The 55550-nt window shown below is 72.0% G+C and carries 48 protein-coding genes and 1 pseudogene (1 of these 49 cut by a window edge); 18 read left to right on the top strand and 31 right to left on the bottom strand.

From position 1 onward, the window contains the following. The 5 genes from PV419_RS45235 to PV419_RS45255 all read right to left on the bottom strand — a co-directional run. Positions 1–808 carry the 5' end (the start) of an ABC transporter ATP-binding protein gene (locus PV419_RS45235; RefSeq protein ID WP_319699135.1) on the bottom strand. Its footprint begins 1118 nt before the window's first position, so 808 of the gene's 1926 nt are visible here — the first part of the coding sequence; the start codon lies at positions 806–808; its stop codon lies off the left edge, out of view. A 170-nt stretch (positions 809–978) separates the two neighbouring features. Beyond that, positions 979–2190, bottom strand: a complete 1212-nt coding sequence (locus tag PV419_RS45240; RefSeq protein ID WP_319699137.1) for an ABC transporter permease subunit — start codon at positions 2188–2190, stop codon at positions 979–981. Beyond that, positions 2187–2969: an ATP-binding cassette domain-containing protein gene (locus PV419_RS45245; RefSeq protein ID WP_319699139.1), complete on the bottom strand. Its 783-nt coding sequence runs from the start codon at positions 2967–2969 to the stop codon at positions 2187–2189. Before PV419_RS45245 ends, PV419_RS45240 begins: the two co-directional genes overlap by 4 nt. A gap of 42 nt (positions 2970–3011) precedes the next feature. After that, positions 3012–4112, bottom strand: coding sequence for a sugar ABC transporter substrate-binding protein (locus tag PV419_RS45250; protein WP_319699141.1), 1101 nt, complete (start codon positions 4110–4112; stop codon positions 3012–3014). Positions 4113–4137: 25 nt separating this feature from the next. After that, positions 4138–6756 carry a SpoIIE family protein phosphatase gene (locus tag PV419_RS45255; protein WP_319699142.1) on the bottom strand — a complete coding sequence of 873 codons (2619 nt, stop codon included), beginning with the start codon at positions 6754–6756 and terminating at the stop codon, positions 4138–4140. Between the two features lie 511 nt (positions 6757–7267). On the opposite strand from PV419_RS45255, the gene PV419_RS45260 reads away from it, so the two are divergent. Next, positions 7268–8458 (top strand): Ig-like domain-containing protein, encoded by a 1191-nt coding sequence (locus PV419_RS45260; protein WP_319699143.1) that lies wholly within the window; start codon positions 7268–7270, stop codon positions 8456–8458. A gap of 127 nt (positions 8459–8585) precedes the next feature. Here the strand turns inward: PV419_RS45260 and glnA are convergent, their stop codons facing one another. Continuing rightward, positions 8586–9995: a type I glutamate--ammonia ligase gene (glnA, locus tag PV419_RS45265; protein WP_319699144.1), complete on the bottom strand. Its 1410-nt coding sequence runs from the start codon at positions 9993–9995 to the stop codon at positions 8586–8588. Positions 9996–10273: 278 nt separating this feature from the next. Here glnA and PV419_RS45270 point away from each other — a divergent pair, with 278 nt between their 5' ends. Next, positions 10274–10741 carry an RDD family protein gene (locus PV419_RS45270; protein WP_319699145.1) on the top strand — a complete coding sequence of 156 codons (468 nt, stop codon included), beginning with the start codon at positions 10274–10276 and terminating at the stop codon, positions 10739–10741. A 115-nt stretch (positions 10742–10856) separates the two neighbouring features. Here PV419_RS45270 and PV419_RS45275 read toward each other — a convergent pair whose 3' ends face one another. The 4 genes from PV419_RS45275 to lipB form a co-directional block, all read right to left on the bottom strand. Beyond that, positions 10857–11537, bottom strand: coding sequence for a DUF4191 domain-containing protein (locus PV419_RS45275; protein ID WP_319699147.1), 681 nt, complete (start codon positions 11535–11537; stop codon positions 10857–10859). Positions 11538–11547: 10 nt separating this feature from the next. Then, positions 11548–11748, bottom strand: a complete 201-nt coding sequence (locus tag PV419_RS45280; protein ID WP_014180346.1) for a hypothetical protein — start codon at positions 11746–11748, stop codon at positions 11548–11550. A gap of 251 nt (positions 11749–11999) precedes the next feature. After that, complete coding sequence (gene lipA / locus PV419_RS45285) at positions 12000–12950, bottom strand: lipoyl synthase (protein WP_319699149.1); 951 nt, start codon at positions 12948–12950, stop codon at positions 12000–12002. A gap of 133 nt (positions 12951–13083) precedes the next feature. Further along, positions 13084–13866: a lipoyl(octanoyl) transferase LipB gene (gene lipB, locus PV419_RS45290; protein WP_319699150.1), complete on the bottom strand. Its 783-nt coding sequence runs from the start codon at positions 13864–13866 to the stop codon at positions 13084–13086. Positions 13867–14080: 214 nt separating this feature from the next. Between lipB and PV419_RS45295 the strand changes: the two genes are divergently transcribed. Continuing rightward, on the top strand, positions 14081–15580 hold the full coding sequence (locus tag PV419_RS45295; protein ID WP_319699152.1) for a regulator: 1500 nt from the start codon (positions 14081–14083) through the stop codon (positions 15578–15580). Positions 15581–15598: 18 nt separating this feature from the next. Here PV419_RS45295 and PV419_RS45300 read toward each other — a convergent pair whose 3' ends face one another. Continuing rightward, positions 15599–16435, bottom strand: a complete 837-nt coding sequence (locus tag PV419_RS45300) for a winged helix-turn-helix domain-containing protein (protein WP_319699153.1) — start codon at positions 16433–16435, stop codon at positions 15599–15601. A gap of 180 nt (positions 16436–16615) precedes the next feature. Between PV419_RS45300 and PV419_RS45305 the strand changes: the two genes are divergently transcribed. Further along, the gene (locus PV419_RS45305; protein ID WP_319699155.1) at positions 16616–18064 is read left to right on the top strand and encodes an MFS transporter; all 1449 of its coding nucleotides are present in this window, start codon (positions 16616–16618) and stop codon (positions 18062–18064) included. A 205-nt stretch (positions 18065–18269) separates the two neighbouring features. On the opposite strand, the gene PV419_RS45310 is transcribed toward PV419_RS45305, so the two are convergent. Both PV419_RS45310 and PV419_RS45315 read right to left on the bottom strand, forming a co-directional pair. Then, a complete protein-coding gene (locus PV419_RS45310) occupies positions 18270–19616 on the bottom strand; it encodes an NAD(P)/FAD-dependent oxidoreductase (protein WP_319699157.1) in 1347 nt (448 codons plus the stop codon). A gap of 288 nt (positions 19617–19904) precedes the next feature. Further along, the gene (locus PV419_RS45315) at positions 19905–20813 is read right to left on the bottom strand and encodes a TIGR01777 family oxidoreductase (RefSeq protein ID WP_319699159.1); all 909 of its coding nucleotides are present in this window, start codon (positions 20811–20813) and stop codon (positions 19905–19907) included. A gap of 56 nt (positions 20814–20869) precedes the next feature. Here PV419_RS45315 and PV419_RS45320 point away from each other — a divergent pair, with 56 nt between their 5' ends. Beyond that, positions 20870–21355: a GNAT family N-acetyltransferase gene (locus tag PV419_RS45320; RefSeq protein WP_319699161.1), complete on the top strand. Its 486-nt coding sequence runs from the start codon at positions 20870–20872 to the stop codon at positions 21353–21355. Between the two features lies 1 nt (position 21356). Here PV419_RS45320 and PV419_RS45325 read toward each other — a convergent pair whose 3' ends face one another. Further along, a complete protein-coding gene (locus PV419_RS45325) occupies positions 21357–21875 on the bottom strand; it encodes a DUF4240 domain-containing protein (protein ID WP_319699217.1) in 519 nt (172 codons plus the stop codon). Positions 21876–22050: 175 nt separating this feature from the next. Here PV419_RS45325 and PV419_RS45330 point away from each other — a divergent pair, with 175 nt between their 5' ends. Beyond that, positions 22051–22980, top strand: coding sequence for an SDR family oxidoreductase (locus PV419_RS45330; RefSeq protein ID WP_319699163.1), 930 nt, complete (start codon positions 22051–22053; stop codon positions 22978–22980). A 45-nt stretch (positions 22981–23025) separates the two neighbouring features. Here the strand turns inward: PV419_RS45330 and PV419_RS45335 are convergent, their stop codons facing one another. From PV419_RS45335 to PV419_RS45345, 3 genes and pseudogenes are all read right to left on the bottom strand, one after another. Continuing rightward, positions 23026–24036 (bottom strand): helix-turn-helix transcriptional regulator, encoded by a 1011-nt coding sequence (locus PV419_RS45335; RefSeq protein WP_319699164.1) that lies wholly within the window; start codon positions 24034–24036, stop codon positions 23026–23028. 1167 nt (positions 24037–25203) lie between these two features. Next, positions 25204–25269 (bottom strand): annotated as a pseudogene (locus tag PV419_RS53590) (hypothetical protein); the annotation flags it as partial. 221 nt (positions 25270–25490) lie between these two features. Next, complete coding sequence (locus PV419_RS45345; RefSeq protein ID WP_319699166.1) at positions 25491–26159, bottom strand: alpha/beta hydrolase; 669 nt, start codon at positions 26157–26159, stop codon at positions 25491–25493. 398 nt (positions 26160–26557) lie between these two features. Here PV419_RS45345 and PV419_RS45350 point away from each other — a divergent pair, with 398 nt between their 5' ends. Next, complete coding sequence (locus tag PV419_RS45350; RefSeq protein ID WP_319699168.1) at positions 26558–27079, top strand: hypothetical protein; 522 nt, start codon at positions 26558–26560, stop codon at positions 27077–27079. Positions 27080–27248: 169 nt separating this feature from the next. Further along, a complete protein-coding gene (locus PV419_RS45355; protein ID WP_319699169.1) occupies positions 27249–27491 on the top strand; it encodes a hypothetical protein in 243 nt (80 codons plus the stop codon). Between the two features lie 65 nt (positions 27492–27556). Here the strand turns inward: PV419_RS45355 and aceE are convergent, their stop codons facing one another. The 6 genes from aceE to PV419_RS45385 all read right to left on the bottom strand — a co-directional run bounded on the left by aceE (position 27557) and on the right by PV419_RS45385 (position 37337). Next, positions 27557–30286, bottom strand: a complete 2730-nt coding sequence (aceE, locus tag PV419_RS45360) for a pyruvate dehydrogenase (acetyl-transferring), homodimeric type (protein WP_319699218.1) — start codon at positions 30284–30286, stop codon at positions 27557–27559. A 143-nt stretch (positions 30287–30429) separates the two neighbouring features. Next, positions 30430–31053 carry a GntR family transcriptional regulator gene (locus PV419_RS45365; protein ID WP_319699170.1) on the bottom strand — a complete coding sequence of 208 codons (624 nt, stop codon included), beginning with the start codon at positions 31051–31053 and terminating at the stop codon, positions 30430–30432. Positions 31054–31165: 112 nt separating this feature from the next. Beyond that, positions 31166–32938, bottom strand: coding sequence for a 2-oxoglutarate dehydrogenase, E2 component, dihydrolipoamide succinyltransferase (gene sucB / locus PV419_RS45370; protein WP_319699171.1), 1773 nt, complete (start codon positions 32936–32938; stop codon positions 31166–31168). A 47-nt stretch (positions 32939–32985) separates the two neighbouring features. Continuing rightward, entirely contained in the window at positions 32986–34374 is a 1389-nt protein-coding gene (gene lpdA, locus PV419_RS45375) for a dihydrolipoyl dehydrogenase (protein ID WP_319699173.1), read from the bottom strand. A 298-nt stretch (positions 34375–34672) separates the two neighbouring features. Then, the gene (locus tag PV419_RS45380; RefSeq protein ID WP_319699174.1) at positions 34673–36208 is read right to left on the bottom strand and encodes a leucyl aminopeptidase; all 1536 of its coding nucleotides are present in this window, start codon (positions 36206–36208) and stop codon (positions 34673–34675) included. A gap of 373 nt (positions 36209–36581) precedes the next feature. Next, complete coding sequence (locus PV419_RS45385; RefSeq protein WP_319699220.1) at positions 36582–37337, bottom strand: adenosylcobinamide-GDP ribazoletransferase; 756 nt, start codon at positions 37335–37337, stop codon at positions 36582–36584. A gap of 321 nt (positions 37338–37658) precedes the next feature. Here PV419_RS45385 and PV419_RS45390 point away from each other — a divergent pair, with 321 nt between their 5' ends. After that, positions 37659–38402 carry a hypothetical protein gene (locus PV419_RS45390; protein ID WP_319699176.1) on the top strand — a complete coding sequence of 248 codons (744 nt, stop codon included), beginning with the start codon at positions 37659–37661 and terminating at the stop codon, positions 38400–38402. A 60-nt stretch (positions 38403–38462) separates the two neighbouring features. Here PV419_RS45390 and PV419_RS45395 read toward each other — a convergent pair whose 3' ends face one another. From PV419_RS45395 to PV419_RS45405, 3 genes are all read right to left on the bottom strand, one after another. Further along, positions 38463–40256 (bottom strand): phosphatidylglycerol lysyltransferase domain-containing protein, encoded by a 1794-nt coding sequence (locus PV419_RS45395; protein ID WP_319699177.1) that lies wholly within the window; start codon positions 40254–40256, stop codon positions 38463–38465. Positions 40257–40304: 48 nt separating this feature from the next. Beyond that, the gene (gene cobT, locus PV419_RS45400; RefSeq protein ID WP_319699221.1) at positions 40305–41405 is read right to left on the bottom strand and encodes a nicotinate-nucleotide--dimethylbenzimidazole phosphoribosyltransferase; all 1101 of its coding nucleotides are present in this window, start codon (positions 41403–41405) and stop codon (positions 40305–40307) included. An 85-nt stretch (positions 41406–41490) separates the two neighbouring features. Further along, positions 41491–42690 carry a bifunctional adenosylcobinamide kinase/adenosylcobinamide-phosphate guanylyltransferase gene (locus tag PV419_RS45405; RefSeq protein ID WP_319699179.1) on the bottom strand — a complete coding sequence of 400 codons (1200 nt, stop codon included), beginning with the start codon at positions 42688–42690 and terminating at the stop codon, positions 41491–41493. 191 nt (positions 42691–42881) lie between these two features. Between PV419_RS45405 and PV419_RS45410 the strand changes: the two genes are divergently transcribed. Next, a complete protein-coding gene (locus PV419_RS45410) occupies positions 42882–43085 on the top strand; it encodes a hypothetical protein (RefSeq protein ID WP_319699181.1) in 204 nt (67 codons plus the stop codon). 71 nt (positions 43086–43156) lie between these two features. Here PV419_RS45410 and PV419_RS45415 read toward each other — a convergent pair whose 3' ends face one another. Next, positions 43157–43885, bottom strand: a complete 729-nt coding sequence (locus PV419_RS45415; protein ID WP_319699183.1) for a class I SAM-dependent methyltransferase — start codon at positions 43883–43885, stop codon at positions 43157–43159. Between the two features lie 62 nt (positions 43886–43947). Then, positions 43948–44547, bottom strand: a complete 600-nt coding sequence (locus tag PV419_RS45420; RefSeq protein ID WP_319699184.1) for a DUF3043 domain-containing protein — start codon at positions 44545–44547, stop codon at positions 43948–43950. A gap of 265 nt (positions 44548–44812) precedes the next feature. On the opposite strand from PV419_RS45420, the gene PV419_RS45425 reads away from it, so the two are divergent. The 4 genes from PV419_RS45425 to PV419_RS45440 are packed head-to-tail and all read left to right on the top strand — an operon-like array spanning position 44813 to position 47870. Beyond that, the gene (locus PV419_RS45425; RefSeq protein WP_319699186.1) at positions 44813–45583 is read left to right on the top strand and encodes a PspA/IM30 family protein; all 771 of its coding nucleotides are present in this window, start codon (positions 44813–44815) and stop codon (positions 45581–45583) included. 27 nt (positions 45584–45610) lie between these two features. Continuing rightward, entirely contained in the window at positions 45611–45889 is a 279-nt protein-coding gene (gene pspAA / locus PV419_RS45430) for a PspA-associated protein PspAA (protein ID WP_319699188.1), read from the top strand. Positions 45890–45918: 29 nt separating this feature from the next. Then, positions 45919–47193, top strand: a complete 1275-nt coding sequence (locus PV419_RS45435) for a sensor histidine kinase (RefSeq protein ID WP_319699190.1) — start codon at positions 45919–45921, stop codon at positions 47191–47193. Then, complete coding sequence (locus PV419_RS45440) at positions 47190–47870, top strand: response regulator transcription factor (RefSeq protein ID WP_319699191.1); 681 nt, start codon at positions 47190–47192, stop codon at positions 47868–47870. Before PV419_RS45435 ends, PV419_RS45440 begins: the two co-directional genes overlap by 4 nt. Positions 47871–47937: 67 nt before the next feature. Here PV419_RS45440 and nadA read toward each other — a convergent pair whose 3' ends face one another. After that, a complete protein-coding gene (nadA, locus tag PV419_RS45445) occupies positions 47938–49137 on the bottom strand; it encodes a quinolinate synthase NadA (RefSeq protein ID WP_319699193.1) in 1200 nt (399 codons plus the stop codon). 229 nt (positions 49138–49366) lie between these two features. Between nadA and PV419_RS45450 the strand changes: the two genes are divergently transcribed. Further along, on the top strand, positions 49367–49720 hold the full coding sequence (locus tag PV419_RS45450; protein WP_319699195.1) for an iron-sulfur cluster assembly accessory protein: 354 nt from the start codon (positions 49367–49369) through the stop codon (positions 49718–49720). Between the two features lie 103 nt (positions 49721–49823). On the opposite strand, the gene PV419_RS45455 is transcribed toward PV419_RS45450, so the two are convergent. After that, positions 49824–51353 carry a hypothetical protein gene (locus PV419_RS45455; RefSeq protein WP_319699197.1) on the bottom strand — a complete coding sequence of 510 codons (1530 nt, stop codon included), beginning with the start codon at positions 51351–51353 and terminating at the stop codon, positions 49824–49826. 250 nt (positions 51354–51603) lie between these two features. On the opposite strand from PV419_RS45455, the gene PV419_RS45460 reads away from it, so the two are divergent. Beyond that, entirely contained in the window at positions 51604–52581 is a 978-nt protein-coding gene (locus PV419_RS45460; protein WP_319699198.1) for a carbohydrate kinase family protein, read from the top strand. 24 nt (positions 52582–52605) lie between these two features. On the opposite strand, the gene PV419_RS45465 is transcribed toward PV419_RS45460, so the two are convergent. Next, positions 52606–54027, bottom strand: a complete 1422-nt coding sequence (locus tag PV419_RS45465; RefSeq protein ID WP_319699200.1) for a cysteine desulfurase/sulfurtransferase TusA family protein — start codon at positions 54025–54027, stop codon at positions 52606–52608. 244 nt (positions 54028–54271) lie between these two features. Here PV419_RS45465 and coxB point away from each other — a divergent pair, with 244 nt between their 5' ends. Together coxB and PV419_RS45475 are read left to right on the top strand one after the other, a co-directional pair. Then, on the top strand, positions 54272–55234 hold the full coding sequence (coxB, locus tag PV419_RS45470; RefSeq protein ID WP_319699202.1) for a cytochrome c oxidase subunit II: 963 nt from the start codon (positions 54272–54274) through the stop codon (positions 55232–55234). Continuing rightward, positions 55231–55550, top strand: a 320-nt coding sequence (locus PV419_RS45475; RefSeq protein ID WP_319699204.1) for a cbb3-type cytochrome c oxidase subunit I, incomplete at its 3' end; no start/stop codon positions are given. The genes coxB and PV419_RS45475, both read left to right, overlap by 4 nt.

Below are 55550 nucleotides of genomic sequence, written 5' to 3' on the forward strand. Positions count from 1 at the left end.
AGCGCAGCTGGTCGGCGATGTCCTTGTCGACCATGTACCAGCGCAGCAGCCCGAGCGTCCGCCGCTCGGCGCTCATCGCGCGCGAGGTCTCGTAGTGCACCCGGGCCGCCTTCATCCCGGCCACCCCCTGCGGCAGCGCCGCGAGCAGCAGCAGTGGCAGCAGCGCCGGGTGCAGCACGGCCACCACGCCCGCCGCCGCCACCAGGGAGGCGAGGCAGGCCGTCAGCTGCTGGGACTCGATGATCAGATCCTGGGCGACGTCGGCGCCCCGGTCGGCCGCGTCCCACTTGTCGTTGAACCCGGGGTTGTCGTACGCCGCCAGCTCGGCGTTGATCGCCGCGTCCAACATCTGCATCTCGGCCTCCCGGGAGATCCGGGGGGCCAGCCGGGCGGAGATGTTGGACACGGCGATGCCCAGCAGCGCCCGTAACCCGGCCGCCCCGGCCAGCACCGCGAGCGAGGGCAGCGCCTCCCGGACCCGCTCGGCCATGTGCCCGGTGGAGATCAGCGCCGTGATCGTGCCGGTGGTGGCCAGCAGCCCGAACGCCTCGAAGAACCCCGACAGCACCTGGCACAGCACCAGCCCCACCACCGCCCGGCGGTCCACCTGCCACGCCAGCACCAGCGCCCGCCGCACCAGTTGCGGCAGCCTGCGGGCCATGGACCGGCCGGTGATCGGGTTCCGATCGAACGCCGCGAGCGTGCGCGACCGGAACCGCAGTTCCTCGGCGGGCCGCTGCTCGGCGGACGGCTCGGTCGGATGGTCGACCGGCTGGTCGATCGGCTCGTCGGAGGCCTGGGCTGTCATCGGATCCCCCCTGTGGCGGTGCGTGCCTGGCGGCAGGGTGTTCCGCGAGGCGGTGCCGTTCGGCGAGGCGGTCGGTCCCACACGCTGCCGCATGGCCCACCGCGGCGCCCGGCCTACGGCTCGGATCCACCCGAACGGGGCATGGCCGGGCCCGGCCCGGCCACCGGGCCTCAGGCCCGGCCGCGGGTCTTCTGGGAGCGCCGGGAGAGCGAATCGAGGACGACCGCGGCGAGCAGCACCCCGCCGGTGATCATGAACTGGACGGCCGACTGGATGCTCAGCAGGGCCATGCCGGAGGCGATCGACTGGATGACCAGGATGCCCAGCACCGCGCACCAGGTCCGGCCGTGGCCGCCGAACAGACTGGCGCCGCCGATGACCGCCGCCGCGAGGGCGTTCAGCAGGAGGATGCCGGAGCCGGAGGACTGGCTCACCGAGGTGATCCGCGAGGCCAGGAACAGCCCGCCGAGTGAGGCCATCGTGCCGGACATCATGAGGACCGAGATCCGCACCCAGGTCACGCGGACCCCGGCCCTGCGCGCCGCCTCGACGCCGCCGCCCAGTGCGTAGACCGTGCGGCCGTAGGGCGTGCGGCGCAGCAGCACATCCAGGGCGGCGACCAGGACGACGAAGATCAGCAGAGCGAGCGGCAGGCCCTGGAACTGGTTGAGCACATAGGCGGCCGCGAACGCGACCACCGCTATCGCGCCGGTGCGTACCGCGATCTCGCGGAGTGGCCGATACGGCATCGCGGCGGCCCTGCGGCGGTGTCGGTCGCGGTACGCGGCGAGGAAGTAGGCGGCCGCGCCGAGGGCCGCGAGGCCGTAGGCGGCGGCGATGTCGTTGAAGTAATGGCTGGTCAGCTGGGCGACCAGGCCCTGGTCGTCGAGGTTGATGGTGCCGCTCCGGCTGAGGATGTAGAGGCTGAGGCCGTTCCAGGCCAGCAGCCCGGCGAGGGTGACGACGAACGCGGGCACGCCGAATCTGGCGAAGAAGAACCCGTGCAGGGCGCCGATGGCCGTGCCGGAGAGCACGGCGATGATCAGCGCGAGCCACTCCGGTACACCCTCGTTCACGTTCAGCGTGGCGAAGACGGCCGCCGCCAGCCCGCTGACCGAGCCGACCGACAGATCGATCTCGCCGATCAGCAGAACGAAGACGATGCCGACCGCGATCAGGCCGGTGCCCACGATGTCCACGCTGAGGTTGGACAGATTGCGCGGGGAGAGGAAGTTGCTGTTGAGGCTCCCGAAGACGACCCAGATGGCCAGCAGGCCCAGGACGACCGGGAGCGAGCCGAGTTCGCCGCCGTTCAGCCGCCGCCAGGTCTCGCCGAGGGCGCCCTTGACGCGCCGGCCGGGTACCAGGGCGCGGGCGTTCACAGCCCCGCCTCCCCGGCACGGGGCGGACGGCGGGCATGGGAGGTGGCGCCGGTGATGGAGGAGATGATCTGTTCCTGGGATGTGGTCATCACATCGAAGAAGCCGTTGTTGCGGCCCAGGCGCAACACCGCGGCGTGGTCCGCGACGGCTTTGACATCGCCCATGTTGTGGCTGATCAGCAGCACCCCCAGACCACGGTCGCGCAGCCGCTCCACCAGGTCGAGGACCTGGGCGGTCTGCTCGACGCCCAGGGAGGCGGTGGGCTCGTCGAGCAGCAGCAGCCTGGGGTCGCCCAGCAGCGAGCGGGAGATCGCGACGGTCTGCCGCTGGCCGCCGGAGAGGGTGGCCACCGGGAGGCGCACATCGGGGATGCGGATGGACAGGGCCCGCAGCAGATCGCGGGTGCGGCGCTCCATCTCCACCTCGTCGAGAAGGCCGAGCCTGCGTACCTCGCGGCCGAGGAAGACGTTGCCGACGACATCGAGGTTCTCGCACAGCGCCAGGTCCTGGTAGACGGTCGCGATGCCCAGGCTCTGCGCGTCGTGGGGGCGCTTGACCTGGACCATGCTGCCCTTCCACTCGATGACGCCCTGATCGGCGGGGCCGACCCCGGCGATCACCTTGACGAGGGTGGACTTGCCGGCGCCGTTGTCGCCCAGCAGAGCGACGACCTCACCGGTATGGACCTCCAGATCGACGTCGGCGAGCGCCTGGACGGCGCCGAAGCGCTTGGAGACGCCGCGCAACGCCAGCAGGGGCGGAGTCGGCACGGTGACCATCTCCCTCGGGCAGGAGCCCGGTCTGTGCGGCCTGCGCCCGGGCTACGGCAGGAGCCCGGCCTTCTCGCAGGCCGACCGGTACTTCGGGGTGCAGATCTGCTGAATCGTGTACACGCCGTTCTTGACCACGGTCTTCCTGATGGTGTGGACGGTCAGCGGGATCGGGCGGAGCAGCACGGCCGGGACACCGCCGGGGATCCGGCCCGTGGCGATGTGGCGGAGGCTCGCTCCGCGGGCGAGGGCGACGGCCATCTCGGCAGCGGCGTGCGCCTCGGGCTTGAAGGGCTTGTAGACGGTCATGTACTGGTCGCCCCGGACGATGCGCTGGATGGCCGCGAGCTCGGCGTCCTGGCCGGTGACCGGGGGCATCGGCCGGACGCTGTTGGCCCTGAGGGCGGCGATGACACCGGAGGCGAGGCCGTCGTTGGCGGAGTAGACGCCGTTGATGCGGTCGGGTCCGAGGGCCGCGATCGCGCCGGACATGTTGGTGTAGGCGTTCATCGGCAGCCACCTGTCCGTGTTGTACGACTTATCGATCTTGACCTTGCCCTGCAGAACGGACAGGGCGCCTTTCTTGAACAGGACCGCGTTGGGATCGACCATGTCGCCGTTCATCATGACGACCTGGCCGCCGCGCGCCTTGTGGCCCATGGCCTTCAGGAGCGCCTTGCCCTGCAGCCTGCCGACCTCCTCGCCGTTGAAGGAGACATAGGCCGAGACGGGTCCCTGAGCGAGGCGATCGTACGACACGACCGGGATGCCCGCGTCCTGCGCGCTCTCGACGGCGGGGCCGAGTGACTTGGCGTCCACGGGAGCGAGGACGATGACATCGACCTGCCTGATGATCATGGTGTCCACCTGCTGCTGCTGAGTGGCCACATCACTGTGCGCGTTGACGGCCTCCACCTTGCAGCCGCGGCACAGCTGCGCGATTTTCTGCTGGATCAGGGGCCGGTCGAAGTGGTCCCAGCGGGGGGTGTTGCTGTCCGGCATCAGCAGGCCGATCGTCGGGTGGCCCGCCGTCCCGTGCGGGGCGGGCCGGACGGCGGTGGGGGACTCGGCCGCCTTGCCGCAGGCCCCCAGCGCGAGGGCCAGGGACGCCGCCACCGCGAGGACGGCGGCACCGCGAGGATGACCTCTCACGATGTGCAGCACCTCCTCACGCGGGCTATCCGGCGCCGGCCACAGCCCCGCTGTCCATTCCGCCGTCCGCGCCGGCGTCCGCCCCGCTGGGAGGCTCGCCGACGGTTTCGCCGTCCGTGCCGTCGGTCCGGCGCGCCATCACCACGACCTCGCTCCACACCTGCTTGCCGCCGCTGACCGGCACCGAACCCCAGGTCGCCGACATCGCCTCGACCAGGAGCAGACCCCGGCCGCCGGTCGACTCCCAGTCCACGAGCACCGGCTTGGCGGGCGCCCGCGGCGACGAGTCGCTCACCGCGACCCGCAGCCGGTCCCCGGCCAGCGTGAGGTCGAGCCGCACCGGGCCCTGCGTATGCACCAGGGCGTTGGTGACCAGCTCGGAGACCACGAGCAGGACCATGTCGGCCTCCGTGGCCACCCGCCAGGAGCGCAGCGTGCGCGCGGTGAAGCGGCGCGCGTGCATCACGGCGTCGGGCAGCCGCCACACCGCCCAGCCGGCCCGGATCGGCCGGACCTTCATCCCGTCGTAGCGCAGCAGCAGCAGGGCCACGTCGTCGTCGCGCCGGCTCAGGTCGCCCAGCAGCGAGTCGGCCAGCCGCCCGGCGTCGGACGGATCCGCGCCGGAGAGTGCCCCGCGCACCCGCAGCAGGCCGTCGTCCAGGGGGAGGCTCGAGGACTCGACCAGCCCGTCCGTCAGCAGGGTGAGCACCGTGCCGGGGGTCAGCCCGACCGCGGTCATGGCGAACTCCGCGTCGGCGATCACCCCCAGCGGCGGCCCGCCCTCGGCCTCCACCTCCTCGGTGGAGCCGTCCGGGTGGCGCAGCAGCGGCGGCAGATGCCCGGCACGTACGAACCAGGCGTCGCCCTCCTCCATGTCCAGCTCGACATAGGTGCAGGTGGCGAACAGCTCCGTCTCCATGCCGACGAGCAGCCGGTTGGCGTGGCAGATGACCACGTCGGGCGGGTGGCCCTCCACCGCGTAGGCCCTGATGGCCGTGCGTATCTGGCCCATGATGGTCGCGGCCCCGGCGCTGTGCCCCTGGACGTCGCCGATCACCAGCGCCACATGGCCATTGGGCAGCGGGATCACGTCGTACCAGTCGCCGCCCACCTCCAGCCCGCTCATCGCGGGCAGATAGCGGGCCACCGCCACCCCGCCGGGGAGCTCGGGCAGCCTGCGGGGCAGCAGGCTGCGCTGCAGCATGGTGGCGAGCTCGTGCTCGGCGTCGTACGCGTGGGCGCGCATCAGGGCCTGCCCCACCAGACCCGCCGTCGCGGTCAGCAGCGACCGCTCCTCCGGACCGAACCCGTGCGGCTCCTCCCAGCCGACCAGACAGACCCCGACCACCCGGCCCTGCGCCGGAAGCGGCAGGACGGCGAGACCGCCGGCCCCCATGTCCGCGAGACCGGGCTCCAGGCCGCTGCCCGAGGGCAGCAGACAGATCCGGCCCTCGCGCAGCGCGGTCTCCAGCGTGGGCAGCACGCGGGTCGGCACATCGGGCCACTCCGACCGCCACTCGGACCGCCACATCCCCGGCCAGGCGCCGGGCTGCGGCGGGTCGAGAGCGGTCACCACCAGCCGGTCGCCCTCCAGCTCGGCGAGCGCCACCCGGTCGGCCCCCAGCGGCTCGCGCAGCGCGGCGGTCACCACCAGGCTGACGTCCCGGACCGTCATCGCGTTGGCCAGCGCCGCGGACAGCCGCTGCACCCGGGAGACCTCGTCGGCGGTGGGCCGCAGATACGAGGCGTCCGCCACCAGGCCCAGCAGCCGCTCGGGGGTGCCCACGGCATCGCCCTGAATCCGGCAGCACAGGCGCAGCCAGCGCAGCTCGCCGGTGGGCAGGCGGATACGGAACTCCAGGTCACGGCTGCCGAGACTCAGCTGACCAGGCTCGACGATGGACATCAGCGCGGGCAGGTCCTCCGGCACGGTGTGCGCCAGCAGGGTCTCCACCTTTCCGTCGAACGCCTCCGGGGAGATGTCCACCAGCTCCAGCAGCTGCGCGTCCGCGTCGATCCGCCCGGTGTTCAGCACCAGAGTGAACGAGCCGACGTGAAGGTGGTCCAGCGCCGAGCGCAGCAGCGACAGCGGCCCGCCCCGGCCCGGCGCCCCGCCATCCGCCTGAGCCTGCGTGCCCGCCTTGAGCTGGGCGGCGATCTGGTCGGCGTACAGCTCCAGGAAATTGCGCTGCTCGGCGTCGAAGCCGTCCCCGGGGTACACCACGACCAGGCAGCCCAGCCGCCTGCCGTCCGCCCCCAGCGGCAGCGCGCCCAGTGACATATCGGCCGGGAGGGCTCGCTGGGCGCCCTCACCGTAGGCGGCGAGCTTCGCGGAGGTCGACCACTGGGGCCGCCCGGTGCGGAAGGCGTCGGCGACCGGGGAGCGCCCGGACAGCGGATAGCTGGTCGGCAGGCCGTACAGGGCCCGCGGGCCGCCGGCCGTCTCGGTCAGCCGCAGCTCGTCGCCGTCCGCGGACAGTACGTAGACAGCCGTCAGCGCCGCCGTGGCGAACACCAGGGCCTGCTCCGTCACGGCGTGCTCCTGCTCCACCGCCGGCGGCCGGAGGCCGACACCGGACGCCTTGTCGCCCGGGTCCCTCCTCCGCCGCGTGATGTCCACTCCGGAGCCGCCTTGGCCGGCCATCGCGCCATTCCACCTCCTGGCCCGCCTGTGTGCCGCCCCCCACACGTGAGGACGCTCACACAAACAGGATGGCATAGCCGCCACGGAACGAACGGGGTGCGGCCGGGCACGGGTGATCTGCGGAAACGGATCTCCGGCCGGAATCTCCAGGAACGGATCTTGAGGCGGGGGGCTTGAAAAGCGGGAAGCGGAGCTCATATGCCAAACGCGCGCCGCACCGCATGCGTCGCCCGCGCCCCGCTAGCCGCAGAGCGCTGCGCCATTCAGGGTAATTCGCGGTCATCTCTATGGCGTAACCGTGTTGACGGTGCGCCTACTAGTCGTACTGACCGGTGGGTTTTCCCATCTGCCGGGGGACGGCGACGCATATGTGACGCAGCGTCAGTCGCCGTGATGAGCCCCCCTAGCACATGAAGCGCCGCTCCGCCCGGCTCAAGGCTTCACGCGGCGCACCACGGCCCACCGTCACTCATGGCACACGGCAAACAGCACACAGCACGGAGGGCTCATCATGCCTAGTCCCACGATCACCCTGGTCACGGTATCGCCGAATCCGGCGTTCGTCGGCCAGTCAGTCACCGTCACCGCCACCGTGATCCCGCTCGGACTCGGGACCCCGACCGGCACCGTGACCTTCAACGTCACCGGTGCTTCTCCCCAGACCGTGCCCTTGACGGGCGGCACGGCCTCGGCGACCTTCACCGGTCTGAGCGTCGGGGTCGCGACGGTCACCGCGACCTACAGCGGCGACGCCAACTTCACCCCCTCCACCGGCTTCAATGCCGTGGTGGTCCTCCAGGGCACGACGACCACATCGGTGGTCTCCTCGCCGGACCCGTCGAATCTGGGGCAGAACGTGGCGATCACCGCCACGGTCACCCCGGTCTCCCCCGCCTCGGGCACACCGACCGGCACGGTCACCTTCGTCGTCACCGGCCCTGGCGGCGGAACGTTCACCCAGGCGCTGTCGGGCGGCCAGGCCACGATCAACCTCAACACCCTGGGTGTCGGCTCGCACGCCATCACCGCGATCTACAGCGGCGACACGAACTTCCTGCCGTCCGCCGGCTCCGACACCCAGACGGTGAACCCCGGGCCGGCGGCCACGACGACCACGGTGAGTTCCTCGCCGAACCCGTCGGTGGTCGGACAGCCGGTCACGTTCACCGCCAACGTTTCGGTGAACCCGCCCGCGACGGGCACACCGACCGGCACGGTCACCTTCGTCATCTCCGGCGCCGGGGGCGGAACGTTCACCCAGCCGCTCTCAGGCGGCCAGGCCACGCTGACCCTCAGCACTCTGGGCGCTGGCTCGCACACCGTGACCGCCACCTACAACCCCGACACCCCGAACTTCCTCACCTCGTCGGGGACCAGCACGCATGTGGTGAACGCGGCGAGCACGACGACCACGGTCACCTCCAACCCCGACCCCTCGGTAGTAGGACAGTCGGTCTCCTACATCGCCCATGTGCAAGCCGTGCCCCCGGGGTCCGGCATCCCGCAGGGAACGGTCAACTTCACCATCACCGACGGCACGACCACGGTGACCGGCTCCGGCGCCCTGGACAGCAACGGCTTCGCCGTCTTCAACGACAGTACGCTGCCCGCCGGCACCTACACGGTCACCGCGACCTACGTCGGAAACGCCAGCTTCACCGGGTCGACCGACACCGACACCCAGACCGTCACGGGGCCGTGACCCGCCCACCCGGCTCCGCCGGGAGCAGGGTCACAACGGACAACGACTGAGTGGCAAAGCACTGAGCCGCGCCATCGCCCGAGGGGCGGTGGCGCGGCTCAGCCGAGTCCGGAAGACGCCGGTGGGATCACACGTCGAAGTAGAGCTCGAACTCGTGCGGGTGCGGACGCAGCTGCAGCGGAGCGATCTCGTTGGTGCGCTTGTAGTCGATCCAGGTCTCGATCAGGTCCGAGGTGAAGACATCGCCCTGGAGCAGGAACTCGTGGTCGGCCTCGAGGGAGTCGAGAACGGCCGGCAGGGAGGTCGGGACCTGCGGGACGCCCGCGTGCTCCTCGGGAGCCAGCTCGTAGAGGTCCTTGTCGATCGGCTCGGCCGGCTCGATCTTGTTCTTGACGCCGTCCAGGCCCGCGAGGAGCAGGGCGGAGAAGGCCAGGTACGGGTTGCCGGAGGAGTCCGGGGCGCGGAACTCGACGCGCTTGGCCTTCGGGTTGGAGCCGGTGATCGGGATACGCATCGCGGCGGAGCGGTTGCGCTGCGAGTACACCAGGTTGACCGGGGCCTCGAAGCCCGGGACCAGGCGGTGGTAGGAGTTCACCGTCGGGTTGGTGAACGCCAGCAGCGACGGGGCGTGCTTGAGGATGCCGCCGATGTAGTAGCGGGCCATGTCCGACAGGCCCGCGTAGCCCTGCTCGTCGTAGAAGAGGGGCTCGCCGCCCAGCCACAGGGACTGGTGGACGTGCATGCCCGAGCCGTTGTCACCGAAGATCGGCTTCGGCATGAAGGTCGCGGTCTTGCCGTTCTTCCACGCGACGTTCTTGACGATGTACTTGAAGAGCTGCAGATCGTCGGCCGCGGCGAGCAGCGTGTTGAACTTGTAGTTGATCTCGGCCTGGCCGGCGGTGCCCACCTCGTGGTGCTGGCGCTCGACCTGGAGACCGGACTTGTTCAGCTCGAGGCTGATCTCGGCGCGCAGGTCGGCGAAGTGGTCGACCGGCGGGGTCGGGAAGTAGCCGCCCTTGTAGCGGACCTTGTAGCCACGGTTGTCCTCCAGCGCGCCGGTGTTCCAGGCGCCCGCCTCGGAGTCGATGTGGTAGAAGGCCTCGTTCGACTTGGTCTCGAAGCGGACGCTGTCGAAGACGTAGAACTCGGCCTCGGGGCCGAAGTACGCGGTGTCGGCGATGCCGGTGGAGGCGAGGTAGGCCTCGGCCTTCTTGGCGATGTTCCGCGGGTCGCGGCTGTACTGCTCACCCGTGATCGGGTCATGGATGAAGAAGTTGATGTTGAGCGTCTTGTCCCGGCGGAACGGGTCGACACGCGCCGTCGAAAGGTCCGCACGCAGAGCCATGTCCGACTCGTGGATGGCCTGGAAGCCGCGGATCGACGAGCCGTCGAAGGCGAGCTCTTCGTTCGGGTCGAACGCCTCCGCCGGTACGGTGAAGTGCTGCATGACGCCGGGAAGGTCACAGAACCGGACGTCGACGAACTTGACGTCCTCGTCCGAGATGAACTTCCGAGCGTCGTCGGCGTTCTGGAACATCCAACTCCTCCTAGCCCGGCCGCGGGGGACGGGGGTTTGTTCGGTCGCGCGGCTCATGTGCGGCTGGCGCGCTGTGGCCGACGATAGGCAGACGGGATTTCCCGGGCATGACCCATTTGTTTCACCCAGGTTAACCGGCATACGTCTGGTGTGGAGGGGGCACGTGAGGCCGGGGCCGGTCCGCGCGGGGGCGGTCCCGGGGGAGAAGCGGGCGGGAAGCTCACGGGAAGCGGGCCCCGCTCCACGGGGAACGTATGCGGTCGCAGTAACGTGGTCGGGTGGACAATAGGCAAGCAATCGGATCATGGCTCTCCGGGCCGCGCGCGGCCGCCGAGGACATGGGCGTCGAGCTGGGCTACCGGGGCGAGGGACTGGGGCTGCCCGAGAGCGGGCCGGGCTCCATCGCGCCCATCGGACGCCGCCTGGGGGCGCTGCTCATCGACTGGGGACTGTGCCTGCTCGTCTCCTACGCGCTGCTGTCCGGAGGCAAGGCGCAGGCCACGGGCAACTGGGCGCTGGCCGTCTTCTTCGTGCTGAGCGTGCTCACCGTCGGCACGGTCGGCTGCACCCCCGGCAAGCTGGCGCTGAAGCTGCGCGTGATCTCCGCGAGCGGCGGACGGCTGGGCCTGCCGCGCGTGGTGCTGCGCAGCGTGCTGCTGCTGATCGTGATCCCCGCGGTGGTCTGGGACCGGGACACGCGCGGTCTGCACGACCGGCTCTCCAACTCGGTGCAGATCCAGATCTGAGGTACGGCTGTTCTGATACGACGGACCGCATACGATGGGGCGGCCCGGAATCGAGATTCCGGGCCGCCCCATCGTATGCGGTCCTCAGCCGGTCCTATGCGGCGGGTCGAACGCCTCAGCGGCCCTTCGGCATCCGCATCCCCTTGGGCATCGGGCCCTTCGGGATCGGCATGTTGCTCATCAGGTCGCCCAGCGCCCGCAGCCGGTCGTTGACCACGGTCACCTGCGGGCCGGGCAGCACCCGCGGCAGCTTCAGCAGCTTGGTGCGCAGCTTCTTGATCGGCACCTGGTCCTCCCCGGTGCCCACGATCACATCGTGCACCGGGACGTCCGCGACGATGCGCGCCATCCGCTTCTTCTCCGCGGCCAGCATGGACTTCAGCCGGTTCGGGTTGCCCTCGGCGACCAGCACGATGCCCGCTTTGCCGACGGCCCGGTGGATGACGTCCTGGTTGCGGTTCATCGCCACCGCGGGCGTCACCGACCAGCCGCGGCCCACGTTCTCCAGCACCGCGGCCGCCGCGCCCGGCTGTCCCTCCATCTGCCCGAAGGCCGCTCGCTCGGCACGGCGGCCGAAAACGATCGCCATCGCGAGGAAGGCCAGGACGAAGCCCAGGATGCCCAGGAAGATCGGGTGGTCGATCCAGAAGCCGATCGCGAGGAAGACACCGAACGTGACGATTCCCACCGCGGCGACGACAAGACCGACCTTCGAGTCGACCTTCTTGGTCATCTTGTAGGTCAGGGCGATCTGCTTCAGCCGCCCGGGGTTCTCGGATGTTTCCTTCCTCGCCATACAGCGAAGTTTACGTGGCCTGGGAAGCCCCGGTGGACACGGCCTCCAGGACGTGCTCGGCCTCGTGGCGGTCCTTGGCGCGGCGCCGGTCCTCCAGGACCGCGGTCCAGGCGTTGCGGCGGGCGGTGCGCTGCCCGCCGCCCAGCAGCAGACCCTCCAGAGCGAGCAGTGCGTCGGTGACGGACGGCGGACGGACAGGCGCGGCCGACATGGGGTCCCCCTCGGGAGCGGCGGATGATCAGAGCCCACACACAGAACGTTGTGTGGCTTAATCGTTACCCAAAGGTGTTACCAGTGCGTGACCGGCCGGTCAAACACCGATGAAGCCTTGAAATGCTCCCGATCTCGCTCTGACCTGCGCTGTCACACGAGGCGCGGCGCGCGGGGTGTGCCCGTACTCACATAGCGTGTTGGTCACATGCGGTGGTCACGCCTGCCAGTTCACGCCTGTACGCCTGTTGGTCACACCGCCTGAGCGGCCACCGCGATCCCGCGCTTCTCGATCGCCTGCTGGTAGAGCCGGCCCGCGCGGTACGAGGAGCGGACGAGCGGGCCGGACATGACACCGGCGTAGCCGATCTCCTCCGCCTCCTCCTTCAGCTCCACGAACTCCTGGGGCTTGACCCAGCGGTCCACCGGGTGGTGCCGGACGGTCGGGCGCAGATACTGCGTGATCGTGATCAGCTCGCAACCCGCGTCGTACAGGTCCTGGAGCGCCTGGCTGATTTCCGCCCGCTCCTCGCCCATGCCCAGGATCAGATTGGACTTGGTGACCAGACCCGCCTCGCGCGCCTTGGTGATCACTTCGAGTGAGCGCTCGTAACGGAAGGCGGGGCGGATGCGCTTGAAGATCCGCGGGACGGTCTCCACGTTGTGCGCCAGCACCTCGGGGCGTGCGGAGAAGACCTCGGCGAGCTGCTCGGGCACCGCGTTGAAGTCCGGGATCAGCAGCTCGACGCCGGTGTCCGGCATCAGCGCGTGGATCTGGCGGACCGTCTCGGCGTACAGCCAGGCGCCGCCGTCCTCGAGGTCGTCGCGGGCGACACCGGTGACTGTCGCGTACTTCAGCTCCATGGACTGGACGGACTCGGCGACCCGGCGCGGCTCGTCACGGTCCAGGGCCTGCGGCTTGCCGGTGTCGATCTGGCAGAAGTCACAGCGCCGGGTGCACTGGTCGCCGCCGATCAGGAAGGTCGCCTCGCGGTCCTCCCAGCATTCGTAGATGTTCGGACAGCCCGCCTCCTGGCACACGGTGTGCAGGCCCTCGCGCTTCACCAGGCCCTGCAGCTCGGTGTACTCGGGACCCATCTTCGCGCGGGTCTTGATCCACTCGGGCTTGCGCTCGATGGGCGTCTGGCTGTTCCGGACCTCAAGGCGCAGCATTTTGCGTCCGTCGGGTGCGACTGCGGACACGTCCGGCACTCCTTAGTGCTTGGGGAGGCATCGAATCTTCGGCGAACCCCAGGGTACGCCCGTTATTCGTACGCCTTTACGCCCAGGGCAACCGAGAACCCCCAGGGCCCATTCCCCGGCGGGGGTGGTGCGGTCAGACGGCGCGCGGCAGCGGTACGGAGGACTCCGTGACCGCCCGCAGATGCTTCTCGATCACCGGAAGCACCTCAGCCACCGAGATGTCGCGGCCCAGCTCCTCCGAGAGCGAGGTCACCCCCGCGTCGCGGATGCCGCACGGCACGATCCGGTCGAACCAGGTGGTGTCGGGATTGCAGTTCAGCGAGAAGCCGTGCATCGTCACGCCCTTGGCGACCCGCACCCCGATCTGGGCGAGCTTGCGGTCCTCGCCGCGCTGGCCGGCGTTGGACGGGGCGTACTCCGGGCCGCTCATCCGCGGGTCGAACTCCTCGTCGGCGACGCGCGGGTCGAAGTCCAGATTCAGCCCGCCCGGCGCGCGGCGCTCCTCCACCGGGTCCCCCAGCACCCACACCCCGCTGCGGCCCTCGACCCGGGTGGCCTCCAGGCCGAACTCCGCACACGTCAGCAGCAGGGCCTCCTCCAGACGTCGTACATGTGCGATGACGTCCACCGGGCGCGGCAGCTTGAGGATCGGATAGCCGACGAGCTGCCCCGGGCCATGCCAGGTGATCTTGCCGCCGCGGTCCACGTCCACGACCGGGGTGCCGTCCAGGGGGCGCTCGTTGTCGGCCGTGCGCCGGCCCGCGGTGTAGACCGGCGGATGCTCCAGCAACAGGCAGGTGTCCGGAACCTCGTCCGCGAACCGAGCGGCGTGCACCCGCCGTTGCTCCTGCCACGCCTCCCGGTACTCGACGGCATCCGCCCCGAACCCCAGATGGACAAAGCGCAGCTCACTCACGGCGGCAATCCCTTCGGACCTCGTACAGCGCTCCGGCGCCCCGCGCGGGCGCCTCAGCCACTGTACGTCCGGTAAACCCGGGCTCCGCATCCGGATCGTTCTCACCCGACCCTCACACGATCGGATGAATGCCGGGCGACCGAGACGATCAGCGCCTCACCGGCGGCTACTTTCGGGCCGTTTCCACGAAGCGATCAGGGAGACCGGCAGGCTGATGACGGAACGACCTCCGCAGCGCATTCCCAACCGTCAGCTCGCCGCGCTCATCGCGGAGGCTGGCTTCTCCAACGCCGGGCTCGCCCGGCGGGTCGACCAGCTCGGCCTCGAGCACGGTCTGGACCTGCGGTACGACAAGACATCGGTGACCCGCTGGCTGCGCGGACAGCAGCCACGGGGCACCACCCCGGCGCTGATCGCCGAGGTCTTCACCCGGCGCCTGGGGCGCCGGTTCACTGCCCAGGACCTGGGCCTGGACGCTTGTGCGCCGGTCTACGCCGGGCTGGAGTTCGCCGCCACCCCGACGGAGGCGGTGGACATCGTCAGCGGGCTGTGGCGCAAGGACTCCGGCAGCCAGGCGGAGCTACGGAAGATCGCCTTCACCCCGGCCGGCCTGGTGGTCCCCAGCCGCGACTGGCTGATCGGGCGGCCCGACGACAAGGTGGCGCGCGGGGAGCCGCCCGCGGCGTCCCCCGCGGCACTCCCCGCCGGGGGCATGCCGGGGCCCAGGACGGCGGGACGGGCCCCGGGCCCCGGCGGCCGGCCGCCGCTGCCCCGGCAGCGGCAGGCGGACCGGTCCCAGCGCGGGCCGGGCTACCGGGTCACCGCCGGGGACATCGCCGCGCTGCGGTCGGTGGGCGAGCTGTTCCGGTCGCTGGACCAGACATACGGCGGCGGACACGCGCGGCAGGCCCTGGTGCGCTACCTCGAACACGAGGGCGAGCCCATGCTGCGCGGCACCTACGGGGAGGCGACCGGGCGGCGGCTGTTCGCGGCGATCGCCGATCTGACCCGGCTGGCGGGCTGGACGTCGTACGACATCGCCGCCCACGGCCTGGCCCAGCGCTACTTCGTCCAGGCGCTGCGGCTCGCGCAGGCGGCCGGGGACCGGCCGTACGGCAGCTATGTGCTGATCACGATGAGCCGCCAGGCCGTCTATCTGGGCCACGGGCGGGAGGCCGTCCAGCTGGCCCGGGTGGCCCAGCAGGGCATGGGCGGCGGCGCCCCGCCCGTCCTGCAGTCGCTGCTGCACGCCGTGGAGGCCCGGGGCCACGCCGTCCTGGGCGAGGTGCGGGCCTGCACCGCCTCGCTGGCGCGCGCCGAGCGGGCGCTGGAGACGGCCCGGCCGGGGGACGAGGTGCCCTACTGGGCGCGGTTCTTCGACGAGGCGCAGCTGGCCGACGAGTTCGGACACTGCCACCGCGATCTGCAGCAGTACCGCGCCGCCGCCCAGCACGCCGAGCGCTCGCTCCAGCTGCGCGGCAAGGCGTACGCGCGCAGCAGGCTGTTCTGCCGGGTGGTGCTGGCGACGGCCCGGCTGGGCCTCGGCGAGCTGGAGCAGGCGTGCGCGCTGGGCGCGGAGGCGGCGCAGCAGGCGGCCGAGATGCGGTCGGCGCGGGCCACGGACTACGTACGGGACTTCGAGCGCCGGCTGGAGCCGTACCGGGACGCGGCGGCGGTGCGGGGGTACCGGGACCGGGTGGCGGCGCTGGGATAGGGGGAGCGGGGGCGGCGCTCACCTGGGCGCGGGCTGCTCCGGCGGCCTGTCCCAGGTCGGGCGCACACCGAAGGTCCGCTCGAAGCCCGCGCGGCCCGCGTCGGTCAGCAGGACCACGCGGCGGCGGGCGCCCCGGCGGATCCAGTCGCGCTCGAACAGCCGGTCGGTGAGCGCCGCCCCCAGGGCGCCGGCCAAGTGGTGGCGCTGCTCGGTCCAGTCCACGCAGTAGCGGATCAGCGGGCGCCGCCCGCGGAGCCGGTCCGCGTCCACGCCGAAGGCCGCCAGCTCCTCGCGCCCCGGCGCGGTCAGCCGGTACGTGACGTCCTGCCCCGGGGCGGACAGCCGGTCGTGCCGCGCCGTCGCGGGGTCGTAACGGCCGTCGCCGCCTTCCAGAAAGCCCCGTTCCAGCAGCGCCGTCATCAAAGCCACGCCCAGGCGGCCCGCGACGTGGTCGTAGCAGGTGCGCGCTCGGCGCAGGTCGTGCGCGTGGCTGGACTCGCGCAGCGAGGTGACCGGCAGCGGCGGGGAGATCCGGGCCAGGGCCTCCAGAGCCTCGGCGACGGCGGGGCCCGCCAGCCGGTAGTAGCGGTGCCGACCGTGCGGCTCGACCCGTACCGCGCCGGACTCCAGCAACAGCGCCAGGTGTCCGCTCACCGTGGAGGCGCTGACCCCCGCCTCCGCCGCCAGCACGCTCGCGGGCAACGCCCGTCCCTCGGCGAGGGCCCGCAGGACACGGGCGCGGGAGGGGTCGGCGATCGCGGCGGCGGCGCGGGCGATGTCGGCGTCCCGAGCGGGGGCGGGGGCGGGTTCGGGGGTGTGCCGGGCGGTGTGCTCGGGGATCTCGGCGGAGGCCATGAGTCCACCGTAGGGCGGGGGCGCTTCGGCGGCGGGCGAAGCGTGGGCGCACGGGCCGCGCGGCCATGACGGGCGGGCGGCGGCGGTGCCCGGCGCGCGGTTCGGGGCGGGCGGTGGCCGCCCCCGGTGGACGGCCACGCTTCGGCGGGGGCCGAAGGGCTGAGCGGTGAGGCTGGAGACATGACCGCATCCGAACTCACCTCTCCCCGCTCCGCCCGCCCGCCCAGGGGCCGGTCCCCGGTGCGCAGGATGCCGCTGCTCGCGATCTGCCTCGGGTACTTCCTGGTCATCCTCGACGTCACCGTCGTCACCGTGGCCGTCCCGCGCATCGCGGCGGACCTCGGCGCGGGGCATGCGGCGCTGCAGTGGGTGGTCGACGGGTACACCCTGGCCTTCGCCGGACTGCTGCTGCTCTGCGGCGGCCTGGGGGACCGGCTGGGACACCGGCGGGTGTTCCTGACCGGGCTCGGCGCCTTCACGGTGGCATCCGCTGGGTGCGCCCTCGCCCCGACGGCCTCCGTCCTGGTCGGCGCGCGGCTGGCCCAGGGGGCCGGGGCGGCGATGATGGTGCCCGCCTCGCTCGCGCTGCTCGGTGAGCTGCACCCCGAACCGGCCGCCCGGGCCCGGGCGTTCGGCGTGTGGGGCGGGATCGCCGGGGTCGCCGCCGCGGCGGGGCCGGTGGTCGGCGGGCTGTTGGTGTGGGGCGTCGGCTGGCGTTCTGTTTTCTTCCTCAACATCCCGGTCGGGGTGTTCGCGGTGTTCCTCACCCGCCGCCGGGTGCCCGCGCCGAAGGCCCCCGAGGGCGGCGCCCGCCGGCCGCTCGACCTGGCCGCCCAGCTCTGTGCCGCGGCCGGGGTCGCCGCCCTGACCGCCGGGCTCAACGAGGCCGGGGGCCGCGGCTGGGGCGACCCGCTGGTCCTCGGCTGCCTCGCCGCCGCGCCGCTCGCGGGCGCGCTGTTCTGGGCGCTGGAGCGCCGGGCGGCGGATCCCGCGCTGCCGCCGCGGCTGCTCGCCGGATTCCGCTTCCCGGCCTGCCTGACCGTGGGCGTGCTGCTCAACCTCGGCTTCTACGGCCTGCTGTTCGTCACCACCGTCTACTTCCAGGGGCACCGGGGCTGGGACCCGCTGTGGACGGGCCTGGCCCTGCTGCCCATGGGGACGATGGCGGCGCTCGGCTCGCCGCTGTCCGGGCGGCTGGCCGCGCGTACCGGGACCCGCGTCCCGGTCGTGGCCGGGCTGCTGATCGGCGCCGCGGGGCTGCTGGGATGGTGCGCGGCCGGGCCGGACACACCGTACGGGCTGCTTCTCCCGGCCCTGCTGGCGGCGGGCTTCGGGACGGCGTTCGCCATGCCCTCGGCGACCGTCGCGGCGATGGAGGCGGCACCGGAGGACGTGCGCGGCGCGGCGTCCGGCGCGTTCAACGCGGCGCGGCAGCTGGGCAGCGCGATCGGGGTCGCCCTGTTCGGGACGCTTCTCGCGGCGTCCGGAGGCTTCTACGGCGGGATGCGGCTGGCGGCGGTGATCGGCGCGGGGTGCTTTGTGGCGGGCGCGGTGCTGGCGGCGGTGGTGAGCCAGGCCGGCCCCGCCGCGTCGGCTGGGAGGTCTGCGTCGGCTGGGGGGTCTGCGTAGGCGGGGTGGCGCGTCGGCCGGCCCCGCCGCGTCGGCCGGGGGCGCCGCGCCGACCAGGGGCGCCGAGTCGGCCGGGAGGTCTGCGTTGGCCGGGGGGTCGGCGCGGGCCGGGAGGTCTGCGGGTGGCGAGTCGTGACGAGCACGTCTGGGCGCGGGGCGGCGGGCGAAACCCCCGCCGCCCCGCAGGTCCTCCGGGCACGGCGGGTCAGGCCGCCGCCGCGTCCGGGGTCGAGGGCTCGGCGCTGGGAAGGGCGCCGAGGTCGTGGAGGATCGCTCGGGCGGCGCGGCGGCCGGAGACCAGGGCGCCCTGCACGGTGCTGGAGTCGCGGTGGTCGCCGCACACGTACAGGCCGGACAGCAGCCGGACCGGGCGCCGCAGGTCGTGGGGGGCGGGCATGGCGGGGACCGCGTCGGGGTCGTGGTGGGCGGTGAGCAGGTCCCAGTCGGCGGTGGAGGTGCCGTAGACCGCGGCCAGTTGGGTCCGGGCGGCCCGCTCGAGCTCGGCGGTGGGCAGGGCCGCGGCGGCGCCGAGGACCGTGGAGGTGATCAGGACCCGGCCGGGCGGGGTGCGCGCGGGGTCGACCTCGCTGGTCACGGCGGTGTGGGCGACCGGGCCGTGGTCCCCGGCGGTGAGCACCAGCGCGGGCTCGCGCAGCGGCGGCCGGTCCGCGGTGTGGTGCAACACGGTGACCGGGTGGAAGGCGGGCAGCCGCAGCCCGGGGAGGAGGTCCGCCGCGGCGCGGGCGCCGGTGGCCACCAGCACCGAGCGGCAGGCGAATTCGCCGTGTTCGGCGGTCGCCACGGCGGTGGTGGAGGCGGTCACGGCCCGTACTCCGGTGCGTACCGTACCCGGCGGCAGGGCCGCGGCCAGCAGCTCCGGGACGGCCGAGGCGCCGCCCGCCGGGAGGCACAGCCGGCCCCGCGCGTAGCCGCGCAGCACCAGGTCGGCGCAGCGGCTGGAGGTGGTCAGCTCGGGGTCGCTGAGCAGCGAGACGAGCAGCGGGCGCAGAAAGCCCTCGACGGTACGGGTCGGCAGCCCGCGCCCGGCCAGGGTCTCGGCGACGGGCCGGTCGGGGCGGGTGAGGAGGCGGTCGGCGGGCAGGGCGGCGAGCCTGCCCAGGGCGGCGCCGAGCCGGGCCTGGTCGAGCGCGCCGCCGAGGGGCGCACGGGCGGCGTTCGCGAGGGCGCGTGCGGTGGTCAGTGCGCCCCTCGTGCCCCGGCCGCCGGTTCCCCAGCCGCTGGTGCCGGTGGCACCGACCCGGTGGGTGCGGCCGTCGGCGCGTACCAGCACACCAGGGGAGAAGGGGCGCAGCACGAGCTCGCCGAGCCCGGGGGTGCGCCGCAGCTCCGGGAAGGAGGTGTCGACCAGTTGCCCGCTGCGGTCCAGCCGGAAGCCGTCGATGAGGTCGGTGGTCATACGGCCGCCCACGCGGGGCGCGGCTTCCAGAACGCTGACCGTCACCCCCGCGCTGGTCAGCTGATGGGCCGCGGCCAGCCCCGCCAGTCCGGCTCCCACGATGACGACGTCCGTGCGGTGCGCGCTGGTGAGCACGTGTCCTCCCCGAGGTCGGTGCGTACGCTAAGGGGCCTGCTGCCCCCGACCGGCAGCCCGGATGCGTATATTCCGCAACTCGGGTTCCCTGGGCCGGTCATGACGGTACGGACAAAAATGGTCGATGCCAGACGCGCATCGACCGAGCATGGGCGCACAGCGGTCGCACATTGCCCTGGGGTGGCGCTGAAGTGGGCCCAGAAGGCGCCTGGACGGCGCGATGGCGGGCCTGGAGAGCGTCGGCTGACGGCAGTCGGCGGTGACCGCCGCGCGGCCGGCGCGGGCAGGTCAGCGGCGACCGGCGCGCGCGGCCAGCGCGGCCCGCAGCGCCTGCTCGATCTCCGGGTGGGCGAAGGAGAACCCCGAGTCCAACAGCCGCCGGGGCACCGCTCGTACGCTGCCCAGCACCTCGCCGGACATCTCGCCGAGCGCGAGCCGCAGCGCGGGCGCGGGGACGGACAGCAGCGTCGGCCGGCCCAGCACCCGGCCCATGGCGGCGGTGACCTCCCTATTGGTGATCGGCTCTGGCGCGGTGAGGTTGACCGGGCCCACGAGGTCGTCGGTGGCCAGGATGTGGCGCAGGGCGGCGATGTGGTCGTCCAGGGCGATAAAGCTCCAGTACTGGCGGCCGCTGCCCATCCGGCCGCCGAGGCCGAACCGGAACAGCGAAAAGAGCCGCCCCCACGCCCCGCCCTCACCGGCCACGACCAGCCCCGTGCGGGCGAACACGGTCCGCACACCCGCCTCCTGGGCCGTCATGGCCGCTTCCTCCCACTCCTGGCACAGGCCCGCGAGAAAGCCGTCACCGGGGGGCGTGTTCTCGTCCACCACGCGCCCCCCGGTGTCGCCGTAGAAGCCGATCGCGCTGCCGCTCACCAGCACCCGGGGCGGAGTGTCGAGCGAGGCCACGGCCTCGGCGACGGCGGCCGTCCCGAGCACCCGGCTGTCCCGCAGCTCCTTCTTGTAGGCGTCGGTCCAGCGGCGGTCGCCGATGCCCGCGCCCGCGAGGTGCACCACCGCCTCACAGCCCGCGAGCCCCTCCGTGTCCACCCACTGCCGCTTCGGCTCCCACCGGACCTCGTCCTCGGCCTGCGGCGCGCGCCGCACCAGCCGCACCACCTCGTGGCCGTCCGCGTGCAGGGAGCGGACGAGAGCCGTGCCGATGAGCCCGGAGGAACCAGTGATCGCGATACGCATGGGGCCATTTTGCCCGCGATCTGGCGGGGGATGTCGGACGTGGGACAGTGCCACACATGGCCGACCCGATCATCCGACCCGCCGTCCTCTCCGACGAGACGGACCTCGCCGATCTGGACCGGCGCACCTGGTCCCCCCTGCACTCCGTACAGCCGCCGCCGCGCCCGAACGACCCCTTCTTCACCGACCGGAACCGGCCCGAGCACCTGCTGATCGCCGACGCCGGGGGGCGCACGGCGGGCTACATACGCCTCGTCGCGCCGACCCCGCTGGCCTGCAACGCGCACGTACGCCAGATCCAGGGCCTGGCGGTGGACGACTGGGCGCGCGGCCGGGGCGTGGCGCGGGCGCTGCTCGGCGCGGCGTACGAGGAGTCCAGGCGCCAGGGCGCGGTCCGCCTCACGCTGCGGGTGCTCGGGCACAACGCCCCGGCGCGGCGGCTGTACGAGTCCGAGGGCTTCGCGGTGGAGGGCGTGCTGCCGGGGGAGTTCCTGCTGGAGGGGGAGTACGTGGACGACGTGTTCATGGGGCGCGCTCTCTGAGCTACGCCCGGAAGCGTTCCCACAGCCGGGGGAACCGTTCCGCCAGCGCCCGCTCGTCCTCCAAGTCGAGGACCGTGCCCGCCGGTTCCGTCGGCCGCGACGGGAGACCGAGGTCCGGCAGCACCGCGCCGGTCAGCTGCTCGTACGCCTCGTCCGCCGCGAAGCCCAGGTCCTCGCAGTCCCCGTCCACCTGCTCGTCGAAGCTCTCGAGCAGCTCGGTGAGGTCGTCCGGCTCGTGCAGCGCGCCCTCGAACACCTCCCGGCCCTGGCCGATCAGCCAGTAGCGGAAGGCGTCGAACGCGTCGTCGCCCACGTCGCCCAGCAAGAGTTGGGCCGCGCCCCACAGGTCCCAGCGGTAGGCCCGGTTGGAGCGGGCCTCGAAGTGACGGGCGAAGTCCAGGACGGCGTCCGGGTCGAGCTGGGACAGCCGGTCGACGAGCAGGTCGGACTGGTCCTCGGGGTCGCCCTCGGCCGCATCCCGAGCGCTGTCGACCAGCTCCCAGAACTCCGTCTCGTCCATCACGGGACCAGGATCGGCCCTCGTGCGCGCCCGCGCACGCCGGAGCGGCCCGCGAGGGCGGCGGGAAAGAGGGCGGCGGGAGAGAGGACGCCCGGAAAAGGCGACAGAAGATGGCGGGATTCGCTGCGAGGGTCGAGGTGTCCAAGCAAACGGCACACCGAAGGGACGTACGTACGTGAGCACACAGGGCACACCGGGCGCACTGGCGGGCAGGGTCGCACTCGTCGCGGGGGCGACGCGGGGCGCGGGCCGGGCGATGGCCGTGGAGCTGGGCGCGGCGGGGGCCACCGTCTACGCGACGGGGCGCACCACCCGGCAGGCGGTCAGCGAGGTCGGGCGGGCGACGGAGACCATCGAGGAGACGGCGGAGCTGATCACGGCGGCCGGCGGCACGGGGATCGCGGTGCCGGTCGACCACCTGGAGCCCGAGCGGGTGCGGGCGCTGGTGCAGCGGATCGAGGACGAACAGGGGCGGCTGGACGTGCTCGTCAACGACGTCTGGGGCGGCGAGCACCTGGTCACCTTCGACAAGAAGTCCTGGGAACTGGAGCTGCGGAACGGGCTGCGGATGCTCCGGCTCGGCGTCGAGACCCACCTCATCACCAGCCATTACGCGCTGCCGCTGCTGATCCGGCGGCCGGGCGGCCTGGTGGTGGAGGTGACCGACGGCACCGCCGAGTTCAACAAGACCTACCGTGAGAACCTCTTCTACGACCTCGCCAAGAACGCCCCCATCCGGATGGCCTTCGGGCTCGCCCAGGAGCTGAAGGACTTCGGCGGCACGGCGGTCTCCATCACCCCGGGGTTCCTGCGCTCCGAGCAGATGCTCGACCACTTCGGGGTGACCGAGGAGAACTGGCGCGACGCCGTCGAGCAGGAGCCGCACTTCGCCATCGCGGAGACGCCGCACTTCGTCGGGCGGGCCGTCGCGGCGCTCGCCGCGGACCCGGACCGGGCGCGGTGGACCGGCAAGTCCGTCTCCAGCGGAGAGCTGGCCAAGGTCTACGGCTTCACCGACCTGGACGGCTCCCGGCCGGACGCCATGGGCTACTTCCGGGACGTCGTCTTCGGCGGGAAGGAGGGGACGGCGGCGGACTACCGGTAGCCGCCGCGGCCGTACGGGCGGCCGGCGCCCGCCCGCCGGCGCCGGCTACCGGTACAGCTCGGCGGCCCGGGCGGCCGCCACGGCGAAGCGCTCGCGCAGCTCCGGCGGCTCCAGCACCTCCACCTCCGGGCCGAGCGCCAGCAGCTGCTCGTACGCCACCTCCAGCGACTCCACGGGCAGGGTGACAGTGATCCGCCCCTGCCGCCCGTCGGGCTCCTCGGCCGCCACCACGGCCTCCTGGCCCGCCGTACGGTCCGTCACATACGGCAGCCGCCGCGCACCCTCCCCGGTCAGCCGCAACACGACCTTCTCGCGCAGCAGCGAGCGGGCGAACTGCGCGGCCCGCTCCTCCCAGAACGCGGGCAGGTCGAAGTCCGCCCGCCGCTCGAAGCGGCCGTGGCGGCCGTGGTTGCCGTGGCCGTTCGCGGCGGCGGCCGTCGGCGCGACGGCGCTGAAGCGATCCACCCGGTAGACGCGGAAGTCGCCCGCGGTGTGGATCCGTGCCGCCAGATACCAGACGCCCGCCTTCAGCACCAGCCCGTACGGCTCCAGCTCCCGCTCCACCTCGGTCTCCCGGCGGCGGTAGCGTGCCGTGATCCGGCGGTCGTCCCATACGGCGTCGGCGACCGCGGGCAGCAGCTCCGGCGTCTCGGGCTCCTGCCACCAGCCGGGGGCGTCGAGATGGAAGCGCTGGGCCGCGGAGTGCGAGGCGTCGCGCAGCTCGGGGAGGAGCGCGGCGGACACCTTCAGCCGGGCGGCGGACGCGGCGTCCGCGAGCCCCATCCCACGCAGCGCGGCCGGCACCCCGGACAGGAACAGCGCCTCCGCCTCCGTACGGCCGAGGCCCGTCAGCCGGGTGCGATAGCCGCCGACCAGGCGGTAGCCGCCGCTGCGGCCCCGGTCCGCGTAGACCGGGACCCCGGCCTCGGACAGCGCGGCCACATCGCGCGTGACCGTACGCTCCGAGACCTCCAGCTCCCGCGCCAGCTCGGCCCCGGTCATCGAGGGCCGGGACTGCAGCAGCAGCACAAGACGGATCAGGCGAGCGGCGCGCATGCCCCCATCATGCCGTTGCACGCGGTCCGGGGCCGGGGTCCTTCCCCGCCCTTTCCCGGTGCTCCGGACCGACGTTTCTGGAGTTGAGGCCCCCGTCGTTACGAGAGCGAGGCGATGAAGCCAGAGCTCAATCCCCGCCAACTTCGAGAGCTTCAGCAACTTCGCGTTGCTCCGCCGGTGCAGCGACGAAACCACCCGGAATACTTCCCGACCCATCGGATGGATACGGGCCATCTGTGGTGCCGCGTCCCAGGCGATGCTCAGGTTTTCCAGCGCTCCGTCACGGTCCCCGAGGTCGAGCTGAGCCCTGGCGTAGTTGATGTGCGTCGGGGCTACCCGTGTCGGTGGCAGACCAGCCAGGGCGGCAGGGAGGTCATCGGCCAGCCCCAGCGCGTCCCGGGGCCTGCCAAGATCCACACAGGTGGCGAGTTCGTGCGTGAACGTGTTCTGAGGTCCCACGGTCAGACCATGCACACCCAGGTCATGGCCAATTCCGATGTTGGCGTTGTGGGCGGAGTCGATATGGCGCTGAGCTTCCCGCTTTGCTTCCCGCTTATCTGTCAGCCGACCGGCAAGGGTCATCCCTCGGAGGTTCAGGATGGATACCGCGATGTCGCGATCAGTTCCACTGAGCGATGCCTGGGCCTTGGCAATCGCCCGATCCACAAGCGTCAGCCCACGCTCGACATCACCGAAGTTGAGATACGTACCAGCCCTGTCCCGAGCCGCGATGACTTCGCCAAGAGGGTTGGATTTCTGCTCCACAGCCCACCTCTGCCGAGCCACGGCCAACTCTGCCAGATCCATCCAGCGATGCCGCGCGGCGAGCCAGTACACGGAGCTGTAGACCTCTGCGAGCGTCATCCAGGCTTCTGCGGTGTTGGCCGCGTGTGCGTGAGCCGTAGCGTCCCGCAGGAGACTCGGGAGCAACTTCTTGAGCCCAACCACGTCTACGGCGTCCCGGTACCTTCCAGCGGCGTCCAGAGCCGCACCCATGCGCGGCTCCTCGACAGGCCGTCTGTCCGGCAGGTCGTAGTCCCTGATGGCGGCCCGGAGAGAGGAGGGACGCGCTTGATCCTCCCGAGTGACAGGGACACGGCCAAGTACCTCGTCCATGGTCACGCCGAAGGCGCGAGCCAGGGCAGCGGCGACGGCAGGCGTCAGCGTCCGGTCTCCTACCTCGATCTTGGACAGGAGCGACACAGAGATGGCGGCCTTGCGAGCCGCGTGGATCTGACTCCAGCCGCGCTCTTTTCGGAGTACGGCGACGTTGGCGCCGGGGCGAGCTCAGTGGTGCTCATAGCCTCAGTCTTCCTCGCGGCTACAGGCTCTGTCAGCCGTAGTCACAAGCGGGCGAATGGCCGGCCATCAGCAGCGGGCGATCAACGGGCCGTGCTTGTTCATGGGAAAAGACGGCACTGCGGTGTAGTCAGAAGGGGAGGGCCTGACGCTCGTCAGCGCAGATACTCGATCAGCCGGTCAACCAGGTCGACCGGGCGCGACAGCGCAACCAGGTGACCGCCGGGGACGTCGTCGGCGTTGATCCCGAGACGGTCGCGGGCCACTCGGCGCTGGAACTCCGGGGGAAAGAACCGGTCCTCGGCTGCGGCAAGCACGCGAGTGGTCACGTCCGGCCACCGTTCGATGCCGCAAGGCTGGCTGAACGCGGCGTCGGCCTCAGGGCGGTCGTGCGCCGCGCTGGCGGCGGCTACCTCGGCTGGCACGTCGTGCAGGAAGTAGGTGGACAGGTCGAACTCCGGGCCGTACCCGCCTGCTTCCGCTGCTGCGACGCGGGCTGCCAGCGATCCGGTGTTGTCCCACCATTGTCCGGGCGTCTCGCCCGGCAGCGGGATCATCGCGTTGACCAGCACCAACAGATCTACTTGCACGCGAGCGCAGACCATCGGGGCGGTGAAGCCGCCCATCGACTGGGCCACCAACACAACGTCGTCATGGTCGCCGATCGCAGCAACCACCGCGTCGGTGTACTCGGGCAGCCCTGCGGATTCGTCTGCGCCGGGTAGCTCAACAGCAACCGCCTCGTGCCCCCTGGCGTGCAACTCGGACACCACACGATGCCAGTACCAGGCCGCACCCCCGGCCCCGGGAATCAAGACAAACATGCGTATACCTCGCACTCTCCGCTTCGTTCTTGGAACATTGAGACCGTCGGGGACGATGAGAATCATCGGTTATGACTGTGCCGGCAGCCGTTTGGCAATCGAGGTGCCAGCAGCACCACGTTCGACTGACCGCATGATGATCAGCCTCTTTGGCGAAGGGCATCCCGATGCAGTCCTGGCAAGGTCCGGGGCGCGGTAAAGACTCGTGAACAGTGCCCAGTTCAGTCGAGGCGTGTACTCGGCGAACCCGGACGTTTGGCCTTCTGCCTCAGCGAACCTAGTCGTGCGAGTGATCGCACTGGGGCGCGGGGAAACTAGACGTCAAAGCCCTGCGGACCATCACTGGACAGATCCAGGCCAAGCTCGCCATCTTCGTCGAGGACGACTTCGCCGAGCTCATGGTCCTCACCGCTCTGCGCAGCCACGGTGGCATCGAGCTGGACGAGGTCAAGGTGCACGCGATGGGAGGGCACGACCCAGCAATCAAAGTCAATACCCATCACAACGTCGACCCCACCGCGACTTACCCGTCTATCTGCATCCTCGACGGCGATCAGGCCGAACGCGCTGACCCGGCTCAGGGCATCTTCACGCTTCCGGGATCCGGCTACCCCGAAGCCCATGTGCTGGAAAGGGTGTTGGACTCTCTCGACGAGGAAGCAGCTCGGCTCGCGGAGGCCCTCCACGTGGGCCTGCATGCTCAGGAACGAGTGAAGAAGGTGGTGAGCGAGCGGGCACTGACCAACTGGGACCGGCACACGATCTGGGAGCAGATCGGCGGCGACCTGGACTTCACCTCTGGCTACATCGTCAAGAGCGCGTTCCTGACGACCTGGGCACGGAAGTTTCCCGAGGAGGTCAAGGCTCTGGTCGAGGCGATCGGCGACAAGCTTCCCCGCCGGGATAGCAACCAGCCGTGACGCCGCCAGAGCCGGGCGCTGCCCGCTCGTGGACCGCACGAGTGCCCGAGAACCGTCTCATTCAACTTAGTCCGCGCAGGTCAACGGGCCCGCACTCAAGTGGGCGTTGACTGGGCGTAGGACTGACGTTGCCCACAACCCCGACCGCAAGCGGGATGGCCGGCGCGCCGTGTGGTTCTACGGAACTCGGGGCAGCTCGGACAGGTCCTGGGCAGTCGTCGTCTTCCGTGATGACCGCAAGGAAGCCAAGGTCTACCAGTCCGGCCCTCGCCGACTGTGGGACGAGGTGGAGAGCGCATACCACTGGTGGGTCAGCAAGGGCGAACCGGATCAGTCCCGGTTCGGTCTCACGGTCACGGCCGAAGAGACACACGCTTGGCTGGACGACCCCGCGAACTCCTGGTCCCTGTGAAACGACCGGCCCCGCCCATACGCCGGCATGGCGCATGAGCGGGGCTTCCGCGTTTCGCGGGGCGGTCAGATGCCGTAGCGCTCGGCCGCTTCCTTCGCCGCCGTGGGCTTGACCTCGCCGCGCCGGGCGAGCCGGTTCAGGGCGGTGACCACGATGGCCGGGACGTCGACGCCGAAGTGGCGGCGGGCGGCCTCGCGGGTGTCGGAGAGGCCGAAGCCGTCGGTGCCGAGCGAGTGCCAGTCCTGCTCGACCCACTGGCTGATCTGGTCGGGGACGGCGCGCATCCAGTCGCTGACGGCGAGGACCGGGCCCGGTGCGCCTGCCAGGGCACGGGTGACGTACGGGACCCGGTCTTCGCCGTTGAGCTGCGCCGCGTCACAGGACAGGGCGTCACGGCGCAGCTCGCTCCAGGAGGTGGCGGACCACACGTCGGCGGCCACGCCCCAGTCGTCGGCGAGGAGCTTCTGGGCGTCCAGGGCCCAGTGGATGGCGGTGCCGGAGGCGAGGAGCTGGATGCGCGGGGCGCTCTCGTCCGCCGGCTCGGCCGACTTGTAGCGGTAGAGGCCCTTGAGGATGCCCTCCTCGATGCCCTCGCCGGTCGGCATGGGCGGCTGGACCTTGGTCTCGTTGTAGACGGTCAGGTAGTAGAAGACGTCCTCGGCGTCCGGGCCGTACATCCTCCGCAGACCGTCCCGCACGATCGCGCCGACCTCGTACGCGAAGGCCGGGTCGTACGCGACCGCCGCCGGGTTGGTGGAGGCGATCAGGTGGGAGTGGCCGTCGGCGTGCTGCAGGCCCTCGCCGGTCATGGTGGTGCGGCCCGCCGTGGCGCCGATCAGGAAGCCGCGGCCGAGCTGGTCGGCGAGCGCCCACATCTGGTCGGCGGTGCGCTGCCAGCCGAACATCGAGTAGAAGATGTAGAAGGGGATCATCGGCTCGCCGTGCGTCGCGTACGACGTCGCGGCGGCGGTGAAGTCGGCCATCGAACCGGCTTCGGTGATGCCCTCGTTGAGGATCTGACCGTTCGCCGCTTCCTTGTAGTAGAGCAGCTGGTCGCGGTCGACCGGGTCGTAGGTCTGGCCGAGCGGCGAGTAGATCCCGGCGGTCGGGAAGAGCGACTCCATGCCGAAGGTGCGCGCCTCGTCGGGGACGATCGGCACCCAGCGGCGGCCGGTCTCCTTGTCCCGCATCAGGTCCTTGACCAGGCGGACGAACGCCATGGTGGTGGCGATCTCCTGGCTGCCGGAGCCCTTGGCCAGGGCCTCGAACGGTTTGGCCGACGGTTCGGGCAGGGCGACCGGGTGGACCGTGCGGGCCGGGGCGGGGCCGCCGAGGGCGGCGCGGCGCTCCTGGAGGTAGCGCAGCTCGGGGGAGTCGGCGCCGGGGTGGGCGTACGGGACCAGCTTGTCGTCCAGCGCGCTGTCCGGGATGGGCAGCTCCAGGAGGTCGCGCATGGCGCGGAACTCCTTGCCGGTCAACTTCTTCATCTGGTGGTTGGCGTTGCGCGACTCGAAGCCGGGGCCGAGCGTGTAGCCCTTGACGGTCTGGGCGAGGACGACGGTCGGGGCGCCCTTGTGCTCCATGGCCGCGCGGTACGCCGCGTACACCTTGCGCGGCTCGTGGCCGGCCCGGGAGGTGTGGAAACACTCGGCGAGCTTGGCGTCGGTCAGGCCCTGGCCGAGCCGGGCGAGCTGGGGGTCGGCGCCGAAGAAGTGGTCACGGATGTATGCGGCGTCGCGGGTCGCGTACGTCTGGAACTGGGCGTCGGGGACCTCGCGCAGCCGGCGCAGCAGCGCGCCCGAGGTGTCGAGGCCGAGCAGCTCGTCCCAGGCGGAGCCCCACAAGGCCTTGACGACGTTCCAGCCAGCGGCGCGGAACTGCGCCTCCAGCTCCTGCACGATCTTGAAGTTGGCGCGCACCGGGCCGTCGAGCCGCTGCAGGTTGCAGTTGATGACGAAGGTGAGGTTGTCCAGACGCTCGCGGCCGGCCAGGGCGAGCGCCGCGGTCGACTCGGGCTCGTCCATCTCGCCGTCGCCGAGGAAGGCCCAGACGTGGGAGGCGGAGGTGTCCTTGATGCCGCGGTTCGCGAGGTAGCGGTTGAAGCGGGCCTGGTAGATCGCGGAGATCGGGCCGAGCCCCATGGAGACGGTGGGGAACTCCCACAGCCAGGGCAGCCGCCGCGGGTGCGGGTAGGAGGGCAGGCCAGAGCCGCCCGCCTCGCGGCGGAAGTTGTCCAGGTGGGCCTCGGTCAGCCGGCCGTCGAGGAAGGCGCGGGCGTAGATGCCGGGGGAGGCGTGGCCCTGGATGTAGAGCTGATCGCCGGAGCCTCCCCCAGTCTTCGACCGGGAGGTGCCCCCTGCCTCCTTGCCGCGGAAGAAGTGCTGGAAGCCCGTCTCGTAGAGCCAGGCGGCGGAGGCGAAGGTGGCGATGTGGCCGCCGAGGCCGTCCCGGCTGCCGCGGGTGACCATCGCGGCGGCGTTCCACCGGTTCCAGGCGGTGATCCGCCGCTCCATGTCCTCGTCGCCGGGGAAGGAGGGCTCGGCGGCGGTGGGGATGGTGTTGACGTAGTCCGTCTCGAGCAGCGGGGGCAGCCCGAGACCGGCGCTCTCGGCGTGCTCCAGCGTGCGGCGCATCAGGTACGAGGCGCGGTGCGGGCCGGCGGCCCGGGTGACGGCCTCCAGGGACGCGCCCCACTCGGCGGTCTCCTCGGGGTCGCGGTCCGGGAGCTGGTCGAGCTCGCTGGGCTGCTTCGGGGCGGGCTGCTGGATGAGGGGCTTGTGGGCGGTAGCCGCCATCCCTCCGTTGACGAGGTCGGTCATGTCTCGACTGTAAATTCTGATCGATGATCGATCAAAGTACTTGAGCTCAAAAACTTCTCCGAAAGGCGAAATTGGCATTCCGTGCCGCGAAATCAGGCACCGGGTGCAGCCCAGTGGGCCTAGGCGCGCGGTGCGCAGCCCAGTACGTGCTCCTTGACGAGCTCCGCCACCCTCGGGTCCCGTCGTCGGAAGGCGTCCACGACGGCCTGGTGCTCCTCGGCGTACGACTGCTGGCGGGTGCCCAGCCAGCGGATGGACAGGGTGGTCCAGATCTCGATGCCGAGCGACTCCCAGGTGTGCAGCAGCACGCTGTTGCCGGAGGCCCGGACCAGCTCGCGGTGGAAGGCCACGGTGTGCCGCACCTGGGCCTCCCCGTCGGATCTTCGGTCCGCCTCGTACAGCGCCGCCACCTCGGGCTCCAGGGCCGAGGTGTCCTCGGCCAGCCGGGGCGCGGCCAGCTCCGCGGCGATCTGCTCGAGACCGGCCCGCACCGGATAGATCTCCTCCAGGTCGGCGGCGGTCAGATTGCGGACGCGTACGCCCTTGTTGGGCGCCGATTCGATCAGCCGCAGCGTCTCCAGCTCGCGCAGGGCCTCGCGGACGGGCGTCTGGCTGACCTCCAGCTCAGTGGCGATCCGACGCTCCACGATCCGCTCGCCCGGCTTCCAGCGCCCGCTGACGATGCCCTCCACGATGTGCTCGCGGATCTGCTCGCGCAACGAGTGGACGACGGGATGGACCATGGCACTCCTTTGGACGGTTCTGACATGACAATACGGCGGCACGCGAACGGCGGCGCCCCCACCCGGATCTCTCCGGGCGGGGGCGCCGCCGTCAGCCGTGCCGACCAGGGGCTCAGAGGCCGAGCTCGACCTCGAACTCGCCGGCCTCCAGGATCTCCTTGACCGCCGTCAGGTAGCGGGCGGCGTCGGCGCCGTCCACCAGGCGGTGGTCGTAGGAGAGCGCGACGTACGTCATGTCGCGCACCGCGATCGTTTCGCCGAGGTCCGGGTGGTTGATGACCACCGGGCGGCGGACGGTCGCGCCGATGCCCAGGATGGCGACCTGGTTCGGCGGCACGATGATCGTGTCGAACAGCGCGCCGCGCGAGCCGGTGTTGCTGATGGTGAAGGTCGCGCCGGACACCTCGTCCGGAGAGATCTTGCTGGCCCGCACCTTGCCCGCCAGCTCCGCCGTCTTCTTGGCGATACCGGCGAGGCTGAGGTCGCCCGCGTTCTTGATGACCGGGGTCATCAAGCCCTTCTCGGCGTCCACCGCGATGCCGACGTTCTCGACGTCGAAGTACGTGATGGTGCCCTCGTCCTCGTTGATCCGGGCGTTGATCACCGGGTTGCTCTTCAGCGCCTGGACGGCGGCCTTGACGAAGAACGGCATCGGCGAGAGCTTGACGCCCTCACGCTGCGCGAACGTCTCCTTCGCCTGGGCCCGCAGCCGCATGAGCTTGGTGATGTCCACCTCGACCACGCTGGTGAGCTGCGCCTGCGTGTGCAGGGCCTTCATCATGTTGTCGCCGATGACCTTGCGCATCCGCGGCATCTTGATGGTCTGGCCACGCAGCGGCGACGGGGCCGCGGCGGCGGCCTTCGGCGCCGCTGCCGGGGCGGCCTGGGCCTGGGCCTGTGCCTGGGCGGCGGCCTTGGCGGCCTCGGCGGCGGCGATGACGTCCTGCTTGCGGATACGGCCGCCGACGCCGGTGCCCTTGACGGTGGCCAGGTCCACGCCGTTCTCCGCGGCGAGCTTGCGCACCAGCGGGGTCACGTACGCGCCCTCGCCGTCACCGGCGGCCGGAGCCGGGGTGACCGGGGCCGGGGCGGGCACCGGAGCGGCCGGGACCGGCTCCGGGGCGACCGGCGCCGGAGTGACGGCCTGCGGGGCCGGGGCGGTCGGGGCCTGCGGGGCCGGAGCCGGAGCAGGCGCGGGGGCCGGAGCCTCGGCGGCGGGGGCCGGGGCGGGAGCCGCGGGGGCGGGCGCGGCGGCCGGAGCGGCAACCTGCTGACTGGCTGTGCCGATCACGGCCAGCTTGGCGCCGACCTCAGCGGTCTCGTCCTCGGCCACCAGGATCTCGAGCAGGGTGCCCGAGGCCGGGGCCGGGATCTCGGTGTCGACCTTGTCGGTGGAGACCTCGAGCAGCGGCTCATCGGCCTCGACCGAGTCGCCGACCTCCTTGAGCCAGCGGGTGACCGTGCCCTCGGTCACCGACTCGCCCAGGGCGGGCAGCACGACGTCGGTGCCCTCGGCACCGCCCGCGGGGGCGGCGGCCGGAGCGGGCGCCGGGGCCGGGGCCTCGGCGACGGGGGCCGGGGCGGGCTCGGGCTGCGCCGCGGGGGCGGGCTCGGCCGCGGGGGCGGGGGCGGCGGCCGGGGCCGCGCCGCCGTCGTCGATGACGGCCAGCTCGGCGCCGACCTCCACCGTCTCGTCCTCGGCCACCTTGATGGAGGTGAGCACACCGGCCGCGGGGGCCGGGATCTCGGTGTCGACCTTGTCGGTGGAGACCTCGAGCAGAGGCTCGTCGGCCTCTACCCGCTCACCCTCGGCCTTCAGCCAGCGGGTGACGGTGCCCTCGGTCACGCTCTCGCCGAGCGCCGGCAGGGTTACGGAAACCGCCATGGTTTCGGTTGCTCCTAACGATCTGTACGGATTGTTCGCGCTCGGGACTAGTCGTGGGCGTGCAGCGGCTTGCCGGCCAGAGCCAGGTGGGCCTCGCCGAGCGCCTCGTTCTGGGTCGGGTGCGCGTGGACGAGCTGCGCCACCTCGGCCGGCAGCGCCTCCCAGTTGTAGATCAACTGGGCCTCGCCGACCTGCTCGCCCATGCGGTCGCCGACCATGTGGACGCCGACGACGGCGCCGTCCCGCACCTGGACGAGCTTGATCTCGCCCGAAGTCTTCAGGATCTTGCTCTTGCCGTTGCCCGCGAGGCTGTACTTCAGAGCCACGACCTTGTCCGCGCCGTACAGCTCCTTGGCCTTGGCCTCCGTGATGCCGACCGAGGCGACCTCGGGGTGGCAGTAGGTGACCCGCGGCACACCGTCGTAGTCGATCGGCACGGTCTTCAGACCGGCCAGCCGCTCCGCCACCAGGATGCCCTCGGCGAACCCGACGTGCGCGAGCTGAAGCGTGGGCACCAGGTCGCCGACGGCCGAGATGGTGTCCACGTTGGTCTGCATGTACTCGTCGACGAGGACGTAGCCGCGGTCCATCGCGACCCCGGCCTCCTCGTAGCCCAGGCCCTGCGAGACCGGTCCGCGGCCGACGGCGACGAGCAGCAGCTCGGCCTCGAAGGTCTTGCCGTTCTCCAGCGAGACCTTCACACCGTCGGCGGTGTTCTCGACGCCCGAGAAGCGCGCGCCGAGGGAGAACTTGATGCCGCGCTTGCGGAAGGCGCGCTCCAGCAGCTTGGAGCTGTTCTCGTCCTCGACCGGGACGAGGTGGGGAAGCGCCTCGACGATGGTGACGTCGGTCCCGAAGGACTTCCACGCGGAGGCGAACTCGACGCCGATGACGCCGCCGCCCAGCACGATCGCGGACTTCGGCACCCGGTCCAGGACCAGCGCGTGGTCGGAGGTGATGACGCGCTCGCCGTCGATCTCCAGACCCGGCAGGGACTTCGGCACGGAGCCCGTGGCGAGCAGGATGTGGCGGCCGGTGTAGCGCTGGCCGCCGACATCGACCGAGGTCGGCGAGGACAGCCGGCCCTCGCCGGTCACATAGGTGACCTTCCGGGAGGCGATCAGGCCCTGCAGACCCTTGTACAGGCCCGAGACCACGCCGTCCTTGTACTGGTGCACGCCCTCGATGTCGATGCCCTCGAAGGTGGTCTTCACACCGAACTCGGCCCCCTCGCGGGCCTGGTCGGCGATCTCACCGGCGTGCAGCAGAGCCTTGGTGGGGATGCAGCCGCGGTGCAGGCAGGTGCCGCCCACCTTGTCCTTCTCGATCAGGGCGACGTCCAGACCCAGCTGCGCCGCGCGCAGGGCAGCGGCGTAACCGCCGCTACCGCCTCCGAGGATCACTAGGTCGAAAACGGTGCTGGCGTCGTTCGCCACGTCACGTCCTCCATGCATGGTGCGCCGGGGCCGGCCGTCGGTGGCCGGGCGGCGGCTGTTGTTCGGCCGCGTCTTGCTTCGGCCCTGGTGTCGGGGGCCCTGTCCTGCCGGGACAACATCTTCGCACTTGTTGACGGGAGGCGGGACGCGGGGCCGCTGTGTGAGATATCTCCAAAGCCCTGTTCAGGGGTTACTCGTGCGTACCGCGTGCGTAACGGGGGTCGGATTTCGTTTACGGCGAAATCCGCGCGGCCCGCGCGGAGCGGCCGGGCCCACTGCGGACCCGGCCGGTGGCGGTTCAGCCCAGGTCGCCGGCCGCGGTGCGCTCGGCCAGCCGCACCAGGGTGCGGACCGCGGAGCCCGTGCCGCCCTTGGGGGTGTAGCCGAACGGGCCGGACTCGTTGAAGGCGGGGCCCGCGATGTCCAGGTGGGCCCAGACGGTGCCCTCCTCGACGAACTCCTTCAGGAAGATCCCGGCCACCAGGCCGCCGCCCATCCGCTCGCCCATGTTGGCCAGGTCGGCCACCGGCGAGTCGATGCTCTTGCGCAGGTCCGAGGGGAGCGGCATCGGCCAGGACTGCTCGCCGACCTCCTCCGCGATCTCGTGCAGCGAGGTGCGGAACGCCTCGTCGTTCGCCATGATCCCGAACGTGCGGTGGCCCAGCGCGAACACCATCGCGCCGGTCAGCGTCGCCACGTCGACGATCGCGTCCGGCTTCTCCTCGCAGGCGCGGGCCAGCGCGTCGGCCAGCACCAGCCGGCCCTCGGCGTCGGTGTTCAGCACCTCGACGGTCTTGCCGCTGTACATCGTCAGCACATCGCCGGGGCGGGTGGCCGAGCCCGAGGGCATGTTCTCGGCGAGCGCCAGCCAGCCGGTCACATTGACCCGCAGGCCCAGCTTCGCGGCGGCGACCACCGCGGCGAACACGGCGGCCGCGCCACTCATGTCGCACTTCATGGTCTCGTTGTGGCCGGCCGGCTTGAGCGAGATGCCGCCCGAGTCGTAGGTGATGCCCTTGCCGACCAGGGCCAGGGTCTTCTCCGCCTCCGGGTGCGAGTAGGCGACCCGGACCAGGCGCGGCGGAGCCTCCGACCCCTGGCCGACGCCCATGATGCCGCCGTACCCGCCCTTCTTCAGCGCCTTCTCGTCCAGCACCTCGGTCTTCAGACCGTGCTCCTTGGCCGCCTCCAGCACGGCGGCGGCGAAGAGGGCGGGGTTGAGCAGGTTCGAGGGGGTGTTGATCAGGTCGCGGGCGCGGTTGATCTCGGCGGTGAGGGCGATGGCGCGCTCGGCCGCCGCCTTGAACTCCTTGTCGCGCGGCTTGGCGCCGATCAGGGCGACCTCGGCGAGCGGGGCTCCGTTCTTCTTCTCGCCGCTCTTGGCGTTGCCGCTGTTGCCGTTCTGGTTGGCCTTGTACGAGTACGCGCCGAGCAGCGCGCCCTCGGCGACGGCGGCGGCGTCCTCCGCGTCCGCCACCGGCAGCGCGAACGCGCCCTTCTTCGAACCGGACAGCGCGCGGGCGGCCGCACCGGCCGCGCGGCGCAGCGCCTCGGCGTCGTAACCGTCGCCCTTGGCCGGGGCGTCGCCGAGTCCGACCGCCAGCACGACCGGGGCCTTGAGGCCGGACGCGGCGGGCAGCTTGGTCACCTCGCCATCCGCGCCGGTCGCCCCGAGGGTCTCCAGGACAGAGGCCAGCTTCCCGCCGAAGGCCTTGTCCACGGCCTCGGCGCCGGGGGCGACGACGGGGCCCTTGGCCCCCTTCGCCACGCCGACGACGACGGCGTCCGCGCGCAGCGTCGCGGCGGAGGAGGTGCTGAGAGTCAAAGAAGTCACGGTGATGGGGTCCCTCTTCCGGATAGTTCCTCGGCCGACGTGGGGTGTCCCCGTCGAAACAGGGACGGGTCGGCCGCGCCCATCGGCATCGTATGCGCGGGTCACCAGGTGCCCGAGCGGCGGGCTGTCGCGGGCCATCGCGAGCGTAACTCCCCCGACGGCACTGGCGCGCGGGCTCGCGAGGACGGGCGGGGGCCGGGCACCCTCTCGCGCATCGCGCCGGGGCGGCCCCCGGCGCGACGCGCGCGGCGGGAGCGCGGGCCCGGGAGCTTGCGGCCGCACGGTGCCGGCTGCCCACCTTCGGCCGCGCGGCGCGGCGGAAGCGTGCCGTCCAGTCCGTGGACGAGCGTTGGCGGCCCAAGGCCGGCCCGGGTCAGCCGAGGGCCGTGGCGATCAGGGCGGTCGTGGCGGCCGTTTCGGCGAGCGCGCCGAAGACGTCGCCGGTGATGCCGCCGAAGCGACGGCGGCAGTGGCGCTGGAGAAGCTCGGCGGCGCCCAGCGCGGCGAGGACGGCCAGCGCGTGATGCACCGCTCCGTATGCGCCGAAGGCCGCGCCGCCCAGCGCGCATACGACGACGGACACCGCGGCCGCGCCCAGCGCGGGTCCGGCCGGCACCGCCCCCGCGACCGCCGCGCCCAGCCCCTCCGGCCGCGCGGCGGGCACCCCTTCGCGCGCCGCGAGGGTCAACGCGCACCGCGCCGCCGTCCCCGCGGCGGCCGCCGCCACCGCGCCGTGCGGCCAGCCGGCCCCGTACAGCTCGGTCAGCGCGGCCACTTGCGCGAGCAGCACGAGCAGCAGGGTGACGACCCCGAAGGGCCCGATGTCCGACCGCTTCATGATGCGCAGCGCGTCGTCTGCCGGCTTGCCGCTGCCGAGTCCGTCGGCGGTGTCGGCCAGCCCGTCCAGATGCAGCCCGCGGGTCAGTACGGCGGGCACCGCGACCGTGCCCACCGCTGCCAGCGGCGCGCCGCCGCCCAGGAGCAGCAGCGCCGCGCCCACCGAAGCCGCGCAGAGCCCGACCGTGAGCCCGGCCAGCGGGGCGTACGACATCCCGGCGCGCGCCGCCTCGCGGTCCCAGCGCGTCACACGTACGGGGAGGGCCGTGAGCGTGCCGAAGGCGAAGCGCACGCCGTCCTCCCAGGAGGCGCGCGGGGGGTGGGGCGGGGGCGGGGGGTTCGGTGGGGGTGCGGGCCGGGCCGGCTCGTCCGGCTCGTCCGGCTCAGCCTGTTCGTCCGGCTCAGCCGACTCGACCGGCGGGTCTGCGGCCTCGGGTGTGTCCGTGGGCTCGGGTGTGTCCGTGGGCTCCGGCGCGTGCGTGGGCTCCGGAGGCGCGGCGGGCCGTGGCGGGGCCGCGGGCCTCGGGGGCTCCGGGGGCCCGGGCGGGCGTGCGGGGGACTGCTCCGGCGTGGTGTCCATCGCGCCGCAGGCTATCGCGCACGCTGAGAGGCCATGGGGCATTGGTGGTATCGGAACATCGTGGAGCCCGGCAAGCTGCCGCTGCTCCTCGCCCTCGCCTCGTTCATCCTCTCGTTCGCGATCACCCGCACCATCACCCGGCTCATCAAGGCCGGCAAGGGCCCGTTCCGCAACGTCACCCCCGGTGGGCTGCACATTCACCATGTCGTCCCCGGCGTCGTGCTCACCGTCCTCGGCGGCTTCGGCGCGATCGCCGGTGTGCGGAGCGGCTTTTGGGAGTACCTGGCGGCGGTGGTGTTCGGGGTGGGCGCGGGGCTGGTGCTCGACGAGTTCGCGCTGATCCTGCATCTCCACGACGTGTACTGGACCGAGCAGGGCCGGCAGAGCGTCGAGGTCGTCGTGATCACCGCGGCGCTGGTCGGCCTGGTGCTGAGCGGCTTTCTGCCGTTCGGGGTGAACGAGGTGTCCATCGCCGAGCGTCACGACCGCGGCGCGGTGATCGTGAACGTCTGCGTCAACTTCCTGTTCGCCCTGTTCGCGCTGGCCAAGGGCAAGCCACGGATCGCGGTGCTCGGCGTGCTGGTGCCGGTCCTGGCGCTCGTCGGCGCGGTCCGGCTGGGGCGGCCGGCGTCGCCCTGGGCGCGGCGCTTCTACCGCCGCAGGCCGCGGGCGCTGCGGCGGGCGCGGATCCGGGCGGAGCGGCATGACGCGCGCTGGAGCGGGGTACGACGGCGGCTGCAGGACTGGATCGGCGGGTTCTCCGAGACGGGCTCCTGACGGCGGGGCGGGGTCCTGACGGCAGGCGGCCTCGTCCCCCGTCAGCGTGGCGGCGCAAGGTCAGCGTGGCGGCGCAGGGCGTGCGGGCGTCGTCTCCAAGTGCTTGCGGTTCAGCCACTTGGGCAGCCCCGGCGCCTCCAGGAAACCCTCGGCGCGCGCCGCGGCGATGCCGATCCGCGGCAGGTCGGTGCTCTTCTCGAAGAGCAGGTAGCGGGGCTCCCAGATCGGCCGGTACTTGGCGTTGGCGCGGTAGAGCGACTCGATCTGCCACCAGCGGGAGAAGAAGCTGAGCAGCGAGCGCCACAGCCGCAGTACGGGGCCGGCGCCCAGCCTGGACCCGCGCTCGAAGACGGACCGGAACACCGCGAAGTTCAGCGAGATCTGGTCGGCACCGACCTCCTTGGCCCGCTGGATCAGCTCCAGCACCATGAACTCCATCAGCCCGTTGTCCGAGTCCCGGTCGCGCCGCATCAGGTCCAGGGAGAGCCCGTGCGAGCCCCAGGGCGCGAAGCTGAGCAGCGCGCGCGGCCTGCCGTCGCGGTCGGCGCAGTCCAGCAGCACACAGCGGCCGTCGGCGGGGTCGCCGAGCCGGCCGAGCGCCATGGAGAAGCCGCGCTCGGTCTCGCCGTCCCGCCAGTCGTCCGCGAGCCGCAGCAGCTCGGCCATCTCCTCCTCGGGGATGTCCTCGTGGCGGCGGATGCGGACCGTGTAGTCGGCGCGCTTGACGCGGTTGTAGGCCTGGCGGACGGTGCGCATGGCGCGCCCCTCCAGCGTGAACTCCCCGGTGTCGACGATCGCCTCGTCCCCGAGTTCGAGGGCGTCCAGGCCATGCCGTGCGTACACCGTGCCGCCCTCTTCGCCGGCGCCGATGACGGCCGGGGTCCAGCCGTGCTCGCGGGCCTCGGTCAGCCATCGGTCGATCGCGCCGGGCCAGGCCTCCGGGTCGCCGATGGGGTCGCCCGAGGCGAGGGAGACGCCGCTCACCACCCGATAGGTCACGGCGGACTTGCCGGTCGGCGACCAGATGACGCTCTTGTCGTGGCGCAGCGCGAAGTAGCCGAGCGAGTCGCGGTTGCCGTGCCGCTCCAGCAGCGTGCGCAGCCGGCGCTCGTCCTCCGCGGAGATCGGGTCGACGACGCGGCGGGAGCGGAAGGCCGCGTACAGCACGAGCAGGAGCAGGGCCGTGCTCATGATGTTGATGACCACGTTCGCCCAGCCCGGGGTCTCGATGCCCTCGAAGCGGCCTTCCAGGGCCGCGAGCGAGATCAGGCGCAGCACGCCGTAGTGCCAGCGGTCGAGGAACGAGGAGCGGTAGTCGTCGGGCGCGGTGTTGGTGAGGGTGACCAGCGCGGTCGCCAGCAGCGAGCCGATCAGCAGCCCGCCGACGGCGACGGCGGCCGCGAGCTTCGGGTTCGCGCGGTCGCCCTTGGCGTAGAACTCGCGGCGGCCCACGAGCAGGGCGACGACGAAGGCGGCGGTGAGGCCCAGCGAGATCCAGTTCTGCGGGTGCCGGGCGACGGGCGGCCCGGTCAGGGCGAGGGCCAGCAGGGGGACGGTCAGCCCGCCGAGGACGAGGTTGAGGATCCAGGCGGCGCGCTTGCGGCGGCGCATGGTGATCGCCAGGAACATCGAGAAGGCGCCGGAGAAGAAGCCCGCGGTGAGGAGGTAGGGGGTGAAGTACTCGTCGATGTTGTGGCGCTTGATGTCGTTGCCGAAGGAGACCCACACCGCGCCGAGGAAGTTCAGCGCGGTGACGGCGCGCAGGTACCAGACGGCGAAGGCGGCGGAGCGGCGCGGCCAGGGGTGGCCGCGCCGGGTGGCCTCCGTCGTCGGCTTCGAACGGACCTCTCCCATGCCGTGAGCATATGGGCAGAGGGGGTGAAAGGGGTGAGGCGGGTGTGGTCAGGTGATGTCGTCGGCCGCCGGGGAGTCGTCCTGCCCCTCGGCCTCGTCGTCGGGCGCGGGCTCGGCCCGCTCGGGCAGCTCCGCGGCGAGCGCCGCGGCCGCCCGTACCAGCGGCAGGGCCAGCAGCGCCCCCGTCCCCTCGCCCACGGTGACGCCGTGGTCGAGCAGCGGGTCGAGCGCGATCCGGTCGAGCGCCTTCTCCTGGGCCGGCTCGCCGCTGTTCTGCCCGGCCAGCCACCAGTCGGGCGCGCGGAACGCCACGCGCTGCGCGACGAGTGCGCAGGCCGCGGAGACCACGCCGTCGAGGATGACGGGGGTGTGGCGTACGGCGCTCTGGAGCAGGAAGCCGGTCATCGCGGCGAGGTCGGCGCCGCCGCTGGTCGCCAGCAGCTGCAGCTGGTCGCCGAGGACCGGGCGGGCGCGGCGCAGCCCGTCGCGGATGGCCGCGCACTTGCGCATCCAGGCGAGGTCGTCGATGCCCGCGCCGCCGCGGCCGGTGACCACGGAGGCGTCGGTGCCGCAGAGCGCGGCGATCAGGGTGCCGGCGGCGGTGGTGCCGCCGACGCTCACATCGCCGAGGACGACGATGTCCGTGCCCGCGTCGGCCTCTTCGTCGGCGATGGCCATGCCCGCGCGGAAGGCCTGCTCGGCCTCCTCCAGGGTCAGCGCGTCCTCGGTGTCGAGACGGCCGGAGCCACGCCGGACGCGGTGGCGGGTGACCTCCTTGGGGAGGTCGTCGGGGTCGCAGTCCAGGGACATGTCGACGACGCGCACCGGCACGTCGTAGTGGCGGGCCAGGATGGCCACGGAGCTCTCGCCGTCGAGTACGGCGCGTACGAGCCGGTGGGCGGTGCCGGCGGGGCGGGCGGACACGCCGAGCTCCGCGACGCCGTGGTCGCCGGCGAAGAGCACGACCCGCGGCCGCTCGACGGGCTTGACCGGCACCCGCTGCTGGGCGGCGGACAGCCACTCGCCCAGCTCGTCCAGGCGCCCGAGCGTCCCCGGGGGCAGCGTCAGCCGCTCCCGGCGCTCCTCGGCATCGCGCCGGACGCCGCCGTCGGGACGCTCGATCAGGTCGACAAAGTCATCGAGATTCAGACCGCTCACGGGCGGAACCCTACCGGGGGTACGTGGATGGTGTGGCTGGAGTGCGCGACGGGTGCCGGGGGCGCGGCCTCGATACTCAGCCCCGCAGGGGGAGGGCCTGGCCGGCCACGACCAGGAGGACCTGTTCGCACTCGGCCGCGAACGCCGCGTTCAGGCGGCCGAGTTCATCGCGGAAGCGGCGCCCCGACGCGGTGGCGGGGACCACGCCGGAGCCCACCTCGTTGCTGACGGCGACCACCGTGCGGGGGGTGGCCCGCAGGGCGGAGACGAGGGCGTCGACGCGTTCGTGGAGGGCGCGCCTGCCGCCGTGGGTCCAGGTGTCGTCGTCCCAGGCGCCGACGGAGTCCATCGCGTCGGTGAGCCACAGCGCGAGGCAGTCGATCAGCAGCGGCCCGCCGTCCTGGGCGAGCAGCGGCGGCAGGTCGCAGGTCTCGGCGGTGCGCCAGGAACCGGGGCGGCGCTCGCGGTGGGCGGCGATGCGCGCGGCCCAGTCGGGATCGCCGTCGCGGGTGCCCCCGGTGGCGACGTAAAGGACGTCGGGGAGGGCCGCGAGCCGCCGTTCGGCCTCCAGGGACTTGCCGGAGCGCGCGCCGCCCAGGACGAGGGTGCGGCGGGGCAGGTCCGGCACCGCGTGGTACTCGCCGACGACGACCGTGCCGCCGTCCGGCACGGCGCGCGCGCCCGCCGCCGCGAGCCGGCGGTGCAGCTCGGGGCCGGGCGGGACGGTGTGGTCGAGGTGGACGGCGAGGATGTCGGTGGCCGGGCCGGCCGCCCCCGTGGCGCGGAGGTGGGCCAGCGCCCCGGGGCGGCCGAGGACGTCCAGCAGCACCATGTCGTAGGGCTCGGCGGGGGCGGTCAGGCCGGCCGGGGCCGCGCCGGGCGGGAGGTAGAGGAGTCGGGTGGAGTCGGGGCCGGTGACCTCGTAGCCGGTGCCCGGGGAGTCCAGCGGGACGGCCCGCACCCGGTGGCCGCTGATCAGGGCCAGCTCGCGGCCGTCGGGGACCCGGCCCGGCGCGGGCAGGCCGGCGGGGAACTCGACGGCCGGGCCCTCGTGGGGGTGCGAGAGGAGCACCTGGACGACGCCGGTCAGGGAGTATCCGGCGCGCGCGGCGGCGAAGGCCGCGCCGGGGGTGAGGTCGAGGAGCAGCGCGCCGTCGATCAGCAGTGCGGTCGCGGCCCGCGCCTCGTCGCCGACGGCGGCGGCACAGGCCGCGCAGGGGCAGCCGTGGCGGGGAAGCCCGGCGGGGGCTCCAGTGCCCAGGAGAGTGAGTTCCACGCCTCGATCGTCTCGCGTCCCGGTGCGGCGGGCGCGCTTGGGCCGTCCGGTAGGAGGGGGCGCGGGTGAAGGCGGGCGCACTGCCCGGGCCCGCCCCGTCGCGGGACGGTCAAGGTCACCCCGTGGGGAGTGATCAGTCCCCTAGGCTGCGGGGCAGACATCATGTGACCGGCGGGATGGAGGAGGCGGACATGGCATGGACGTGGCGGTTCGAGAAATCCGACGGTACGGAGACGAAGCCCGCGGTGCAGCCCGACGAGTTTCCCACGCAGGGGGACGCCGAGTCGTGGATCGGAGAGGAGTGGAAGGCCCTGCTGGAGGGAGGGGCGGAGCAGGTGATTCTGTTCGAAGACGGATCGAAGATCTACGGCCCGATGAGTCTGCGGGCCGAGTGAGGGTGCGCGGCTGAAGCAGCCGCGCACCCCGCAAAGACGCAGATCAGCCGCGCACCCCGCAAAGACGCAGATCAGCCGCGCACGCCGCAGAGATGCAGCAGCGCGGCCACCGCTCTGTAGGGGTCCGTACGCCCGGCCCGGTCCTCCGCCGCCAGCAGCCGGTCCCAGTCGTCCGGGACCGGTGCGTCGTCGGGGGCCGGGTCGGTGAAGACCCGCACGCCGTACCAGGTGTGGAGCGGCGCGCCGATCGCGGTGAGCGTGGTGGTCAGCGTCTCGCGGCGGTCGGCGCGGGCGGTCAGGCCGATGCGGTTGGTGTACGCGGGGGAGTCGAAGGCGGCGAGTGCGGTGTCCCAGTCCCCCGAGAGCCCCGGCCGCAGCGCGAGCGCGTCGGCGTTGCGGACCAGGAGCGAGAGCAGGCCGCCGGGCGCCAGGACCCGGGCCAGGGCGGCGAGCATCGGGTCCGGCTCGGGCACGTACATCAGCACGCCATGGCACAAAACCACATCAAAGGCGCCCGGCAGGAAGTGCGCGCCCGTGTCCCGGCCGTCGCCCTCGATCAGGCGCATCCGCTCCCGGATGCCCTCGGGCTCGCGCGACAGGGCCGCGCGGACCGCGTCCAGCATCGCCGGATCGGACTCGAGCCCGGTGACCTCGTGGCCCGCCCGGGCCAGCCGGAGGGCCTGAGTGCCCTGGCCGAGGCCGACGTCGAGCACGTGCAGCCGCCGGCCCACCGGGAAGTGGGCCGCGATCCGCTCGTCGAGCTGACGGGCGACCAGCGCCTGCCGGACGGTGTTCCGCAAGGACCCGAGGCCGCTGAGCCAGCCGCTCGCCCCGCCCGCGAAACCGGAAGCCGCCGCGACGCTCAGGGCCGCTCTCCGCGCTTGACCTGCGGCTTGGGCAGCCGCAGTCGGCGCATCTGGAGCGTACGCATCAGGGCGTACGCCACCACGCCGCGCAGGTTCTCGTCGGGGAACCGCTTGCGCAGCTGACGCTTGAGCTGGATACCGAGGACGATGGAGTTGATGACGATCAGCAGGATGACCAGCATCCAGAGCAGCAGCACATAGGTCTGCATGGCCCCGGCCTGGATCATGCTGAGGACCAGGATCACCACGGCCAGCGGCAGGAAGAACTCCGCGACGAAGAAGCGGGAGTCCACATAGTCACGGGCGAAGCGCCGCACCGGACCCTTGTCACGGGCCGGCAGATACCGCTCGTCGCCGCCGGCCAGCGCCTCGCGCTGGCGCGCGAGGTCGGCGCGGCGGGACTCGCGCTGGCGTCGCGAGGCGTCCTTGCGGTTTTTCGGCGAAGAATTCGCCAGGCTGCGGCGCTGCGACTGGGCCTCGCTGCGTTTGGGGGTCGGGCGGCCCTTGGGCGCCTGCGGGTCACGGGTCTGCTGCGGCTGGTCCGCGATCACCTTGGCGGTGGCGGCCTGCTCGTCCTTTGAACGGCTACGGAACACAAAGCCCAAGGGTACGGGTTTGAGGGTGTGGGCCCCAGCCCCAGGGGGAACGATCCGGCAACGGCACCGCGCAACGGCACCGCGCTCTTCCTTCCTCCTGCTCACTCCTCCTTGGGCCGGAGGCGCCCGGGAGCTGATCGTCCTGGAGGAGGAGCGCGAGCGGGTCCGAACAGTGCGGTAATGGAAGCAGGGCCCGTAGGCTGGGTCTGTTGGATGTGCTGGAGCCGGTAGTCCGTAGTCCGTCAGAAGGGGGCGCGCGAGGCCCATGAGCGGTGTCATGAAGCGTATGGGAATGATCTTCCGCGCGAAGGCCAACAAGGCCCTGGACCGGGCCGAGGACCCGCGCGAGACCCTTGACTACTCGTACCAGAAGCAGCTGGAGCTGCTGCAGAAGGTGCGGCGCGGCGTCGCCGACGTGGCCACCTCCCGCAAGCGCCTGGAGCTTCAGCTGGGCCAGCTGCAGGGGCAGTCCGCCAAGCTCGAGGACCAGGGGCGCAAGGCGCTCGCGCTGGGCCGGGAGGACTTGGCGCGCGAGGCGCTGTCCCGCCGTGCCGCGCTGCAGCAGCAGGTCACCGACCTGGAGACCCAGCACCAGACGCTGCAGGGCGAGGAGGAGAAGCTGACGCTGGCCGCGCAGCGGCTGCAGGCCAAGGTGGACGCCTTCCGTACGAAGAAGGAGACCATCAAGGCCACCTACACCGCGGCCCAGGCGCAGACCCGGATCGGCGAGGCGTTCTCCGGCATCTCCGAGGAGATGGGCGACGTCGGCATGGCGATCCAGCGCGCCGAGGACAAGACCGCGCAGCTGCAGGCCCGGGCCGGCGCCCTCGACGAGCTGATGGCCTCCGGCGCGCTCGACGACCCCTCCGGCATGGCCAAGGACGACCTCGCCGCGGAGCTGGACCGGATCTCCGGCGGCTCGGATGTGGAGCTGGAGCTGCAGCGGATGAAGGCCGAGCTGGCGGGCGGCACCCCGCAGCAGGCCATCGAGGGCGGGCAGAAGCAGGAGCAGCCCCGCCCCAATATGGACAAGTAGTCCACCCCGGCCCCGAAGGAGGTCGTCATGATCGTACGGATCATGGGGGAGGGGCAGATGCGGGTGGACGATTCCCACCTGTCCGGACTGAACAAGCTCGACGACGAGCTGCTCGCCGAGGTGCAGAGCGGCGACGAGGAGGGCTTCCGTCGCACCCTCGGCGCGATGCTGGACGCGGTGCGCTCACTGGGTGAGCCGCTGCCCGACGACTCGCTGGAGCCCTCGGAGCTGATCCTGCCCGGCCCGGACGCGACGCTCCAGGAAGTCCGGGCGATGCTCAGGGACGACGGTCTCATCCCGGGCTGAGACGGGGCGTGGTGGCGCAGCGCTTACGGTTGGATGCCGTGACTCCCCTCGCCGTCGGGCCAGGTCTGGCCCGTCCGTACCGCTGGCTGATCGGGCATCCGCGTGCGCTGGACACGCTGCTGGCCCAGATCACCTTCGCGCTGATACTGATCGGCGCGGCGGCCAGCCCGCACACCGGCCACCATCCGATCGGCCCGCTCTTCGTCCTGCTGGCCGCGCTGGCCGCGGGCGCTCTCGTGCTGCGCCGAAGGTTCCCGATCGGCGTCCTCGCGGTCACCGGCGCGCTCACCGTCGTGGAAGTCGTCACCGCCCACGAGGGGCCGCCCCGCACCTCGATCGTGTTCGGCGTCGTGGTGGCCCTGTGCACGGTCGCCGCACGCACCGACCGGCCGACCACGCTGCGGGTCGGCCTCGCCACCGTCGCCCTGCTCACCGGGGCCGCGATGCTCTTCGGGCTGCGCCCCTGGTACGCGCAGGAGAACTTCGGCATCTTCGCCTGGACCGGGCTGGCCGCCGCCGCGGGCGACGCGGTGCGCAGCCGCCGCGCCTATATCGCGGCGATCGAGGAGCGTGCGGTGCGCGCCGAGCGGACCCGCGAGGAGGAGGCCCGCCGCCGGGTCGCCGAGGAGCGGCTGCGCATCGCCCGCGAGCTGCACGACGTGGTCGCCCACCACATCGCGCTGGTCAACGTCCAGGCCGGGGTCGCCTCGCATGTCATGGACAGCCGCCCGGACCAGGCCAAGCAGGCGCTCGCGCACGTACGACAGGCCAGCCGCTCGGCGCTGGAGGAGCTGCGCGCCACCGTCGGCCTGCTGCGGCAGTACGGCGACCCCGCCGCGCCCACCGAGCCGGCCCCGGGCCTCGCGGTGCTGGACCAGCTCGTCGAGGGCTTCGTACAGGCCGGGCTGCGGGTGGAGGTGGAGGCGGTCTCCCGGGACGGGCTCGGCCCGCTGGCGGCGTCCGTGGACCTCACCGCCTACCGGATCGTCCAGGAGGCCCTGACCAATGTGCACAAGCACGCCGGGCCGGACGCGAAGGCCCAGGTCCGTATCGTGCGCACCTCCGCCGTGCTGCTGATCACGGTCGACGACGACGGTCCCTGCGCCGAGCAGCCCCCGGCGGAGGATCCCGGCGGCGGACACGGGCTGATCGGGATGCGGGAGCGGGTCGCCGCGCTGGGCGGCAGCTGCGAGGCGGGACCCCGGCCGCAGGGTGGTTTCCGGGTCCGGGTGAGACTGCCGTTGCAGGCGCGGACAGGGGAACCGCGTGTACAGGGGGGCCAAGGGGGCGAAGGGGAGTCATGACGATCAAGGTGCTGCTGGCCGACGACCAGGCACTGCTGCGCAGTGCGTTCCGGGTGCTAGTGGACTCCGAGCCGGACATGGAGGTGATCGGGGAGGCGTCGGACGGCGCCGAGGCCGTGGAGATCGCCCGCGACAGGGGCGCCGATGTGGTCCTGATGGACATCCGGATGCCCGGCACGGACGGGCTGGCCGCCACCCGCATGATCAGCGAGGATCCGCGGCTCGGGGACGTCCGGGTGGTGATGCTGACGACCTTCGAGGTGGACGAGTACGTGGTGGAGTCGCTGCGGGCCGGCGCGAGCGGCTTCCTGGGCAAGGGCGCCGAGCCCGATGAGCTGCTGGCCGCGATCCGGATCGCGGCGGCGGGGGAGGCGCTGCTGTCCCCGGCCGCCACGAAGGGGCTGATCGCCAAGTTCCTGGCGCAGGGCGGCTCGCGGGACGGGGAGGCCGGCGCGTATGACGCGGCGCGGCTTGACGCGCTGACGGGGCGGGAGCGCGAGGTGCTGGTACAGGTCGCGGGCGGACTGTCCAACGACGAGATCGCGGCACGGCTGGAGGTCAGCCCGCTCACGGTCAAGACGCATGTGAACCGGGCGATGGCCAAGCTCGGCGCGCGCGACCGGGCGCAGTTGGTGGTGATCTCGTACGAGACGGGGCTGGTGCGGCCCCGGGTGTGAGCGGACAGGCCGAGGGCCCGGGGGTCTCGCCCCCGGGCCCTCAGGTGTCTGTTACGTCAGCTGTCCGTTACGGCAGGGCCAGCATGCGCTCGAGGGCGAGCTTGGCGTAGGCCTCGGTCTCCTGGTCGACCTGGATCCGGTTGACGACCTTGCCGGCGGCGAGCGACTCCAGGGACCAGACCAGGTGCGGCAGGTCGATCCGGTTCATCGTGGAGCAGAAGCACACCGTGCGATCGAGGAAGGTGATCTCCTTGTCCTCGCTGGCGAAACGGTTCGCCAGGCGGCGGACGAGGTTCAGCTCGGTGCCGATCGCCCACTTCGAGCCGGCCGGGGCGGCCTCCAGCGTCTTGATGATGTGCTCGGTCGAGCCCACATGGTCCGCCGCCGCCACGACCTCGTGCTTGCACTCGGGGTGCACCAGGACATTGACACCCGGGATGCGCGCGCGGACCTCGTTGACGGAGTCCAGCGAGAAGCGGCCGTGCACCGAGCAGTGCCCGCGCCACAGGATCATCTTGGCGGCGCGCAGCTCGTCGGCGGTCAGCCCGCCGTTCGGCTTGTGCGGGTTGTAGACCACGCAGTCGTCCAGGGACAGGCCCATCTCGCGGACCGCGGTGTTGCGCCCCAGATGCTGGTCGGGCAGGAACAGAACCTTGTTTTGCCGGGGCTCCCCCTGCTCGAAGGCCCAGTCCAGTGCCCGCTTCGCGTTGGAGGAGGTGCAGATGGTGCCGCCGTGCTTGCCGGTGAACGCCTTGATGTCGGCGGAGGAGTTCATGTACGAGACGGGCACCGTCACCCCGGCGACCCCGGCCTCGGTCAGCACGTCCCAGCACTCGGCGACCTGCTCGGCGGTGGCCATGTCGGCCATCGAGCAGCCCGCGGCCAGGTCCGGGAGGATCACCTGCTGGCTGTCGCCGGTGAGGATGTCGGCGGACTCGGCCATGAAGTGCACACCGCAGAAGACGATGTACTCGGCGTCGGGCCGGGCGGCCGCGTCGCGGGCCAGCTTGAAGGAGTCCCCGGTGACGTCGGCGAACTCGATGACCTCGTCGCGCTGGTAGTGGTGGCCCAGCACGAACACCCGGTCCCCGAGCTCGGCCTTGGCCGCGCGGGCGCGCGCCACCAGGTCCGGGTCGGAGGGCGCGGGCAGGTCGCCGGGGCACTCCACGCCGCGCTCGCTCCTGGGGTCGGCCTCCCGGCCGAGGAGGAGCAGGGCGAGCGGTGTCGGCTGGACATCGAGGGGTTGGGCGGTGGTCACGTCACGCACCCTTCTTTCTTCACGGGGGACCCTTAATCGTCAAAATGACGCTATCTATCATATCTGCTTCATGTCAGTTTGACGATGCCCATCGCGTCGATGTGACGCATTCCGGAGCGCGGCGCGTGTGTGCGAGCATGAACAGCGCAGGAAGAAAAGCGCCCGCCCCGGAATGAATCCGGGACGCCGTTGGTTGGAGCCGACGGCAAGCAGTCCGTACGACCCGGGAGAGAAGCAGATGACCGTTCAGGACGAGACCACCGCGAGCGAGGGCATCATCCTGTCCGACGCCGCCGCGTCGAAGGTCAAGGGCCTGCTGGAGCAGGAGGGCCGCGACGACCTCGCGCTGCGCGTCGCCGTCCAGCCCGGCGGCTGCTCCGGCCTGCGCTACCAGCTCTTCTTCGACGAGCGTTCGCTCGACGGCGACGTCGTCAAGGACTTCGGCGGGGTCAAGGTCGTGACCGACCGCATGAGCGCCCCGTACCTGGACGGCGCCTCGATCGACTTCGTCGACACCATCGAGAAGCAGGGCTTCACGATCGACAACCCGAACGCCACGGGCTCCTGCGCCTGCGGTGACTCGTTCAGCTGAGGCGCTTTTCGCACTTCCCGTCACCAGCCTCACCTCGATCAGACGCCGCAGGGGGCGGGCCCGGCCGGGCCCGCCCCCTGCGGCGTTCTCGAGCGCCTCTGCCCTACGTGCGCTTGGGCACGGTCTCGCCGGTCCTGGCGTCCACGACCTTGCGGTCGCCCAGCGGCTTGTCCAGCTCGACCTTCTTCTCGATCTGCTTGGCGATGAGGATGCAGGGCCGGCCCGGGTGCAGCCGCTTGGCCTTGATCTCCAGCTTCACCTGCGAGGAGGACTCCTTGGCGGAGACCGAGTACGACTCGCAGACGCCGCCCCAGAAGCGCACCGTCAGGCTCTTTCCGTCCACGGTGTACGACGTGATGTCCTCGACATGGTCCTTGCCGGGCCCCGTGGACGGGGACGTGCCGGAGGGGGACGGCTTCTTGATGAACTTCGGGTCGACGGCGGGGTAGCTGACCGTGTTCACGGCGTCATCCGCGCTCGACGACCCGATCTGGAAGAGCCAGGACGGCACCAGCGCCCGCCGGCCGTCCACGGAGCGCGCCGCGAGGCCCAGGGTCGCCTTGCGCACCGTGACCGTGTCGGCCTTGGCGCCCTTCGCGGCCTTCTCGGGCTTGTCTGCCTTCTGAGGCTCCGCGGGCCCGCTGTCCGCGCTGTCCGAGGCGGCGTCGCCCTTGTTGAGCTGCTTGATCGCCTCGGCCGCGCCGATCAGCGGATAGGTGTCGTCCTTCGCGGGCTTCGACAGCAGACCGGCGCCGCCGACCAGCTGTCCATCGGCACCCACCTGCAGACTCGTCTGCCAGCCGTGCGTCGGCAGGTCGTCCAGTACCGGGTTCGCCTGTACGACCCGCACCGCGCCGTAGAGCCGCGTCGCGTCCAGCTTCGCGCCGTCCAGCCCCAGCGCGTCCAGCACCGGCTGGGCCGCGCGCTTGGCCCTGGCCTCCGAGACGGCCTTGTCGGATCCCGTGGACCCCTTGTCGCCCTTGGACCCGGACCCCTTGGAGTCGGTGGCCCCGCCGCGGTAGGAGGGGCAGCTCTTGTCGCTCCCCTCGGCGTCGGGGGACTGCGTGTCGGAGGGCTGTGCGCCGGAGCCCGTGTCCGGCGGCTGTACGCAGGAGGTGCCGCCCGGGGACCCGTAAGCCGTGTACGACCAGCCGCCCGGCGCCTTCTGGCTCACCCGGAGCACCGGGCCCATCGCGTCCTTGGCGCCCCCGACCTTCCATACGCCGCCGTCCGCGCGCGGGGACCCCGCCACGTCCAGGGCCTTGGCCAGCCGCGCCACCTCGGCCTTGGAGACCTTGGCGCCGGTCCGGTACACCGACGCCGACTCGGGCCCGTCCGGCAGCTTGCCCGCGGCCTTGTACTGCCGGCCGTACGGGTTCGGCTCGCCCGGCGCGATCCCCACCCGGCCGGGTGATCCGTAACCGTCCAGCGCGAGCGGCTTCGGCGAACCGTCCTTCTGCGCGGCGCCCGGGTCCTGGCCGCCGCCCGCGGCGGTGGAGGCCCAGTACGCCCCGCCGCCACCGGCGAGCAGCACCGCCGCCGCCACCGAGGCGACGGCCAGCGGCGAACGCCGCCGCGGGTGCGGGTTCTCGCCCTCGGGGGTCTGTGGGGTGTCGGTGTCCTCGGTGCTCACCGTTTCGCTCCTTCGGCTCCGCTCTGGCTGTACCGTCCCATCTCTCACGAGGGGACGTCGCTGAGACGGAGCGAAGGGGCGCGTGGTTCCTCCATGCGCCGTAACCGGCTCCGTATGCATCGTGCACGCGGTGAGAAAAGAGCTACTATCGGTTGGTTTCAACCGTTCGTGCGGGGGGTGGCGGAGCCGATAGCGTAAGGCGCGCGCTTCCCTCCGACTTTCCTCCGTCTCCCGCAGGAGCAGACCAGCCGTGCGTATCGCAGTCACCGGCTCCATCGCCACCGACCACCTGATGACCTTCCCGGGCCGCTTCGCCGATCAGTTGGTCGCCGACCAGCTGCACACGGTCTCCCTCTCCTTCCTGGTGGACACCCTCGACGTCCGCCGCGGCGGCGTCGGCCCCAACATCTGCTACGGCATGGGCGTCCTGGGCCTGCGGCCGATCCTGGTCGGGGCGGCCGGCGCGGACTTCGCGGAGTACCGGGCCTGGCTGGAGCGCCACGGTGTGGACACCGACTCCGTCCATATCTCCGAGGTCCTTCACACCGCGCGCTTCGTGTGCACCACCGACGCCGACCACAACCAGATCGCGTCCTTCTACACCGGCGCGATGAGCGAGGCCCGCCAGATCGAGCTGCAGCCCGTCGCCGACCGGGTCGGCGGGCTCGACCTCGTCCTCATCAGCGCGGACGACCCGGAGGCGATGGTCCGCCACACCGAGGAGTGCCGTACGCGCGGCATCCCGTTCGCCGCCGACCCCTCGCAGCAGCTCGCGCGCATGGGCGGCGAGGACATCCGGCTGCTCGTCGAGGGCGCGGACTACCTGTTCACCAATGAGTACGAGGCGGCACTGATCGAGACCAAGACCGGCTGGTCGGCGGACGAGATCCTGGCCAAGGCCGGCACCCGCGTCACCACGCTCGGGGCGCAGGGCGTACGGATCGACCGCGTCGGCGAGCAGCCGATCGTCGTCGGCTGTCCGGAGGAGGAGGCGAAGGTGGACCCGACGGGCGTCGGCGACGCGTTCCGCGCGGGCTTCCTCTCCGGGCTCTCCTGGGACCTCTCCCTGGAGCGCGCGGCCCAGGTCGGCTGCATGCTCGCCACCCTGGTCATCGAGACCCTCGGCCCCCAGGAGTACGAGCTGCGCCGCGGCCACTTCACAGAGCGCTTCGCCAAGGCGTACGGCCAGGACGCGGCCTCCGAGATCCAGCCCCACCTCGCCGGCTGAGGGGCTCCCGGGGGAGATCAGGTCCTACGCCCGGCGGCGGACGCGGTACGCGGTGCCGCGGTCGGCCGGGCGCTCCCCGACGTACTCGTGGCCGCGCATCGCGCACCACGCCGGGATGTCCAGCCGGGCGGCCTCGTCGTCGGCGAGCACCGTGACGAGGCCGCCGACCGGGACGTTCCCGATGACCTTGGCCAGCTCGATGACCGGGATCGGGCAGAGCTTGCCGAGCGAGTCGACCACCAGCTCCGCCTCCTCGCCGCCCGAAGGGCCCGACGCGACGGAACCGGCCGCGGCCGCTTCCTCCCGCTCCGGCGCGCCCAACTGCCCGCGCACCCGGCGCACCACGTCCGGCAGCAGGCCGAGGAAGCGCTCCACGTCCTCCTCGGGCGTCCCCAGCGGCAGCGAGACGCGGACGTTGCCCTCGGACAGCACGCCCATCGCGCGCAGCACATGGCTCGGCGTCAGGGTGCTGGAGGTGCACGAGGAGCCGGAGGAGACGGAGAAGCCCGCGCGGTCCAGCTCGTGCAGCAAGGTCTCCCCGTCGACATAGAGACACGAGAAGGTCACCAGATGGGGCAGCCGCCGCTCCGGGTCGCCGACCACCTCCACGTCGGGGATCAGCCGGGGCACCCGCGTACGGATCCGGTCCACCAGTTCCCGCAGCCGCTCCGCCTCGGCGGCGGCCTCCTCCCGTACGGCGCGCAGCGAGGCCGCGGCCGCCAGGACGGCCGGAATGTTCTCGAAGCCGGGGGCGCGGCCCGACTCGCGTTCGTCCGCCGGGCCGTGGGCGGCGAAGCGCACGCCCTTGCGCACGGCCAGCAGGCCGACGCCCGACGGGCCGCCCCACTTATGGGCGCTCGCGGTCAGCAGCGACCAGTCGCCGGCGACCATGCCCCAGGCCAGCGACTGCGCGGCGTCGACGAGCAGGGGCACGCCCGCCTCCCGGCACTCCGCCGCGGCCTCGGCCACCGGCTGCCGGGTGCCCACCTCGTGGTTGGCGGACTGCAGAGCGGCCAGGGCGGTGGGGCCGGGGGCGTTGCGCAGGGCGGCGGCGTACGCGCCCGGCGCGACGCGGCCGGCGCTGTCCACCGGGACCTCGGTGACCGTGCCGCCGCCGGCCTCGTGGGCGGCCGCCGCGTGCAGCACCGCGGAGTGCTCGACGGCCGAGACGATCAGATGGCGGCCGGCCCGGCGGCGGCCCGCGAGGGCTCCGGCGATGCCGTCGTGCAGTGCGCGGGTACCCGAAGAGGTGAAAGTGAGTTCGTCGGGGCGACAGCCGACGGCCTCGGCCGCCGTCTGGCGCGCGGCGTCCAACAGCAGCCTGGCGCGCCGCCCCTCGCGGTAGAGGCGGGCCGGGTCGGCCCAGCCCTCGTCGAGCGCGGCGAGCAGCGCCTGGCGGGCGATGGGATGCAGCGGGGCGGACGAAGCGGCGTCGAAGTAGGGCACGTACATAAACGCTAGTCGCAGCCCGCGGAACTCGGGTCTTCGCCTCTTCGAGCCCTGTTCGAACGGGTTCCTCCACCTCTTCGGGGAGCCCCCCGGCGCGTTGGGCACCCTCCCCGCGCAGCCCTAAAAGGCGTCCAGTAGGGTTTGCTCCGCATAAACATCCAAACCCCTGCCCGCACCGGGCCGGCGACCGACCAGAGAGACGGCCGCGGCCGTGCGGGCGAGACTCTCGGGAAGGCGCTACGTGAGTCCCAACGGCTCCGACCGCTCGTCGCGGCGCCCGGTGCGGCGGAAGCTGCTGCAGGCGCTGGCCGCGGGCTTGGTCCTGGCGACCGCCACCGGTTGCACATCAAAGGACTTCCCCCGCCTCGGAATGCCCACCCCGGTCACGGAGGAGGCGCCGCGGATCCTCTCCCTGTGGCAGGGCTCGTGGGCGGCTGCGCTCGCCACGGGCGTGCTGGTCTGGGGCCTGATTCTGTGGGCGGTCATCTTCCACCGCCGCAGCAGGACCAAGATCGAGGTTCCGGCGCAGACCCGGTACAACATGCCCATCGAGGCGCTGTACACCGTGGTTCCGATCATCATCGTCTCGGTGCTCTTCTACTTCACCGCGCGTGATGAGAACGAGCTCCTGAAGACCTCCGCGAAGCCGGCCCACGTGATCAACGTGGTGGGCTACCAGTGGAGCTGGGGCTTCAACTACATGGAGAACGTGGACGGCAACCTGTCCACGCCCAAGAAGACCCCCGAGGAGGTCTCCTCGATCCCGGACCGCATGCTCGCGGGCGTACCCAAGGGCGCGGAGGGCGTGTACGAGGCGGGCACCCCCGGCGAGTGGACCCGGGGCAACCCCAGCCCGGGCCCCACCCTGTGGCTGCCGAAGGGCGAGAAGGTCCAGTTCATCCTGACTTCCCGTGACGTCATCCACTCGTTCTGGGTGGTGCCCTTCCTGATGAAGATGGACGTCATCCCGGGGCACACCAACCGCTTCGAGGTGACCCCGAACAAGATCGGCACCTTCATGGGCAAGTGCGCCGAGCTGTGCGGTCAGGACCACTCGCGGATGCTCTTCAACGTCAAGGTCGTCTCTCCGAAGGAATACCGGGCCCACCTGAAGGACCTGGCGAAGAAGGGCCAGACCGGCTACATCCCGGCGGGCATTGAGCAGACGGACGCTGCCAGGAACGCGGAGACCAAGAACCGATGAGCATCCTCAACGAACCCCAGGGTGCCGACGCGGCCGCCGCACACGCGGACGAGCCGCCGGTGCGCCGCAAGCAACCAGGGAACGCCGTCGTCAAGTGGTTGACCACCACCGACCACAAGACGATCGGCACGCTCTACCTCGTCACGTCGTTCGCGTTCTTCTGTATCGGCGGTCTCCTGGCGCTGTTCATGCGCGCCGAGCTGGCCCGCCCCGGTTCGCAGATCATGACGAACGAGCAGTTCAACCAGGCGTTCACCATGCATGGCACGATCATGCTGCTGATGTTCGCCACGCCGCTGTTCGCCGGCTTCGCGAA

Source organism: Streptomyces sp. ME19-01-6, from assembly GCF_033793745.1.
GTDB lineage: Bacteria > Actinomycetota > Actinomycetes > Streptomycetales > Streptomycetaceae > Streptomyces.

What these genes read in the sequence shown, in the direction of transcription:
- PV419_RS45245 (WP_319699139.1), bottom strand. Translation starts at nt 2,969, where the DNA reads ATGGTCACCGTGCCGACTCCGCCCCTGCTGGCGTTGCGCGGCGTCTCC.
- PV419_RS45255 (WP_319699142.1), bottom strand. Translation starts at nt 6,756, where the DNA reads ATGGCCGGCCAAGGCGGCTCCGGAGTGGACATCACGCGGCGGAGGAGG.
- PV419_RS45260 (WP_319699143.1), top strand. Translation starts at nt 7,268, where the DNA reads ATGCCTAGTCCCACGATCACCCTGGTCACGGTATCGCCGAATCCGGCG.
- glnA (WP_319699144.1), bottom strand. Translation starts at nt 9,995, where the DNA reads ATGTTCCAGAACGCCGACGACGCTCGGAAGTTCATCTCGGACGAGGAC.
- PV419_RS45275 (WP_319699147.1), bottom strand. Translation starts at nt 11,537, where the DNA reads ATGGCGAGGAAGGAAACATCCGAGAACCCCGGGCGGCTGAAGCAGATC.
- PV419_RS45280 (WP_014180346.1), bottom strand. Translation starts at nt 11,748, where the DNA reads ATGTCGGCCGCGCCTGTCCGTCCGCCGTCCGTCACCGACGCACTGCTC.
- PV419_RS45295 (WP_319699152.1), top strand. Translation starts at nt 14,081, where the DNA reads ATGACGGAACGACCTCCGCAGCGCATTCCCAACCGTCAGCTCGCCGCG.
- PV419_RS45300 (WP_319699153.1), bottom strand. Translation starts at nt 16,435, where the DNA reads ATGGCCTCCGCCGAGATCCCCGAGCACACCGCCCGGCACACCCCCGAA.
- PV419_RS45305 (WP_319699155.1), top strand. Translation starts at nt 16,616, where the DNA reads ATGACCGCATCCGAACTCACCTCTCCCCGCTCCGCCCGCCCGCCCAGG.
- PV419_RS45315 (WP_319699159.1), bottom strand. Translation starts at nt 20,813, where the DNA reads ATGCGTATCGCGATCACTGGTTCCTCCGGGCTCATCGGCACGGCTCTC.
- PV419_RS45320 (WP_319699161.1), top strand. Translation starts at nt 20,870, where the DNA reads ATGGCCGACCCGATCATCCGACCCGCCGTCCTCTCCGACGAGACGGAC.
- PV419_RS45325 (WP_319699217.1), bottom strand. Translation starts at nt 21,875, where the DNA reads ATGGACGAGACGGAGTTCTGGGAGCTGGTCGACAGCGCTCGGGATGCG.
- PV419_RS45335 (WP_319699164.1), bottom strand. Translation starts at nt 24,036, where the DNA reads ATGCGCGCCGCTCGCCTGATCCGTCTTGTGCTGCTGCTGCAGTCCCGG.
- PV419_RS45345 (WP_319699166.1), bottom strand. Translation starts at nt 26,159, where the DNA reads ATGTTTGTCTTGATTCCCGGGGCCGGGGGTGCGGCCTGGTACTGGCAT.
- PV419_RS45350 (WP_319699168.1), top strand. Translation starts at nt 26,558, where the DNA reads ATGGTCCTCACCGCTCTGCGCAGCCACGGTGGCATCGAGCTGGACGAG.
- aceE (WP_319699218.1), bottom strand. Translation starts at nt 30,286, where the DNA reads ATGGCGGCTACCGCCCACAAGCCCCTCATCCAGCAGCCCGCCCCGAAG.
- PV419_RS45365 (WP_319699170.1), bottom strand. Translation starts at nt 31,053, where the DNA reads ATGGTCCATCCCGTCGTCCACTCGTTGCGCGAGCAGATCCGCGAGCAC.
- sucB (WP_319699171.1), bottom strand. Translation starts at nt 32,938, where the DNA reads ATGGCGGTTTCCGTAACCCTGCCGGCGCTCGGCGAGAGCGTGACCGAG.
- PV419_RS45390 (WP_319699176.1), top strand. Translation starts at nt 37,659, where the DNA reads ATGGGGCATTGGTGGTATCGGAACATCGTGGAGCCCGGCAAGCTGCCG.
- PV419_RS45395 (WP_319699177.1), bottom strand. Translation starts at nt 40,256, where the DNA reads ATGGGAGAGGTCCGTTCGAAGCCGACGACGGAGGCCACCCGGCGCGGC.
- PV419_RS45410 (WP_319699181.1), top strand. Translation starts at nt 42,882, where the DNA reads ATGGCATGGACGTGGCGGTTCGAGAAATCCGACGGTACGGAGACGAAG.
- PV419_RS45425 (WP_319699186.1), top strand. Translation starts at nt 44,813, where the DNA reads ATGAGCGGTGTCATGAAGCGTATGGGAATGATCTTCCGCGCGAAGGCC.
- pspAA (WP_319699188.1), top strand. Translation starts at nt 45,611, where the DNA reads ATGATCGTACGGATCATGGGGGAGGGGCAGATGCGGGTGGACGATTCC.
- PV419_RS45440 (WP_319699191.1), top strand. Translation starts at nt 47,190, where the DNA reads ATGACGATCAAGGTGCTGCTGGCCGACGACCAGGCACTGCTGCGCAGT.
- PV419_RS45450 (WP_319699195.1), top strand. Translation starts at nt 49,367, where the DNA reads ATGACCGTTCAGGACGAGACCACCGCGAGCGAGGGCATCATCCTGTCC.